At 67.6% G+C, this 46,679-nt stretch carries 34 protein-coding genes and 1 pseudogene; 15 read left to right on the top strand and 20 right to left on the bottom strand.

Annotated elements, in window-relative coordinates:
• Nucleotides 1-937: SGNH/GDSL hydrolase family protein (locus KDM41_04895; protein MCB1182749.1), on the bottom strand; the 937-nt coding region annotated here is incomplete at its 3' end.
• A 170-nt stretch (nt 938-1,107) separates the two neighbouring features.
• On the opposite strand from KDM41_04895, the gene KDM41_04900 reads away from it, so the two are divergent.
• The 4 genes from KDM41_04900 (at nt 1,108) to ggt (ending at nt 7,385) form a co-directional block, all read left to right on the top strand.
• Nucleotides 1,108-1,863 (top strand): sulfite exporter TauE/SafE family protein, encoded by a 756-nt coding sequence (locus KDM41_04900; protein ID MCB1182750.1) that lies wholly within the window; start codon nt 1,108-1,110, stop codon nt 1,861-1,863.
• Nucleotides 1,864-2,006: 143 nt separating this feature from the next.
• On the top strand, nt 2,007-2,225 hold the full coding sequence (locus KDM41_04905; protein ID MCB1182751.1) for a hypothetical protein: 219 nt from the start codon (nt 2,007-2,009) through the stop codon (nt 2,223-2,225).
• Between the two features lie 133 nt (nt 2,226-2,358).
• On the top strand, nt 2,359-5,625 hold the full coding sequence (locus KDM41_04910; protein MCB1182752.1) for a glycosyl hydrolase: 3,267 nt from the start codon (nt 2,359-2,361) through the stop codon (nt 5,623-5,625).
• 2 nt (nt 5,626-5,627) lie between these two features.
• A complete protein-coding gene (ggt, locus tag KDM41_04915) occupies nt 5,628-7,385 on the top strand; it encodes a gamma-glutamyltransferase (GenBank protein MCB1182753.1) in 1,758 nt (585 codons plus the stop codon).
• Between the two features lie 303 nt (nt 7,386-7,688).
• Here the strand turns inward: ggt and KDM41_04920 are convergent, their stop codons facing one another.
• From KDM41_04920 to KDM41_04960, 9 genes are all read right to left on the bottom strand, one after another.
• Nucleotides 7,689-9,929: a tetratricopeptide repeat protein gene (locus KDM41_04920; GenBank protein ID MCB1182754.1), complete on the bottom strand. Its 2,241-nt coding sequence runs from the start codon at nt 9,927-9,929 to the stop codon at nt 7,689-7,691.
• Nucleotides 9,930-10,418: 489 nt separating this feature from the next.
• A complete protein-coding gene (locus KDM41_04925) occupies nt 10,419-11,090 on the bottom strand; it encodes a hypothetical protein (protein ID MCB1182755.1) in 672 nt (223 codons plus the stop codon).
• Between the two features lie 140 nt (nt 11,091-11,230).
• Nucleotides 11,231-11,677, bottom strand: a complete 447-nt coding sequence (locus KDM41_04930) for a hypothetical protein (GenBank protein ID MCB1182756.1) — start codon at nt 11,675-11,677, stop codon at nt 11,231-11,233.
• Nucleotides 11,678-13,057: 1,380 nt separating this feature from the next.
• Nucleotides 13,058-14,155: a hypothetical protein gene (locus KDM41_04935; protein MCB1182757.1), complete on the bottom strand. Its 1,098-nt coding sequence runs from the start codon at nt 14,153-14,155 to the stop codon at nt 13,058-13,060.
• Nucleotides 14,152-14,709, bottom strand: coding sequence for a sigma-70 family RNA polymerase sigma factor (locus KDM41_04940; protein ID MCB1182758.1), 558 nt, complete (start codon nt 14,707-14,709; stop codon nt 14,152-14,154). The genes KDM41_04935 and KDM41_04940 overlap by 4 nt, the downstream gene beginning before the upstream one ends.
• Before the next feature lie 408 nt (nt 14,710-15,117).
• Nucleotides 15,118-15,540: a hypothetical protein gene (locus tag KDM41_04945; GenBank protein ID MCB1182759.1), complete on the bottom strand. Its 423-nt coding sequence runs from the start codon at nt 15,538-15,540 to the stop codon at nt 15,118-15,120.
• Nucleotides 15,541-16,193: 653 nt separating this feature from the next.
• Entirely contained in the window at nt 16,194-18,725 is a 2,532-nt protein-coding gene (locus KDM41_04950; GenBank protein MCB1182760.1) for a serine/threonine protein kinase, read from the bottom strand.
• A 39-nt stretch (nt 18,726-18,764) separates the two neighbouring features.
• Nucleotides 18,765-19,274 (bottom strand): sigma-70 family RNA polymerase sigma factor, encoded by a 510-nt coding sequence (locus tag KDM41_04955; protein MCB1182761.1) that lies wholly within the window; start codon nt 19,272-19,274, stop codon nt 18,765-18,767.
• A 945-nt stretch (nt 19,275-20,219) separates the two neighbouring features.
• On the bottom strand, nt 20,220-20,699 hold the full coding sequence (locus tag KDM41_04960; GenBank protein ID MCB1182762.1) for a hypothetical protein: 480 nt from the start codon (nt 20,697-20,699) through the stop codon (nt 20,220-20,222).
• Between the two features lie 920 nt (nt 20,700-21,619).
• Between KDM41_04960 and KDM41_04965 the strand changes: the two genes are divergently transcribed.
• Nucleotides 21,620-22,192 carry a hypothetical protein gene (locus tag KDM41_04965; protein MCB1182763.1) on the top strand — a complete coding sequence of 191 codons (573 nt, stop codon included), beginning with the start codon at nt 21,620-21,622 and terminating at the stop codon, nt 22,190-22,192.
• Between the two features lie 244 nt (nt 22,193-22,436).
• Here the strand turns inward: KDM41_04965 and KDM41_04970 are convergent, their stop codons facing one another.
• The 4 genes and pseudogenes from KDM41_04970 to KDM41_04985 form a co-directional block, all read right to left on the bottom strand.
• Nucleotides 22,437-23,378, bottom strand: coding sequence for a transposase (locus KDM41_04970; GenBank protein MCB1182764.1), 942 nt, complete (start codon nt 23,376-23,378; stop codon nt 22,437-22,439).
• Nucleotides 23,379-23,420: 42 nt separating this feature from the next.
• Nucleotides 23,421-24,272, bottom strand: a complete 852-nt coding sequence (locus KDM41_04975) for a hypothetical protein (protein MCB1182765.1) — start codon at nt 24,270-24,272, stop codon at nt 23,421-23,423.
• A 267-nt stretch (nt 24,273-24,539) separates the two neighbouring features.
• Nucleotides 24,540-24,977 (bottom strand): DUF1857 family protein, encoded by a 438-nt coding sequence (locus KDM41_04980; GenBank protein ID MCB1182766.1) that lies wholly within the window; start codon nt 24,975-24,977, stop codon nt 24,540-24,542.
• Between the two features lie 553 nt (nt 24,978-25,530).
• Nucleotides 25,531-25,641: pseudogene (locus KDM41_04985) on the bottom strand (transposase).
• A gap of 152 nt (nt 25,642-25,793) precedes the next feature.
• Between KDM41_04985 and KDM41_04990 the strand changes: the two are divergent.
• The 7 genes from KDM41_04990 to KDM41_05020 all read left to right on the top strand — a co-directional run bounded on the left by KDM41_04990 (nt 25,794) and on the right by KDM41_05020 (nt 33,428).
• Complete coding sequence (locus tag KDM41_04990; protein ID MCB1182767.1) at nt 25,794-28,241, top strand: heavy metal translocating P-type ATPase metal-binding domain-containing protein; 2,448 nt, start codon at nt 25,794-25,796, stop codon at nt 28,239-28,241.
• Nucleotides 28,232-28,462: a hypothetical protein gene (locus tag KDM41_04995; GenBank protein ID MCB1182768.1), complete on the top strand. Its 231-nt coding sequence runs from the start codon at nt 28,232-28,234 to the stop codon at nt 28,460-28,462. Before KDM41_04990 ends, KDM41_04995 begins: the two co-directional genes overlap by 10 nt.
• A 23-nt stretch (nt 28,463-28,485) precedes the next feature.
• Nucleotides 28,486-30,858, top strand: coding sequence for a cytochrome-c oxidase, cbb3-type subunit I (ccoN, locus tag KDM41_05000; GenBank protein MCB1182769.1), 2,373 nt, complete (start codon nt 28,486-28,488; stop codon nt 30,856-30,858).
• A 9-nt stretch (nt 30,859-30,867) separates the two neighbouring features.
• Entirely contained in the window at nt 30,868-31,056 is a 189-nt protein-coding gene (locus KDM41_05005) for a cbb3-type cytochrome c oxidase subunit 3 (protein ID MCB1182770.1), read from the top strand.
• A gap of 43 nt (nt 31,057-31,099) precedes the next feature.
• Nucleotides 31,100-31,696, top strand: a complete 597-nt coding sequence (locus tag KDM41_05010) for a c-type cytochrome (protein ID MCB1182771.1) — start codon at nt 31,100-31,102, stop codon at nt 31,694-31,696.
• A gap of 116 nt (nt 31,697-31,812) precedes the next feature.
• Nucleotides 31,813-33,198 carry a cytochrome c oxidase accessory protein CcoG gene (ccoG, locus tag KDM41_05015; GenBank protein ID MCB1182772.1) on the top strand — a complete coding sequence of 462 codons (1,386 nt, stop codon included), beginning with the start codon at nt 31,813-31,815 and terminating at the stop codon, nt 33,196-33,198.
• 41 nt (nt 33,199-33,239) lie between these two features.
• Complete coding sequence (locus KDM41_05020) at nt 33,240-33,428, top strand: hypothetical protein (protein ID MCB1182773.1); 189 nt, start codon at nt 33,240-33,242, stop codon at nt 33,426-33,428.
• Between the two features lie 26 nt (nt 33,429-33,454).
• On the opposite strand, the gene KDM41_05025 is transcribed toward KDM41_05020, so the two are convergent.
• Both KDM41_05025 and KDM41_05030 read right to left on the bottom strand, forming a co-directional pair.
• Nucleotides 33,455-34,873 carry a hypothetical protein gene (locus tag KDM41_05025; protein ID MCB1182774.1) on the bottom strand — a complete coding sequence of 473 codons (1,419 nt, stop codon included), beginning with the start codon at nt 34,871-34,873 and terminating at the stop codon, nt 33,455-33,457.
• 78 nt (nt 34,874-34,951) lie between these two features.
• Nucleotides 34,952-36,223, bottom strand: coding sequence for a T9SS type A sorting domain-containing protein (locus KDM41_05030; protein MCB1182775.1), 1,272 nt, complete (start codon nt 36,221-36,223; stop codon nt 34,952-34,954).
• A gap of 183 nt (nt 36,224-36,406) precedes the next feature.
• Between KDM41_05030 and KDM41_05035 the strand changes: the two genes are divergently transcribed.
• On the top strand, nt 36,407-38,743 hold the full coding sequence (locus tag KDM41_05035; protein ID MCB1182776.1) for a T9SS type A sorting domain-containing protein: 2,337 nt from the start codon (nt 36,407-36,409) through the stop codon (nt 38,741-38,743).
• Here KDM41_05035 and KDM41_05040 read toward each other — a convergent pair.
• Genes KDM41_05040 through KDM41_05050 form a run of 3 tightly spaced genes read right to left on the bottom strand, consistent with a single transcriptional unit; the run spans nt 38,740 to nt 42,214 of the window.
• Entirely contained in the window at nt 38,740-39,447 is a 708-nt protein-coding gene (locus KDM41_05040; protein MCB1182777.1) for an SIMPL domain-containing protein, read from the bottom strand. The genes KDM41_05035 and KDM41_05040 overlap by 4 nt on opposite strands.
• Nucleotides 39,448-39,488: 41 nt before the next feature.
• The gene (locus KDM41_05045; protein MCB1182778.1) at nt 39,489-40,352 is read right to left on the bottom strand and encodes a hypothetical protein; all 864 of its coding nucleotides are present in this window, start codon (nt 40,350-40,352) and stop codon (nt 39,489-39,491) included.
• 2 nt (nt 40,353-40,354) lie between these two features.
• A complete protein-coding gene (locus tag KDM41_05050) occupies nt 40,355-42,214 on the bottom strand; it encodes a glycosyltransferase (GenBank protein ID MCB1182779.1) in 1,860 nt (619 codons plus the stop codon).
• A 190-nt stretch (nt 42,215-42,404) separates the two neighbouring features.
• Here KDM41_05050 and KDM41_05055 point away from each other — a divergent pair, with 190 nt between their 5' ends.
• Nucleotides 42,405-43,385: a hypothetical protein gene (locus tag KDM41_05055; GenBank protein ID MCB1182780.1), complete on the top strand. Its 981-nt coding sequence runs from the start codon at nt 42,405-42,407 to the stop codon at nt 43,383-43,385.
• Nucleotides 43,386-43,481: 96 nt separating this feature from the next.
• Here KDM41_05055 and acs read toward each other — a convergent pair whose 3' ends face one another.
• The gene (acs, locus tag KDM41_05060) at nt 43,482-45,431 is read right to left on the bottom strand and encodes an acetate--CoA ligase (protein MCB1182781.1); all 1,950 of its coding nucleotides are present in this window, start codon (nt 45,429-45,431) and stop codon (nt 43,482-43,484) included.
• A 405-nt stretch (nt 45,432-45,836) separates the two neighbouring features.
• Here acs and KDM41_05065 point away from each other — a divergent pair, with 405 nt between their 5' ends.
• Nucleotides 45,837-46,505, top strand: coding sequence for a glycine cleavage system protein H (locus KDM41_05065; GenBank protein MCB1182782.1), 669 nt, complete (start codon nt 45,837-45,839; stop codon nt 46,503-46,505).
• The last annotated feature ends 174 nt before the right edge of the window (nt 46,506-46,679 follow it).

The raw sequence follows: 46,679 nt of genomic DNA on the forward strand, positions 1-46,679 counted from the left end.
TGACCTCGGCCAGGGCCGCGGCCAGCACCTGGTGGCCCTGGTCGGTCAGGTGGATCCCGTCGCGCAGGATCAGCGCGTCGGGCGCCTCGAGGCCGGCGAAGAGGGCCGAGGCGTTGAGCATCACGGCGTCGGTCGCGTCGGCGACCTTCTTCAGGCGCAGCAGGTAGTCCCGGTGCAGGGCCACGGGGTCGTCGTCCTCGTTCAGGTAGCCCGTCCGCACGAGGACGGCGCGGGCCTCGGCCGTCAGGTGGGACGGCGCGGCCACGAGCACGACCGCCGCCCCCCGCGCTGCCAGCGCCGCGGTCATGGCCGTCAGGTTGGCCTCGTACTCGTCGGCCGAGACGCGCAGCGGGCTCACCGCCGGCGGCCGCTGCAGCAGCCGGGCCAGGCGCAGGGCGCCCCCCCGCTGCCGCGCCGCGTACGCGGCGTCGGTCACGCCGGTCGAGCGCCAGTGGTCGTTCCAGCCGAAGTAGATGACGGCCACCTCGGGCGCCAGGTCGAGCAGCTGCCGGTCGAGCCAGGCCCGGCCCTGCCACGAGGTGTAGCCGGGCACCGAGGCGTTCCACACCTCCACGCTCAGGCCCTCGGCGGAGAGCGTGTCCTCGAGCAGCACCGAGTAGGGCGGGATCTGCCGTGAGATCTTGGAGCAGGAGTCGCCCAGCACCAGGATGCGGTGGGTCCGCATGCGCGGGGGCAGGGGGCGGTCCGGCTGCACGGCGCGCATCCCGGCGTCGAGCGGGTGGGGCGGCATCTTCCAGAAGAGGTCGGGGTCGGGCTCGAACTGGCCCTTGTCGAGGGACATGCGGGTGTTCACGCCGAAGTTCAGCTCGGGCCGCAGCGTGCCGTAGTCCAGGGCGCGCAGCACCACCTCGCCCACACCGAGGGTCCCGACCACCGCCACCAGGAGCAGCACGATCTTCTTGGCGGTGTCGGACAAGGCGGACCTCTCGGCTGCGGGACGCGCGGCGGGGTGGCGTCGCATTCTATCTGCGCCGTCGGGCAACGTCAACCGGCGCCCCCCGGCGCGGCGATCCCCCACCGCGCTCGTGGGTTGAACGACCCCGGGCGAAGACTTATCTTCGGTCTCCCCGCCACCCCGGAGGAGCCATGGAGAGCTGTTGCGGCAGCATGCCCGAAGTCGACACCGTCGTCCTGACCATCTGGGCCGCCTTCGGCATCGGTCTGACCACCAGCCTCGGCCACTGCATCGGCATGTGCGGCCCCCTGATCAGCACCTTCAGCCTGGCCCAGGGGCGCACCGACAGCCGGATCAAGTCGCTGCTGCCGGCCCTCCTCGTCTACCACCTCGGACGCGTGAACTCCTACGCCGTGATCGGGCTCGTGTTCGGCCTGCTCGCCGCCGCCGCCCGCCACGCGGCGCCGTCGGCCACCGTCCGCGGCGTCCTCTTCCTGATCTCGGGCCTGATGATGGTGCTCATGGGCCTCGGCCTGCGCGGCTGGCTGCCCACCACGCGCCTGGTCGAAAGCAGCCGCCTCGGCCGCTTCACCGCCGAGAAGTTCATGAGCCTGGTCGGCACCCGCAGCATGGCCGGACGCTACATGCTCGGCGTCGCCAACGGCTTCCTGCCCTGCGGACCGGTCTACGCCGTGGCGGCCGCCGCCCTGGCCAGCCCCTCGCCCCTGCACGGGGCGGGCTCCATGGCGGCGTTCGGCCTGGGCACCATCCCGGTGCTGGTCGTGGTCGGCCTCGGGGCGGGCCGCCTCGCCCCCAGCCTGCAGCGGCGCTTCAACCTCGTGGCCGCGATCCTGGTCATGATCGTGGGCCTGGAATTCCTCTTCCGCGCCGGCAAGCTCTTCGGCTACATCGAGGCCATCAAGTGGGGATTTTTTCCCATCTTTTGATGTCAAATTATCGTTAACTCTCTATTTTTTATCTTTTATTCTTTCCCCGACCCGACGCGCCGTGGTAGACTCAGGTCTGATTGGAGGGGGTTCGCCCGACGACCCCGACCGGATTCGCCCCGACAACCAAGTGCGAGGGTCCCATGCCGACACATCACAGCCTGCCCATCGACCTGCACACCGGAGACTGTCTCGCCAAGGCGCGCGCCCTGCGCGACCGCGCCTCGCGCACCCGCCTGCTGCCGCTGGTGATCGCCATCGTGCTGGTGGTCGTGCTCGCGGCCCTGCTGCCGCGCGACGCCGACTCCGCCGCGTACGCGGAGCACGCCGGCGCGACGCTGGTGGTCCCGACCGGCGACTAGCCTCCCGCGACATCCTGCCCACGCGAGCGGACGGCGCCCCCACGGGCGCCGTCCTGGCGTCAGGCGGACCTGTCCCCTGCGGCCGCGGCGTGGTACCCTGCCGGGTGCGTTTCCCAACCCGGAGGAGTTCCCCTTGAAGACCCTGCTCGCCATCCTGATGCTCGTTCTCGTCCTCCCTGTCGGCCCGGCCAACGCCGCCGACGACGCCGAGGAGACCTCCCCCCTGAACAGCGGCGCCCTGGCGGGCCTCGCGTGGCGCGGCATCGGCCCGGCCTTCATGTCCGGCCGCATCGCCGACGTGGTGCTCGTGCCCGACGACCCCGGCACCTGGTACGTGGGCGTGGGCAGCGGCGGCGTGTGGAAGACCACCAACGCCGGCACCACCTGGCAGCCGATCTTCGACGGCCAGGGCAGCTATTCCATCGGCTGCGTGACGCTCGATCCGCGCCAGCCGGCGACGGTGTGGGTGGGCACGGGCGAGAACGTGAGCGGCCGGCACGTGGGCTACGGCGACGGCGTCTACCGCAGCCGCGACGCGGGCCGCACCTGGGAGAACCTGGGCCTCGCGCAGAGCGAACACATCGGGCGCATCGTGGTGCATCCCGAGTTCTCCGACGTGGTGTACGTGGCGGCCCAGGGTCCGCTGTGGTCGGCCGGGGGCGACCGCGGCCTCTTCATGACCACCGACGGGGGCGAGAGCTGGGAGAAGGTCCTCGGCGACGACGCCTACACGGGCGTGAACGAGGTCGTCATGGACCCCTTCGACAGCGACGTGCTCTACGCCAGCACCTGGCAGCGCTTCCGCGACGTGGCGGTGCTCATGGACGGCGGGCCCGGTTCGGGCATCCACAAGTCGACCGACGGCGGCCGCACCTGGCGGCGGGTGAAGACGGGCCTGCCCACCGAGGCCATGGGCAGGATCGGCCTGGCCGCCTCGCCCCAGCAGCCCGGCGTGATCTATGCGGCCATCGAACTCGGCGCGCGCAAGGGGGGCTTCTGGCGCTCCGCCGACGGCGGCGAGAGCTGGACGAAGATGAGCGACCACGCGGCCAACGGCACCGGCCCGCACTACTACAACGAGATCTTCGCCAGCCCCCACGAGTTCGACACCGTGTACTTCATGAACGTCGAGATGGACGTGACCACCGACGGCGGCAGGACCTTCCGCAAGGTCGGCGAGAAGGACAAGCACGTGGACAACCATGCGCTGGCCTTCTCGGCCACGGATCCGGACTACCTGCTCGCCGGCTGCGACGGCGGCCTGTACGAGAGCTGGGACCGCGGCGCCAACTGGAAGTTCGTCGGCAACCTGCCCGTGACCCAGTTCTACAAGATCGACGTCGACTACGACACGCCCTTCTACCACGTCGTCGGCGGCACCCAGGACAACAACACCCAGTACGGCCCGTCGCGCACCGACAACCTGCACGGCATCCGCAATGCCGACTGGAGCGTGACCCTCTTCGGCGACGGCCACCAGCCGGCCATCGATCCGGGCAATCCGGACATCATCTACTCGTGCTGGCAGCAGACCAACTCGTGGCGGATCGACCGGAAGACCGGCGAGGGCTGGCCCATCCGGCCGATGCAGGGGCCGGGCGGCCTCGAGGAGCGCTGGAACTGGGACGGGCCGCTGCAGATCAGCCACCACGATCCGGCGCGGCTCTACACGGCGAGCCAGCGCCTGTGGCGCAGCGACGACCGCGGCGACTCCTGGACCGCCATCTCCCCCGACCTGACGCGGGCCGAGGATCGGCTGCTGCGGCCGGTGATGGGACGCGTGCACTCGGTCGACGACCCCATCGACCTGCTGGCCATGTCCATGTACGGCACGCTGACGAACATCGCCGAGTCGCCGGTGGACGCCGACGTGCTCTACGTGGGCAGCGACGACGGGCGCCTGCACGCCAGCGAGGACGGCGGCGCGACGTGGCGCGAGTGCCGGCGCCCCAAAGGCCTGCCCGAACACTTCTACGTGAACGACCTGGCGGCCGACCGCTTCGACCGCGACACGGTGTACCTCCTGGTCGACCAGCACAAGCAGGGCGACTTCGCCCCCTACCTGTTCAAGAGCACCGACGCCGGGCGCAGCTGGCGGTCGATCGCCGGCGACCTGCCCGAACGCCACATCGTCTGGCGCCTGGCCCAGGACACGGTGCGTCCCGACCTCCTCTTCGTGGGCACCGAGTTCGGCGTCTTCTACACGCCCGACGGGGGTGGCCGCTGGCTGAAACTCGGCGCCGGCATGCCGACGATCCCGGTGCGCGATCTGAAGATCCAGACGCGCGAGAACGACCTGGTGGCCGGCACCTTCGGCCGCGGCATCTACGTGCTGGACGACTACACGCCCCTGCGCGACATTGACGCGGAGGCCCTCACCGCCGAGGCCCGGCTCTTCGCGCCGCGCGAGGCCAAGTGGTACATGCCGCGGCGGGTCATCGGCACCACGCTGCGGGCGTCGCAGGGCTCGGCCCACTTCTCCGCGCCGAACCCGCCCTTCGGCGCCGTCTTCACCTACTTCCTGCGCGATTCCCTGCAGACCCTCGCGAGCTCCCGCCGCACCCTGGAGAAGGAGCTCGCCGCCGAGGGCGAGGACACGCCCTATCCCGGTTGGGACGCCCTGCGCGCCGAGGAGCTCGAGGATCCGCCGACCCTGACCCTGGTCGTGCGCAACACCGACGGCTGGATCGTCCAGCGCGTGCCCGCCACGGGCGCGGCCGGCGTGCAGCGCGTCGCCTGGGACCTGAGCCACGCCTCGCTCCGTCCCGAGACCGACGGCAAGCGCGATCCGGCCGGCGGCCCCATGCTCGCCGCCCCGGGCGCGTACACGGTCGAGCTGGTGCGGCGCCGCGACGGCCTCGCCGAGATCCTGGCCGGACCGGTCGCCTTCCGCGTGACACCCCTGCGCGACGACGACCGCGGCGGCCTGGCCCCCGCCGCCCTCGAGGCGTGGGTCCTCGAGGTCGACGCCTTCGACGACCGCCTGAGCGACCTGACCTCGGTCATCGGCGAGATGGCCCGCCACGTGGACAAGGTGAAGGCCGCCCTCGAGCGCGCGGTGGTCGACGACCCGCCCCTCTACGCGACGACGATCGATCTGGAGAAGCGCCTGGAGCAGCTGCGGGAGCGCCTCGGCGGCAACCGGCGCCGCGGCCGCTACAACGACGCCGAACCCCTCAGCGTCGCGCGCCGCATGGACATGGTGCGCACGGGGGCCATGATGAACACCGTCGGGCCGACCACCACGCACCGGGAGCAGTTCGGCTACGCCCGCGCCCAGGCCGACGCCGTGGCGAGCGACCTGGCCCGCATCACCGAGGTCGAGTGGCCGACGCTGGTCGCCGCTCTCGACGCCGCCGGCGTGCCCTGGACGCCGGGCCGGGCCCCGCGCGGGGAATGAGCGTGGTTCCCGGCCGCCGCAGCGCCGCCCCGGGCCTCGCCCTGCTCCTGGCCGTGGTTGTCGCGGGCCTCGGCGGCTGCGCGGCGACCCGGCCTTCGCTGCCCGCGCCCGCGGAGTACTCGGCCAGCTACCGGGAGCGCGCCGTGGCCTGCGACCACGGGGTCGCCTCGCGCGCCGGAGACGAGATGCTCGCCCTGGGCGGCAACGCCGTCGACGCCGCGGTGGCCGCCTCGTTCTGCCTCTCGGTGGTGCGCCCCTTCAGCTGCGGCATCGGCGGTGGCGGCTTCATGATCATCAGCCTGCCGCCCGACGCCGACCACCCCGCGCGCCGGTCCATCGCCATCGACTACCGCGAGTCGTGTCCGGCCGGAGTCGGGCCCGACCACTACGCCGACCTGCCGCCCGATGCCAGCCAGCTCGGCGCCCACGCCGTGGCCGTGCCCGGCGCCGTGGCCGGCCTGCTGTACGCCCTCGAGAAGTACGGCACCCTGGACCGGGCCACCGTGCTCGCCCCCGCGATCCGGGCCGCCCGCGAGGGCTACGTGGCCGACGCCTTCCACGTGAACGCGACGAAGAAGATGCGCACGGTGCACGACGAGCACCCGGAGCTCCGCCTCGGACTGGCCGACGCCTGGGTGCGGCTCGCCCGCGAGGGCCGCATCGCCGTCGGCGACCTCATCGTCAACGAGCCCCACGCCCGCGCCCTCGAACTGATCGCCCGCGACGGCGCCGACGCCTTCTACCACGGCCCCATCGGCGCGGCCCTGGTCGAGGCCGTCGCCCGGGACGGCGGCGCCCTGACGACCGCCGACCTGGCGGGCTTCGAGGTGCGCGAACGCGCGCCGCTGGAAAGCGAGTGGGGCGACCTGCAGGTGCTCGCCATGCCGCCCCCGTCGAGCGGCGGCGTGGCGATGCAGCAGGTCATCGGCATCCTCGACCGCCTCGGGGCCCTGGCCCCGGGCAGCGACATCGACACGGTCGCCTGGCGCCACATGCTGCTCGAGGCCTTCAAGCACGCCTTCGCCGACCGTGCCCGCTGGCTCGCCGACGACACCTTCTACGACGTGCCCGTCGCACATCTCACGTCGCCGGAGTACATCGCCGAACTGGCCGCGCGGGTCCGCCCGGATTCCGTGCTCGCGGCCGAGGCCTACGGCACCATTCCGCCCATGCCGCCGGACGCCGGCACCAGCCACGTCTCGGTGCTCGACTCAGGCGGCATGGCGGTGGGCCTGACCGAGACCATCAACCTCTACTACGGGGCCTGCCTCGAGGTGCCCGGCTTCGGCTTCCTGCTCAACGACGAGATGGACGACTTCACGACCTCGGTCGAGCCCAACGCCTTCGGCCTCGTCCAGTCGGCGCGCAACACGCCCGCGCCGGGCAAGCGCCCCCTGTCGAGCATGTGCCCGACGATCCTGCTGCGGGACGGCGAGCCGGTCGCCATCGCCGGCGCCTCGGGCGGCCCGCGCATCATCACCGGCACCCTGCAGGTGCTGCTCGCGGCCGTGGTGGCAGGCGACGACGCGGGCCAGGCGGTGGCCCGGCCGCGGCTGCATCACCAGTGGAGCCCCAACGAGGTGCGCGTGGGCGGGTTGTGGAGCGATGAGGCGGTGCTCGATGGGCTGCGGGCCCTGGGGCATGTCGTCACCCCGCTGGGGGACAAGCCGGCCGGCGTGGTGCAGGCGATCGTGGTGCGGGACGGGGTGATCTCGGCGGCGAGTGATCCGCGCAAGGGGGGGCGGCCGGCGGGGCGGTAGGTCAGTGTATATTAGCTTGGTATAGCTCCACCGCCCAGCCAGAAACCGGAGCCGGTCGGAAGCCACCAATTATTGACTTGCCGGTTCATTTCACTTAATCAGCGCAAGCTTCCCTTGACCGCTTCCAAAAGTGGTCTGGACTTCCCTTGGTTTCGTAGACACTCCTCAGCCTTTTGCCGAGGCGATTTCGAACGCGTCTGCCAACCACACAGAACTCGCTTCCTGTCGTTGGGAAACACCGACAAAGGCCGGGGATTGGAAGGACGATCCGGCTACGCTGAGTCGCCAGCCTCTCGTCGACCTCTAATCTCGATACCAGTCCGGAGCAAACTCGACATCGGAAAGCTCGACATAGACGACAGGAGACGTCGGCCGCTCATCTCCAACTACTTTCTTCCAGAAGAACAATGCGTCAACCGTATCCTCATCAAGAACCGTGACGCCTTCGATTCGCCCACGACACCTGACAGCAGTCCCTTCTCGATCAAGCACCCTCCGTGCAACTTCCTCGGACAGTCTGTCGAATCGAAACGTGGCCGACTCCTCACTATTGATGATGACGGTCCCGAATCTGGATGAGTAGATCTGTGCGAAATTGGTCACCATCTCCTGGTAGGCAATCTGTCCAGTCTGCCCACCGACATCAAAGTGGTCGCCGTTATGGTCCAGAATCCGCACGTCAGCCAAGACAGCAGTAATATCGAGTTCCCGGCCAACCAGCTTGCTTCTCGCCAACCATTCTTGAGCGCGTATCACTGCGATCTGGTCGCCACGCTGGAATCCAGGCACGTTGTCCGCAAGGGCATAGAGCAGCTGCTCCGGACGGGCCAACTGATCGGAGTCATCCCAGAATGGGCGGAGATCTCCACCGATCTCGAGTAGGGTCGCGAGCGCATCTTCTCGCCGACTACTTGAACGAAGCAGCATCAGGTCCCGCCTGGCGAGTTCCTCGTTGCGATCGGCGATCATCGCCTCGGCACGCCTCCATACGCACCAATCACCCTGCGCCGGATACCGGTTGCCCCCGCTGGCGAGCCAGATCCGACGCGCCACCGTGTAGCAACGTGCGGCCTCGGCAAAGTGGCCCAGGCTACTCTCGGCGCGACCCAACCAATACCACGCGAGCAAGTCCCGGGGATTTCTATCAATCGCCATACGGCTCAACTCTGCAGCTCGGGCGTTGTCTCCCCTCTCCGAGTACCATTGGGAAAGATAGCGGTGAGATGCAGTCTGAGCGCTGGCACGCCGGATTCCTTCTTCGAAGCAGCGCAATGCATCTCTTTCCCGTCCCTGTTGCCCGTAGGCGAATCCCAATTGGCTCCACCCCAAAGCAAAGTCGCTCGTTTGGCCTACGATGCGCTCAAGCGCCTCAACAGGATCGAACCTGGATTCACCATCAGCCGCTCGCGCGACAACCCACGCAGCTATCGGATCACTCGGTTCGGCTGCATAGATACTGTCCATGCTCGCGTAATACCGGGCCTCCGGAGCAAAGATCTCCAAATTTGCGGCTCCGATCCAGACCGCAGAACCGAAAACTCCTGCGGACTCTTCGATCGTGTCCAGGGCCTCTTGGAAACGCCCCAGCCGGTGTCGGACTGCGATGAGACGGGAGAGTACGGTTCCGGCCTCGGAACTCGGGCTACATTCGAGTCCAAGCGCGCGCAGATCGCCCAGCAGCTTGGCACAGGTCGACAACGCGGCCTCGGCCTCTTCGAAGCGCCGACTCCTGATGAGAATATCGCCGCGGATTCCGTGTGCATGAGCCCAGCCCGGTGCCCCCTCGATCACCCTGTCCACGACACTCAGAGCTGCGTCCAAGTCTGCATCAACCTGATAGAGGTAGGCGGCCTCGAAAGCAAGCAGCACCGGCTCGTCGGGCAGCGACTCGAGTGCGCGCTCGAGATCGACGCGCGCGCCAGCGGTGTCTTCCCGACGATAGCGTACACTGGCGCGCCGGTATCTCGCGTATGGTGTATCGCTCTTTGCGATCTCTGTCGTCCACCTCGCTTCCTGGGCCGAAAGAGGAACCCGCGACCGATCCTCGATACAGATCAGTTGATCGAACATATCAGCGGCGAGCAGATGGTATCTGAACCGGATTGCGGAGTCGAACCCCGTCATCACGGATTCAAACTCCCGCACGACGAGGTGGTACGACTGGCCGGCGTAGGATGCCGCCTGCCGGAACTGTTCGATCGCGGCATCGGTGTTTCCGCGCATCTGGAGTGCACGCGCCTTGACCAGGTGCAGCAGCGGATCCTGTGGCAATACCATCAAGGCGCGGTTACAAGTATCTTCGGCTTGATCCGTGAGCCCCCGATCGAGAAGATCCCATCCTTCCATGACCGCGGTATCGGCAGCGATCAGGTCAACCCCCTTGCAGTTCTCAGCGGCGAAAGCCTTGCCCGGCAACAGACCGAGCTCGCCCGCAACCTCGGCCGACAGCGGTTCGGCGTATAGAGTCTCGACTCCGGTGCAGCCGAGCGTCAATGTACCGAGAACGAGCACAGCAGCGACGCAAGTCTCTTTTGGCCGGATCATGTTTCCCCTCCAAAACTGGTGTCTGCGATGAATTGACTTTCTACGGGAGCATCGAGTGCGACAGGGCGAACACTTGGGCCGTTCTACCTCTGTGAACTGGATTCATGACTTGCCTCCCCTGAGGGCTTCTTTGGTCGGCCAACTCGCCCGATCAAGCACTTGACGAGTGGAGTTCCTGATCCGAAGGCGTGGCTGATGTCCAAAATAGACGAGCACCCCAACTGCTGGCATCCACCCAAGCCTGGTCTCATCGCATCGCTCGGGTACAATCTCTTGGCGAATCGGACCGACTTCTTCGTCAAGTCCAGACCCATTCATCTCTAGACCTGACATCAATCTTCTGTTGAGAGGCCGGCGCACGACATCGACCCAACCGGCTTGCATTCTCCTGGACCAGACACCCCCGGCTCTACAACTTGATCTCAACCCCGAACCAGCTGCCGTATTGGCGGATGCGGGCCGTACGTCATGAATCAATGTCATCTCCCGTCAGCGGATCTCATCAATGCCCCTGAGCAGCACCTCGGCGCTCTTGCGCCGCGCGCGGCGCCTGCGGATCCGCAAGGCTACCCAAACGACGCCCGTGCCGAACACCGCGGCCGCCAGCCCCAGGACGGCGTTCAGCGACGCCGGGTCGCCCTTCATCACGAGATTCCCGACCCGGGCCGCCAGCCCCAGGCCGGCGACGATCCACACGGGCAGCTTCAGGAAGCTGACCTTTTCACCCGGCGCGACGAACAACGCCAGTATGACCAGCGCCCACGCAGCGCCGGGCGCTCCGCTCCACAAGCCCTTTCCGGACGCGACCAGCAGAAGTCCGCCGTCGGGCGGCATGACCGGTCCGCCAATCTGAGCGCCGACCACCAACTGCACGACCCCAGCCACCATGCCCACGCCAAAGACGATTCGTAGAGCACTGTCGCGGGTCAGCCGCTTCTCGATGGCCGGGCCGAGCATCAGGGCCGCGACGAAAGTCAGGACGACAGCCCCCAGGTAGGGTGCGGAGACCACGTGTGTCGCCACGACGTAGATACGGAACGCCTTGAGATTGGCCCAGGAAAGCGCGGTGTGGGCCTGCATGGATTCCAGGAACGCGGGGTTGAGATAGTAGTCGCGTCGGGCAAGGAACCACAGAACGAATGTTGCGGCGACGAAGAACATGAGGGCGCCGGCAAGGCCCGAAGAAGGCCCAGACCGCAGCGGCCGCGCCGTGCCAGAAAGGACGGCTCCGGGCCGACGACGGCCCCGGGGTTCACGCATGTAGTCGCGATCTGCAAGTCCCATACGGCATTCGTCCTTTCTCAGAAGACCAGCTTCAGCCAAGCCAGGATCTCGAACCAGGCCTTGCCACCCAGGTACAGAAAGTTGGCCAGCGCCGTCACCAGACAGGGTAGCCGGATCAGCCCGTACCAGTTGCCCGCATCCGCCGCCACCAGGACCAGGCTGATGGCGACCGTGAACAGCAGATTCGTGTAGGGGATCTGGCTGACGATTGCCTCGTCGATGACAATGGCTGCCCCGCTGGGTCTCGGATCGTCGTGGTAGAGCAAGCTCATGTCGAGGCTATCGAGCGAGTCGACGAAGATGAGGGCCAACACCGCCAATCCGATCAGGACGCCCAGAAGCACGACCGGCAGGGCGCGTTTGCCCTGATCCTCGTCGCCCGCAGCGACCAGCCCGGCGCCGGTCAGGCCGCCCAGGAGGATCGGGAGGGACCAGATACCCAGCTCATGCAGCGGTCCCGTCATGCTGGCTCCTCCGAGACCTTCGGGGCGACACTTGGAGCACCCACGTCGGAGCAGTAGCTGGCACCCCGACCCCAACCGTCAGTGCCACAGGGCAACATAGGGGATTCATTGGACCCGGCGCCGGGAGCGACCGGCGAGATAGTCACGCTTTCGGTGGGATCGTACTGGGCCCAGACACCGCCTCCGGTACCAACCATGGTCATCAGTGCCATACCGGCCCGGAGCCTCGATGGCAAGCTGAGCCAGGCATGGCGATTCGCGGGGTTCTTCTTGCTCATTGTCTGTATACCTGCTTGGTGGAGAGGACCAACCCATGACCGTCCTCCAGTTCAATGGCGCACAGTGTCGAGGTCTCGTTTGCGGGCCTCGATCAGTGAAATGGACGTTCTCTTTCCGCAGCCTCACGGGACTAGGCGCAAATGCCGTCTCATACCGGAACTCTATCCGTCAACCAAGGCCTTGCCACCCATTGCCGAGGGCGTTCATGTGCCTCCGGTTTCCTTCGGGCGGGATCCGGCTCCGACGATCCGCTGTCTGCATCTTGGTGCCTCCTGCAATCAGGCCGCACGCTGATCCGGCCGGTTCGATCCCGTTGGGAGACTTGAGCCGGATGGGCGGGGACGCCCCGCCACGGGCCCGACAAGAAGGCCCCGAAAAGATTCGCGTCATGGTATCCCATCCTAACGAACGGCCCCGTGCTGGAGGTGCCCAACGCGGGACTACCGGCAGCTATCCCAGTTCCAGCGATCGATTGCAGCTTCGATCGCCGCCTGTCGACCAAGCCCAGGGCGGCGGTTCTGCTCGTGTCTAATGAGCCTCTCGGCGGTATCTTTGCAACCGAGGACTTTCCTTTCGAGGACCCTGATCAGCCGTTGCTCTTCCGGACTCGGCCCGAAGGCGGCACGGACGCGCTCGACGAGGGCCGATATCAGCTTGATTCCCATGACTATCCCCTTTTGAGTTTCCCGTCGCTTCTTTAACGATCCTATAGCTCCCGTCGTTTGCTGCTCCCTAGTGTGACATGCACCCCCACATTTTCTTGGTCCACTCGGCCAAGGTCACCGCCGGACGCCATTCAGGCCCGGAGGTACCGCTGATCGCCTGCCCTCTCTTCTACGGGGGGTTGAATCCGGTTAGACCTTGCCATCTGATTGGCAGGCGGGTTGGGGTGGATGAATCCCCTTTCACCGGCCAGTGCGGATCGACGTCGTCGGGAGGTGACGGGCAGTCCGGCCGTATGTCGGCCTGCGAGTTGATAGCGATGATAAAGGTGAAAAGGCCATTCACACACCGCCGCCGCCCAATGGTGGCGGTCAAGGCCTTCACCCGACAGCGTCATGTCCAACGGGACGGCGGTGGACGATCCCCAAAGGTACGGACCTACAACTCCATGGAGGGGCGGTGGTCGACCACCGACTCGGCACGAAGACGGAGAACGTCAAGGCGATCATGAAAGGATGGTTCGAACTGATCGCGAAGAGCCCCTCGCTCGGGGGCGCGCGTGATGCGGAACTCGTAGGCGCGCACTTCCCGCCGCCCCCCGCCGGCCACGGTCACCACCACCCGGTAGGATCCCGCAGCGATCGGTTCGACGCCATTGCCCAGCACCACCCGCCGCGAGAGGAAGTCCGGGAAGGGTACAGGGCCCAGGCCATGGGCCGCTCCGGCCGGTCCGATAACCTCGACCCGAACGGTCATTTCCTCCGGACTCATGGTTCCTCCCACCGTTGGCAGGGCTGCCGGCGGCGGCAGGTCGAGGATGACGCGCGTGGCGTTGGCCCCAATGGTCAGGACACCCGATCCCGATCCGGAGTCACGACGGACTACCGGCGGCACCGAGTCACGTCCGGAGCCACGCGACGGGCGATCTGTCGCTCGACCGGAACCCCGCGCAGGCGCTTCGATACCACGGCGGGAGCCGGGCGCAGTCCGGTGGTCCTCCAGCCGAACCGACGGCATACCGTCCGAAGGCGCCGCAACCAGTTCCAACATGGCGCCGCGATCGTCGGGCATCAGCGCGACAACCAGGATCAGCGACGTCGCAACCGCCACGCCCGTCCAGCGGACAGGCCGGGGAATCGCCAGAACCAGCGCCTGCATCAGTTCCTTGAACCGGAACCGGGACGTTCTCCGCCGCTCGCGTGGCCAGGCTTCAGCCGCCAGGTCCACTTCGTAACCGAGGAACGCGAGGTCCTCCCGGCATTCGAGGCACCCGGAGAGGTGCTGGAAGACCATCTGACGTTCCAGGCCCCGGAGCCGTGATTCGGCCTGACTCCACCGGGCGATGATGTCGGGCGGCAGATGGTGGGCCATGGACTGGTCGTCGTGATCGGCATTGGCAAAGGCGTCCGCCAGTTCGCTGCAGTCCTCGTCGTCCTTCGCGAGCGCGAGAAACCGCTCCTCGTCGGACGGGCTCAGCAGGCCGACCGCATGCAGAAGAACATGTTCCCGGAACCACTCCAGGTCCGTGTTGCTCACGAGTCCCCCCCTTCGGCCGCTGCCCAGTCGGAGAGTGCCGCCAGGGTGGGGTCGGTGCGGACCGCTTCCCGCAACAACGAGACGCAACGTTCCCACTGCTTGCGAACAGCCGCGTGGCTGCGGCCCTGCTGCCCGGCGACCTGTTTCCAGTTCATTTCACGGAAGAAGAACCGGGCAAGCTCGCCACAGGCGGTCTGGCCAAAAAAGTTCAGGATCACGAAACGCACCCGGGCAACCGGGTCGCCGAACTCGACTGAAGCCCGCTCCACCGGGGCGGCCCGCGCGTATCCGCCTTCGGCTTCCGGAGCAAAGAGCGCAGCGCTCCGGGTGCGCCGGCGAAGCTCATCAAAAACGACACGCTTGGCAATCTCGGTGAGGAACGCCTCGACGTTGCGGATGGGGGCACGGCGCGATGCCCGCAGGGCCCGGACGAGGCCGTCCTGGACCATCTCGTCGATCGGCGCATCCTCGTGATACCAGCGTTGGCGAACCGCCGACACGAGATAGGCTCGGGCGGAGTTCCAGTCTACAGTCTGTCCAGGATCGGTTCGCATGGCCCCTACCGGTCTATCGCTGGACCCCAAGGTCAAGTGTCATCCGAATTCCGGGTGATGACGGGAATGTTCCCGAATCTGGCGCCAGTGGCGCCTGCTCGCTTCCGGCGGCGCATCCTACTCGAGCAGGATGTGAGTGAATGCAGACAGGACAATCCCTGCGATGAAGAGAGCGATGATCGTGGGCACCTTCCACATGAGATCGCTCCTGAAGCGGTTGCCACAATGACAGCAGGCGGACTCGGTGCCGGGGGTCATCTTCCCGCAACCCCTGCAGATGCGGCGGGGTGCGGTGGGATTGCGGCCACAAACGCCGCAAACTGCCCCACCCCGCGCATCGTATCCGCAAAACGGACATGTCGCCATCGTTTCCCCTTTCACCGGCTGTGCATGGACGAAGGCCCCATCTCAAGAGGCGCCGACGGAGATGATCGCCTCACCAATGGCCATCGCATTCGGCCGGTTGGTCTTGGAGAACGCCCGGTGGAACTTGGCTGCGAAGGGCTTCTCGGAGTCATCGATTCTGAGGTGGGTAAAAAGCATTCCATTGGACATTTTCGTTTCCATTTGGCCCAGTTCGTCCAGGGAATAGTCGACGATCTGCCTGACTTCAGCATTGCCCAGGCTCTTGACCTGCAGCACGACGAGCCGCCTGTCCGTCAAACCGACCAGGTAGTTCTTCGTGAGGAGCATGGAAGCGATCAGGCCCAGCAGCGGGATGAGAATGAGGTTGGGTTGCTTGATCCCGGCTGCCCAGTATTCAAGCGCTTCTCCTTCGTGGAGGTGAGGCAGAAAGGCGGCCTTGATCTGATCTTCCTTGAGCCTTCCCATGGTCTCGACTCTCCTTCGGGTTGATGTGTCTCGTGCCCCCAGCGCCGGTACGGCGCTCCCGAACTAGCGATATCCATCGATGCTGCGGAGCAGGTCCTCCGCGTCATGGCGCCGTGCGCGCCGGTCCCTCCAGTGGATGACGATCTCGGCGACACCCGTGGCCACCCCCGTCGTCACAATCCCAGGATTTTCCTCCACAGGATGTCGAAGCGGCGTTTCGATTCACGGTCCAGGCCGAGTGCCCCGCGAACCCTGCTCGACACGACTGACATCACGCTCGTCATCATTCTCGGCCCGCTCACTTCGGTTCCTCGGTCCATGGTGAGCATCCGCAAACTCCGTCGTCCGGATCCGAGGACTGTGACATCGAATTGCGAATGGGAATCTCGATCGGGATTCGCGTGATCCGCGCTGTGAAAGACTAGGCGCAGGTTGAATCGCGATCCGGAACAGGAGGTGGAAGGAAACCCGGCATTCCGTTTGCAGCGTCCCCGGCGCCGGGTTCGCGACTTGAAACGCTGTTCGCGGCCGAAAGGGAGGCAGGAAGGTCCGGCGGACGGATTCGAGTTCCTTTCCGTGTCAACAGCGAGAGTCCGCGAGTCCGTGAACGACATGCGGGATGGGCCTGCAAATGATTCGGTGTTCCGAATCTCCTAGCGCAGCACCATCCCCTCGACCATCGTCCGTCGACGCTCCCACTCCCGCCACAGCAGGGGGCTCTGCCCCGCCGTCTCCAACGCTTCGGCCTCGCGCACCCAGGAGGCGCAGGCGGCCAGCGGATCCGCGCTGCTCGCAAGCATCGCCTCGGCGTGCGCGAGGGCGGCGGCGGAAAGCAGCCGGCGCGCCGCCGGGATGGGGTGACGCGACGGTTCGATGCGGCCGTCGATGCCGTCTAGCACCAGCCACGCGGCAGGCAACAAGGCCGCGTCGCGCCGCGCTACGGCCAGCCCAGCCGTGGCCTCCGCGACCAACTGCGCCGCCCGGGCCGGCTCGACGGCCCCCGGTTCACCGTCCAGCAGCGCCAGGGCCTGCCTCCCGGAGTCGGCCGCCCGGGTGAGCCAATCCGCCCTGACCTCCGGGGAGGATTCCAGCTCGGCCAACGCCAGGGCGGCCATCCCGAGTTCCACAATCGTCGCCGCGTAGCGCGTGCGGCCACCGTCCACGCCGCGGATCTGCAGCGCCTTCTCGTAACGCGCGCGTGCGGCGTGCAACGGCCCGGCCCGGCCGGTCAGCGTACCCTCGGCCCGCAACGCGAGGCCGTACGCCTCCTGGTACCACGCCGCGGCCCGCCAATCGTGCCGCGCCCAGATGGCATCGTCATCGACCACGGCCAGGATTGCCAGCCCCTCCGCGACGGCCGTCGTGTCGTCGGCTGCCAGTCCGCGCAAAGCCATCAGGCGGCCGTAGTCGAGATAGAGGCCGGGGTCCGGCTCCGGTGCCGCAAGCAGCATTGCCAACTGGTCTGCTGCGTAGCGAGCGGGCCCGAGACAGGCGCTGCGCTCCCGGAAGGCGCCATCCAGGAAGTAGGTCGAACGGTGGATCTCCGCCAGGGCCTCCAGGGCGCCGGCGTACCCCGCGCGCGCAACGGGAGCGCGGATGAACGCGATCTGGTCGTAGAGGTCGCTCAGGGTATCGAGGCCGGCATACGCCGCCGGCGGCAGGTCGTTGATCGCGGCTTCGAACTCGCAACATGCCTGCCACAGCAGGTCACGATCATCGTCGCGGGTGCCCAGGAAATACCAGGCTTCGCCCCGCCGCCAGTGGGCGAAACGGTCCAGTGCTGGCGCCGGCGGCTTTCCCCCGAGAGCGCCGATGTCGGTCCGCACCACGGCGAGAAGGTCCAGGGCCGCGTTCAGGCTCGCCGGCGTGCGCGCCTGCACGTGGATCAGGCCGGTCACGTCCTCGAGTCGACGGCAGGTCTGCGCCACGAGTTCGCCACGGTCCGCCGCCGGTGACGGACCGAGGCGTGCGGCCGCCATCCATGTGGCCAGCAGCAGCATGGCGGCGATCGCCGCCGCGCGGATGCGGCCAGGCCCGGCCCGCTCGATGATGCGCCGGGATCGCCACCGCATCCGCGTCACGCCCCGCCTGAGCGGCGAGGTCTGTGCCGTCTCGGCCAGATAGTTCTGCAGCGCAAGAGCCAGCTCCCGCCCGTCGGCGAAGCGCTCCTCCGGGCGTTTGGCGAGGCAGCGACTCACGACCATCTCCAGTTGCGGATCGTCCAGGCCGTCGCGGCATTCCAGGGGTGGGGTCGGGTCCATGAGGATCGAGGCGAGGATCCGGGGCGCCGACCGGTGGTTGCGACCAAAAGGTCGCCGACCACAGACCAGTTCGAAGAGGAGGACCCCCACGGCAAATACGTCGGTGCGCGGATCCGGCGAGCCGAAGGCGTCGTGGACCTGTTCGGGCGCCATGTAGTCCACCGTCCCGACGACGGCGGCCGTCTGCCCGCCCAGGGTGGCGGCGAGGTCGCCCTGGATCACCGTCGCCACGCCGAAGTCCAGCAGCCGGGGGCAGCCCCGATCGTCAACGATGATGTTCGCGGGTTTGAGGTCGCGATGGACGACGTGCGCGGCGTGGGCGTGGCCGAGGGCCTCGCAGATGGCGGCAACCAGACCAACACGGGCACGGACGTCGAGCTGCTCGCCGTCGGCGTACCGGTCCAGTGGCTGTCCCGCGACATGTTCCATGGCCAGGTAGGGCATGGTTCCGACCACGGTGTCGATGTGGCCGGTGCCCACGTAGCGGCAGATCCCGGGATGTCGCAAGCGGGCCAGGACCGCGATCTCGCGGGCGAATCTCTCCTGCACACGGTCATTCCCGAACCCCGGACGCAGGAACTTGAGGACGACTTCACGCCCGGAATCGACCTCTCTCGCCCCATAGACGACACCCATGCCGCCCCGTCCTAGCAGCCGTTCCAACCGGTAGCCGTCGACACAGCCGTCCCCATTGACGCCCAGCAGGCGCATGAAGTCGCCTGCATCGACGATCGGCTCGAGATCGGCCGCATCAGCGTCCAGGGTCGCCAGCAGCCGCAGCACGCGGTTGTAGAGGTCGGCGTCGGGCCCACAACGCCGCCGGATGAAATCGTGGCGCTCGGCATCCGGCACATCCAGCGCCGCGAGAAAGACGGCCTGGACCTCGGTATACCGCTCGTCATCCCTGGTGGTGCCGTGGCCCATGGCGTCGAGCCGTCCTTCCGCGTCGGCCCGGGCCGGGCATCAGGCGAGCTCGGAGCGCAGCCAGCTGCGGGCGTGCACCCATAGCTTCCGCACCCACCGGTCGCTGATGCCCAGGTGGGCGGCGATCTCGGTTTCGGTCAGGCCGGCGAAGAACCGCATCTGCACGATCTCGGCCGAGCGGGCGTCCAGGCGCTCGAGCCGCAGCAGCGCATCGTTCAGCGCCAACAGGTCGACGCCCTCGTCATCCCCGGCGAAATTGTCGTGCAGCGTCACCCGCACCGGGTGATTGCCGCGCTTGGCGGCGGCGCGACGCCGCGCCAGGTCGACCAGGAGATTGCGCATGATGCCTGAGGCCAAGGCCAGCACGCGAACCCGGTCCTTGGTTGGCGCATGACGTGTCCCGTGCAGGCGCAGATAGGTCTCGTGGACCAGTTCGGTGGGCCGCAACGAGGCCGCCAGCCGGTCGTGACGCAGCCGCGAGCGCGCAATGACGTGCAACTCGCTGTACAACTGCGGCAAGAGGCTTTCGAAATCCTGTTCGGGCTGCATGGTGTCCGGTACGGCTGGGGCTGCGGGTCGACCAAAATCCCCACCATACTACTCCGAATCCCCTCCCCGGACAACAGGGGACCGTTGCGCGGAACGGGCCCTGGTGCCGCTGTTGACACCGGCGCCGGACACCCCGATTGGGACTGAACCCTACGCGAGATCATGCAAACGGGATCGCCACCGTTCGGGACGATCGACGGGCCTGTCTGCCGCGGACCGGGTCGAAATCGGGGGTTGCGGGCGGTTTCTGGGGGTTCAGGGTATGTAAGGCCACAAATCCATCGAACACGGGCGGTCACAGTAGTGGAGTGAAGGACCGGAGGCCGCTGGCCTGGGAGGCTCCATCATGGAGACGTGCCTTGAAATTCCTATCACTCGGAGACTTCGACTGGAACATATGACGCCAGTCTATGGTTGTTTTCGACGTAGATACCAAGCAAACGCCGGACGATTCACGCCGTCAAACGCAGTGCAGTTTTCATAAGCTGTTCAATCATTGGAATAGCTGCGAATGGAGCATGCCGCCGCCCAAAAACCCCAGGTATGCCAACAACAGAACCAAGAAACATCCGCAACCCGGGACTTCCTCCGTCACTTCAGCATCACCGATCTTATAGCCTGTACGCCTTTCTGAACTTCTAAATAGGTCGAACCTGCTACCGATCCAATTGCCGATTAGGCCGCCGAGGATTACTCCCGCAATCATGAACACAGTTTGCATTGTCGACTCCCCAATTTGCATTATCGACCCCCTGTTCCGTTCATCACCTATGTCCCACTCGGTGGCGATCACGGCTGCCATGGTCCCGCTTGGGGTTCAGACCCAGTCCGCGTGTACGGCCCCCGTTGTCAAGGTGGAGTATGCCACCTAATCTCGGTGTCCACTGAGCCGCGGGAAGATCATCTGTCGCCGAACATTCACCGGTGTTTCAGCCTTGAAAGGAATCAGCCGAGAATAGCGAGCAGTTCTTGCCAGCTAGTCACGTGCGAGGCAAACCCCGGCGTGTACGGCGCCTCGGCAGACTCCTCGAAGCGATAAAGATTGGGCACCGTGTGCTGCAGGGCCTGCAGTACCGGAATCTTGTCGTCAACAAAATGCGTGATGCCCAGTTCTTCACAGTGGATCTTCTTCTCGACTCGCTCCAGACAGAAGCGGACGTTTTCCCGTCGCATTCCAGTCCGCTCGTAGAATCCGACCTGATCCAGGAACCCCAGGGTTCGCAGCTGCATCTTCGGGTAGGCCTTCGACACGATCCAGACATGGCCCCTGCACCTGGTAACAAGCTGAGCCACAACATCTTCAGTACCCGGCTGGAACTCCCACCGAGCGGCGTCGGCCGCCGTGTCCTCGCCGGCGGCCGTCCAGCCTTTCTGGACGACCACGCCGCCGAAGTCGATCCCAAACCGCATGTTCTCGCCAGACATCGGTATCCCTCCAGAGAACTGTTGATGCTGCGTGTGCGAACCACACCGGCTACAATGGCATTCGTCGCCCGGATGCGACATCCGCGACATGGCCGCCCGCTTCTCCATACCCCGACCAGTCGCAGTCGAGCAGTTGATACGGCTTCAATCTCCACCATACTCTGTCGAAAACGTCTCCAAAGGCCGCTACGACTTCGGACATCAATCTGATTCCCATGAGCATCTCCGTTTCAGTTTCCCGTCGCTTCTCTTGCGATCCTATAGTTCCCGTCGGTTGCCGCGCCGGAGTGTGACGAGCATTCGCAAGATTCTCGCTTTCCTCTTCGGCAAAGTCACCGCCGACCGCTATCTAGGCTCGGAGTTGCCGCTGGTCGTCCGCCCGCATCGTTCGAAAGGTCGAGCCGCGTCTGGTCTTTCCGGCGGATTGGCGAGTGTTGTGATGTGGATGAATCCCTGTCACACGGGCCAGCGAGGATCGACGTCCCATCCAATATGAGATGGCTGTCGTGCTCAGGGTTCGAACTCGAATCGTTCATCGCCGGATCCCCGGGCTCCGTCTCTCGCCGCTGTGAAGGTTGCAGTTGTGGGTTTCATGTCCGCCGGCTGCAGCTTAGAGGAGCCGATGTCGCCGCGGGGGGCGGCGTGGGAGCTGGTCGAGCTACACTTTGCGATACCGGTTGCCGAGTCCGCCCTGTGCTCTTGGGGGTGAGAGAATCGGGGCGGTAGGCCGGAATAGTAGCTATCGGTACAACGGCGATTTGTGGGAGCGCATGACGGAGTCGGGCAACTGGTTCGCCTTGGTCGAAGGACTCGAGGGGAGGGGCCTGGTTGCGGCCGCGTTGCGGCCGACAACCGTCGATCTACTGCATGTGTGGAATCGGTAGATGGGAATGGGGCGGGATGGAGGCCGGGTTCGGCATTTGGCCAAGCCGACGCTCGACGGGTCGTCGATCGTGGGTCTAGAATTCGTCAATCTTCACAATTGGCCTGGAGAAGCCATGGTGCCAGTAAACGTGATATTCGACGGCGAGTTTCCCCTGCTGTCGAATCTTGCCGAAACGCCGTTTACGCTCGATGCTGAGCAGTACTCCTCGGTCGAGGCGTTCGTGCAGGCGATCAAGCTGGAAGAGAGTGGTCCCAAGGCCGCGAAGCGACGCAGGATCATGCTGCTGAGCGGATACCAAGCCCAACGAGCCGGCAGAAACCCGAACCGGGAGATCCGACGAAGGCTCGCCGCAGGGCAGGAGGCGAACGTCTACCACGGAGGCCGGACGATTGCCTATCGGTCCCGGATTCATAGCGCGCTGATCAGGCGAGCCATCGAGGCGAAGTTCGACCAAAGCCCGGACGCCCGCGCGGCCCTGATCGCGACAGGCAAGCGGCCGCTTGTCCATTCGCCACCGAAAAAGCAGCACAGCCAGACGTCACTGCCAGCCGAGGAGTTTTGCCGGATGTTGACCGAAATCAGGGAGAGCATAAGGAAGCGAGGGTGAAAGCGGCCAACCACGAAGGATAGGAAATTCAACGCACATCTCCCAGATGGAGCCCCGCGGTCCAGAGGCCTCCGGTCCTTCATTCTACCACAGTGACCGCCCGTTCTCGACGGAATCGCGGCCTTCGACGCCCTGAATCCCCCGAAGCGGCCCGCAATTCCCCAATCCGACCCGGTTCGCGGCAGACAGGTCCGTCGATCGTCCCTAACGGTGGCGATCCGGCTGCCGTGTTCTCGGGCGGGGTTCACTCCCAGTCCGGGCGACTGGCGCCTGCCGTCTGGTCCATCCCGGGCCAGGCGTCCGGTGCCGGGTCCTGGTCGAACGGGTCCGCCCCCGGCCCTCCCCCGCCCCCGAACCCCATTTCCCCCTGGGGCGGCGACCGGGCCGGCAGCACCGGCGGCGGTGTGGTCGGCTGGCCGATGTGGGTCAGGATGCGCTCGATCACCGGCGGCTCGATGATAAATGCGATCAGGCGCATGGGCTGGCTGCAGCGTGGGCAGCGCAGGGGCAGGCATTCGTAGATGCGGGCCAGCAGCAGGGCCCAGCAGCGGGCGGCGGCGCGGCGCAGCGGGTTGGCCGCTGAGGTCGGATCCGGGGTCGCCTCCCCCAGTCCCATCTCCTGCTGCGCTTCGCTGAGCAGTTGCAGCGTCGCTGCGGCCGGTCCCGCCGTTGCGGTCACCGCCTGCCGCAGGCGCGCGTTCGGTGCCAGCACGCCGCAGTAGCGATGCTTGTGCACCCGTGGCGGGGTCACCAACGCGGACAGGCGGTCCAGGAGTTCGAGCGGAGTCAGGTACAGCTCGGTGCGGCCGTCGATCGTCGGCTTTCTGAGGCTGTAGACAAGCGTCTGGTCGTTCAGTCGGCCCAGGCGTTCTGCGCTCAGCGGCGGGCGGGCGCAGTATCGGACCAGTCGCTCGAGCCCCTGCCGGTCCGAGGCCGGCAACGTGACCGAGCCGTCCACCGACCAGCCGCCGGCGTGGTCCGCGTTGTCCAACTGGTGGCGCGCCAGGTCGTCGAGGTGGCCGTGGCGGTGAAGCCAGCGCAGTCCGCGGTGGCGCACCTTCCTCTGGACGGCAGCAATGTCATCCGCCGTGAGGTCGACCGCAGGATGGAACTCGACCTCATCCTCGCCCCGGGCGCTGAACACACCCTCGGTCACCAGCACATGGAAGTGCAGGTGGCTGTTCAACAACGGACCTCCCGGGAGACCTGGTTCCGTCGCCGGCAGGGCTCAAGGATCCAACAGACCGTCAGCGAATCGGCGGACCGCCTGGACCTCCACGTGCCGCACGCGCGCACGCACATCCTGGCCCGCGAGAGGGCTGGCGATCCGGGCGAACTCGGCCGCTCCCGTCGCCGCCCCGGACCCGTCGCGGACCAGGACCAGGGCGTCCTTGAACCACCGCGGATTCTGCCGCGAGAGCTCCGCGACCGCCAAGTGGGCCGCCGCGTACGCATGTTGCACCCGGTTGGGGTTGGCGTCGCCTCTACGCGGCCACCAGAGGCCCTTTTCCTCCAGGTCCAGCTCGACCAGGTCCGGCGAGAGACGGTCCAGGGCAACCAGGTAGTTCTTCTGGAAGCGGACCAGCGCCTCGGGATGGTATTTCCGTGCGGATTGGTAGGCGACGTGGTCCGCAACGCCCTCGACGACCCACCGGCACGACATGCTGCGCCGGGTGAGACTGCCCCCGAAGCATTCCTCCTTGATCCCCATGTCGACGTTCTCGTGCGCCAGCAGCGCAAAGATCATGAAGCTGGCGAACTCGTTGCGCAGCGGGAGCGAGCGCTCCCCGGTGATCATCACCAGGCAGGGCACGCCGTCGACATTCGCCCATTGCCCCTCCCGCATCGGCTCCGGCAGTTCCTCGACACCTGCAGCCAGAACCAACCCATGCATCCGGAAGGCCGGAGCCACGAGGTCGGCGCTGTGGCGATTGATGGATTCCAGGATCGGGGCGACCTGCTGCGCCAGGGGGGCCGCCATATCCGTGTAGACGACGAACACGGCCTCCTCGCGCAGCGCATTGAGCCCCGAGCCCTCGAGGGTGATCGACGGCGTCTCCGCGTAGGGCGCGGCGGTCACGAAAGCGCCACCGGGTCGTTCCGGCGCGGCCGCACCGTCCACCGGCGACTGACCGCTTCGTACTGCGGAGGTCCTTCCCGGCCCCCCATCCACGAGCGCTCCCCACACCAGGAGCAAGGCACACGCGCCCAGCCCAGCCGCCACGAGCAGAGCACCCACAAACCGTCGATTCATCGGCAACTCCCCCTGCATGACAACACACGGCCTCGACCTGTCTCATCTCTCGTTCCACCATGCACACCGGAAACCGGGACCTGACCGCCCTCCTCACCGGGCCGCGTTCGCCTCCGCGAGTTCCTTGGTTCGCATGACCGCATCCTTGACGATATCCGCCCAGGGCGCGTTCTCGGCCGGATGGCCTTCTTCCTTGATTCTCCAGTGCATGGTGATGTCGAGTTCCAGGCCGTCGCGATCGTCCATGATGGTGTTCGTGACGAACCCGCTCCACAGGGGATTGTCGATCAACTTGAACACGATGCTGCGGGTGTTGATATCGAAGGTGATGATCTCACGCGTCGGTTTCTCGCCGGTACTGTCATCCATGTACATCAGTCGGTCGACCGTATTGGGCCCCAGCCGTCGAAGAATCTCCGAGCGCGTCACCTTGGCAATGAACTTCTCGGGTGTCTCGACCTTTTCCAACAGATCCTTCCAAAGGACGTCGACCGGCGCATCCACGCGTGTACGGTAGCCCACAAGTGCCATTTCATTCCTCTTCTTCCTGGCGTGATGCTGTCCCCGGCAAAGGCAAGCGGCACGACCTTGCAACTCGTCGGCTGCAGCCGGTTGCCGGACAGCGCCCGCGCGAGCACACCGATCGTTCGCACCTAGTCCCTGCCCAGGATCCTGACAATTCGGTCGTATAGGGATAGGAACTTCAGCGCACATCTCCTCGATGGGGCCTCCCAGGCCAGCGGCCTCCGGTCCCCCATTCTACCACAGTGACCGCCCGTGTTCGATGGAGCTGTGGCCTCCCACACCCTGAGCCCCCAAAATCGCCCGCAATTCCCCATTCCGACCCGGTCCGCGGCAGACAGGCCCGTCGATCGTCCCTATCGGTGGCGATCCCGGCTGCCATGATCTCAGGTGGGGTTCAGTCCCAGTCGGGGTGGGTGGCGCCTGCCGTCTGGTCCATCCCGGGCCAGGCGTCAGGCGCCGGGTCCTGGTCGAACGGGCCAGCCCCCTGCCCTCTCCCAGCCCCATCTCCTGCCGCGCTTCGCTGAGCAGCTGCACAGCGTCGCTGCGGCTGATCCAGTGTTGCGGTCACCGCCTGCCGCAGGCGCGCGTACGGTGCCAGCACGCCGCAGTAGCGGTGCTTGTGGACACGCGGCGGGGTCACCAGCGCGGACAGGCGGTCCAGGAGTTCGAGCCGTGCGCTGAACACGCCCCAAACCCCCACCACAAACCTGTGAATCTTTCGTCAATTACTCTTGATTGCCCCCCAACCGGGAAATATCTTGTCAAAGGCGGGTCGCCCCGGCCCGCGCGTCTTCCTGCCCGCAACCGACGGCGGCCACGCGCATGAGCACCTCGACCAACCCCGACTCCCGTCCCGAAGCCTGGCCCGAGGCCTGGCCGGACGCGTGGGCCGAGGCCGCCACCGCCGGCACCTGCCTTCATTGCGGCAACCCCCTCGGCCGCTTCTGGCGCACGGCCGACGGCCCCTTCTGCTGCCGCGGCTGCAAGGGCGTGTACGAGATGATCAACGCGGCCGACCTGTGCCGCTTCTACGACCTCGCGCCCGACACCCACGCCCCCGCCGCCGTGCTGCGCCCCGACAGCTTCAACTGGCTCGACCGCCTGCTCGACGACCACGCCGGCGGCGCCCTCCACCTCGAACTCGGCATCCAGGGCGTGCATTGCGCCGCCTGCATCTGGCTCATCGAGGAGCTCTTCAAGCGGCACGCGGCCGGCATCCAGCTGCGCATCAACCCCACCCTCGGCCACGTCGACCTGTCGTGGGATCCGGAGCGCGGCGACCTGAAGACGTTCCTCGCCGAGGTCGAGAAGTTCGGCTACCGGCTCGGGCCCCGCGCCGAGATCGACCGCAGCGCCTCGCGCGGCCTGCTCATGCGCATGGCGATCGCCATCGCCATGGCCCTGAACGTGATGATGTTCAGCCTGAGCTTCTACTTCGGCCTGGCCGACGGCGCGCTGTTCACCTTCTTCGGCTGGCTCAGCCTGGCGCTGGCCACGGTGTCGCTCTTCGCCGGCGGGGGCATCTTCCTCAAGGGCGCCGTGGCGGGTCTGCGGCGCGGCGTGCTGCACCTGGACGTGCCCATCAGCCTGGGCATGGTGCTGGCCTATCTCGGCTCGACCTGGGCCTTCCTCACCGGCGGTCCCGACCACACCTTCTTCGACAGCCTGACCGTCTTCATCGCCCTGATGCTGGTGGGGCGCTGGGCCCAGGAGCACATCCTCGAGCGCAACCGCAACACGCTGCTGGCCTCGTCGGGCGCCGAGCACATCGCCGTCAAACGGTTGGAGGACAACGACCTGAAGGCCGTCAGCGCCGAGGAGATCCGGCAGGGCGACGAGCTGTGGATCGCCCCGGGCGACCTGCTGCCCGTCGAGGGCATCCTCATGCGGCGGGCCACCGAGGTGAGCCTCGACTGGATCACCGGCGAGTCCGACCAGGTCGGCTACGCCCCCGGCGAGACCATCCCCGCCGGCGCCTTCAACGCCAGCCACCACGGCTTCACCGTCACCGCCACCGAGGACTTCGCCGAGAGCCGCCTGCAGGACCTGCTGCGCGCCACCACCCTCAGCGACGAGGAGTACCGGCCGCGCTGGTGGCACGCCGTCAGCTCGTGGTACGTGGCGGCGGTGCTCGTGGCCGCGTTCGGCGGCTTCGCCCTCTGGGCCGGACGCGACCTGACCATGGCCCTGAAGGTCACCATCTCGATCCTGGTCGTGACCTGCCCCTGCGCCCTGGGCCTGGCCACGCCTCTCGCCGAAGAGCTGATCCACTTCGCGCTCCGGCGCAACGGCGTCTTCATCCGCAAGCAGAGCTTCATGGAGAAGGCCCTGTCGGTGCGCCAGGTGCTGCTCGACAAGACCGGCACCCTCACCCTGGGCCAGCTCGTGCTCGACGACGCCTCGCGCGAGACCGTCGCGCGCCTGGACGCCCGCGCCACGGTGGTGCTGCGCCACATGACCGCGCGCAGCAACCATCCGGTGAGCGCGTGCCTGGCCGCCGCCGTGGCCGCGCGCCACGATGGCGAAGCGCCCGGCATCGCCGGCGCCGCCGGCGAAGAGCTGACCGAGGTGCCGGGCGCAGGGCTGGAGATCGAGCTGAGGGACGGCACCTGGCGCCTCGGACGGCCCGCCTTCGCCCTCGACGGACGCACCGACGCCGGCCGCCCCGAGGGCACCACGGTGCTCTCCCGCGACGGCGTCGCCGTGGCCGCGTTCCGCCTCGACGAGGAGTTCAAGGCCGACGCCCGCGGCGAGGTCGCGGCCCTGCACGAGGCCGGCTACGACGTGCGCATCCTGAGCGGCGACGCGCCGGCCAAGGTCGCCGCCGCCGCCGCCGCCCTCGGCATCGCCGACGACCGCTGCGAGGGCGGCCTGAGCCCCGAAGCCAAGGCCGCGCGCGTGCGCGAACTCGACGCCGACGACACGCTCATGGTGGGCGACGGGCTCAACGATTCTCCCAGTTTCGAGGTAGCCTTTTGCGCGGCGACCCCGGCCGTCGATCGACCCGTATTGCCGGGAAAATCGGACTTCTTTTTTCTCGGTGACGGCATCGCCGCGCTGCGCCGTTCGCTGGCCGCCGCGCGCGAGCTGCGCAAGGTCGTGAAATTGAATCTCGCGATCGCTGTGCTGTACAACCTGGCGGCCGTCGCGGCCTCCATGATGGGCCTCGTGACCCCCGTCGTGGCGGCCATCATCATGCCCATAAGTTCCATATTCGTAGTGAGCTTAACAGCGATCCGCCTATCGGCCGGGAGGTTGAGATGGATGTGATTATCGCTCTCGTTTTCATCAGCCTCACCCTCGTCGCGGCGGGCCTCGTGTTCTTCTTCACGCGCCTCTTCGAGGGTGACTTCGAGCACGGCGAGAGGCTCTCGCTGCTGCCCCTCGAGGACGACGACGGCATGAAAGATTTTGACCCGGAAAACAATGATGACAAAATTGTCCGCAAGTCTTCTAATGGCGAGAAGAGTGGACCGGATTGCGACGATTGAGCAGAAGGAGGAAGGTGCTCTCAATGGAAGCAACGAACACCCAGATGAAGACGGTCGTCTACGATGATGCCATCGTGCGGGCGTTCTCGATCATCACCATCGTGTGGGGCGCCGTCGCCCTCCTGGCCGGCGTCATCATCGCCGCCCAGCTGAGCTTCTGGCAGGCCAACCTCGGCCTCGAGTGGACGAGCTTCGGCCGTCTGCGCCAGTTGCACACCAACGCCGCGATCTTCGCGTGGGTGGGCAACGGGCTCTTCGCCGGCATCTACTACTCCAGCCAGCGCCTGCTGAAGACGCGCATGGCCAACGACATGCTCAGCTGGGCCCACTTCTGGGGCTGGCAGCTGGTCATCGTCGCCGCCGCCGTCACCTACCCGCTGGGCCTGACGCAGGGCAAGGAGTACGCCGAGCTCATCTGGCCCATCGATCTGCTCGTGGTGGTCGTCTGGGTCATCTTCGGCGCCAACTTCTTCTGGACGCTGGCCAAGCGGAACGAGAAGAACCTCTACGTCGCCATCTGGTTCTACATCTCGACGATCGTCACCATCGCGGTGCTCTACATCGTCAACAACCTGCAGATCCCGACGAGCCTGACCCACAGCTATCCGGTCTTCGGCGGCGTGCAGGACGCCCTGGTGCAATGGTGGTACGGCCACAACGCGGTGGCCTTCTTCCTCACCACCCCGCCCCTGGGCCTGATGTACTACTTCATGATCAAGGCCGCCGAGCGCCCGGTGTACTCGTACCGCCTGTCGGTGGTGCACTTCTGGTCGCTGATCTTCATCTACATCTGGGCCGGCCCGCACCACCTGCTCTACACCGCCCTGCCCGACTGGGCCCAGACCCTGGGCATGATCTTCTCGGTCATGCTGTGGGCGCCCAGCTGGGGCGGCATGCTCAACGGCCTGCTGACCCTGCGCGGCGCCTGGGACAAGCTGCGCACCGACCCGGTCATCAAGTTCTTCGTCGTCGCCGTCACCTTCTACGGCATGTCGACGTTCGAGGGCCCGCTGCTGAGCGTCAAGAGCGTCAGCGCCCTCGGCCACTACACCGACTGGATCATCGGCCACGTCCACGGCGGCGCCCTGGGCTGGAACGGCTTCATGACCTTCGGCATCCTGTACTGGATGTGGCCGCGGCTGTACGGCACCAAGCTCTACAGCACCAAGATGGCCGAGACGCACTTCTGGCTCGCGACGGTCGGCATCCTGATGTACGTGGTCTCGATGTGGGTGTCGGGCGTCAGCCAGGGCCTCTTCTGGCGCGCGCTGGACGCCGAGGGCTTCCTCAAGTACCCCGACTTCATCGAGGGCCTGACCAACTCGCTGGCCATGTACCACACGCGCCTCGTGGGCGGCGTGCTCTACTTCGGCAGCTCGCTGCTGCTGATCGTCAACCTGGTCATGACGGCGAAACAGGGCGCGCCCTCGACCGTCAGCATCCAGGTCCCGGCCCGCAAGCCGGCCGGCGACAAGGCGAGCGCCCTCGAGCTGCTCACCAGCGCCCCGATGCTCTTCATCGTCGGCATCCTCGTCGTGGCGATCTGGTTCGGCGTCTCGGGCACCATGCTCAGCCCGGTGCTGCTGGCGCTGCTGGTGGTGCTCTGCGTGGGCGCCATCATCTCCTACGGCATCCACCAGAAGAAGTGGGGCTACTGGTACGGCCTGGTCGAGCGCAACGCGCTGGTCTTCACCGTCCTGGCCCTGGTCGCGATCCTCATCGGCGGCGCCGTGGAGATCATCCCCACCGTGATCAAGAGCAACGCCATCCCGCGCGACATCACCGAGGAGATGATCGCCGAGAATCCCGCGCTCGCCGAGACCGCCAAGTGGATGCAGAAGCCCTACAGCCCGCTGGAGCTGGCCGGCCGCGACGTCTACATCACCGAGGGCTGCTACGTCTGCCACAGCCAGATGATCCGGCCCTTCCGCCACGAGGTGCTGCGCTACGGCGACTACTCGCGCATGGAGGAGTCGCTGCTCGACCATCCCTACCAGTGGGGCTCGAAGCGCACGGGTCTGGACCTGGCGCGCGTCGGCGGCAAGTACGACAACCTCTGGCACTACCTGCACCTGATGGATCCGCGCTCGACGTCGCCGGCGTCGAACATGCCGACCTACACCCACTTCAAGACCAAGACCGTCGACCCGGCGGTGGTCCGGAAGCGCATGGAGGTGCTGAAGTTCCTGGGCGTGCCCTACACCGACGAGGAGATCGCGAACTCGGCCGAGGTGCTCGCCAGCCAGGGCCGGCTCATCGCCGACGACCTGGCCGGCAAGGACGTGAACATCGCGCCCGACAGCGAGATGGCCGCGGTGATCGCGTACCTGCAGCGCCTGGGCCGCGGACCGCAGCCCACCGCGCCGGCGCCGGTCGAGACGGCGGCGAAGGAATAGGAAGGGAAGATGTTCCAGGAGTTCTACGCCCAGAGCGAGCACCTGGTCTGGCCCCTGATCGGGCTGATCATCTTCGTGGCGATCTTCGTCGGCGTGCTGGCCTACGTTTTCCTGGGCCTGCGCGACCGACGGAAGATCGATGAGATCGCGGCGCTGCCGCTGGACGATTCAGAGGAAGAGATTTCCACGGGCCGCTGAAATTCCGGGAAGCTTCCCGAGGCCGAATGGGAGGGCCGATTCAATGAGCGACAAGCAGGACATCACCCGCGACAACCGCGAGGACTACCGGCCGGATACCGTGCTGAGCCACGAGTTCGACGGCATCCAGGAGTTCGACAACCGGCTGCCGAACTGGTGGATGTGGATCATGTACGGGACGATCATCTTCAGTGTCTTCTACTGGATCGTCTTCCACACCCTCGAGCTGCGGCAGCTGCCGCGCGAGCAGTTCGCCGAGGTCATGGCCAAAGCCGAGGAGGAGCAGCTGGCCCGCATGGCGGCCGCCGGCATCGACAACGACTTCTTCGTGGCGCTGGCCAAGAACGACGCCAAGGTGGCCTCCGGTCGCGAGATCTTCACCAAGCACTGCGTGGCCTGCCACCTCGACCAGGGCCAGGGCCTCGTGGGCCCGAACCTGACCGACGGGGTGTGGATCCACGGCTGCGATCCCATGTCGATCCAGAAGACCGTGAACGAGGGCGTGGCCGCCAAGGGCATGCCCGCCTGGCTGAACCAGCTCGGCCCGTCGCGGGTCATGGACGTCGTCGCCTACGTGATGACGATCCGGGGCACCAACGTGGCGGGCAAGGCCCCGGAAGGCGAGCCTTGCGAGTTCTGACCGGACCGCTGATGTTGAAGGGCGGGCGCACTCGTGCTCCCGCCCTTTTCTTTTTGTGGCAAACGCATAGCGGCGTAATGGGATTTGATTACTCCGCTTTTGAAAGGTAGGTCTCCATGGCCGCCGAGAAGCGCACCCCCGACCTGAACACCATCTACACCATCAACGCCGACGGCTCGCGCAACATGCTGCAGGTCGACGTCGTCAAGGGCCGCTGGACGACCCGCAAGTACCTCATGTACGCCGTGCTGATCCTGGTCTACATCGCCGCGCCCTGGATCACGATCGGCGGCCACCCGGCCGTGCTGATCGACATCCCCGGCCGGGCGGCCTACCTCATGGGCGCCACCTTCACGAACCAGGACTTCCACCTGTTCTTCTTCGTGCTCATCGGGCTGGGCATCGCGCTCTTCGTCGTCACCTCGCTCTTCGGACGGGTGTGGTGCGGCTTCGCCTGCCCCCAGACGGTGTTCATGGAGGGCGTCTTCCGCCCGATCGAGCGCATCATCGAGGGCCGGCGCGTCGAGCGCATGCGGCGCAACAAGGCGGGCGGCTTCGACAAGACCTGGCGCAAGGTCGTCAAGCACGGCGCCTTCATCTTCCTGAGCTGGAACTTCGCCATCGCCTTCATGTGCTATTTCATTCCCACGCGGGAGATGCTGCACCTGATCCCGTTCTTCGACGGCGACGTCACGCCCCTGATCTGGAGCCTGTTCTGGACCGCCCTGCTCTACTTCGACTACAGCTGGTTCCGCGAGCAGACCTGCCTGATCATCTGCCCCTACGGCCGCCTGCAGTCGACCCTCGTCGACTACGACACGATCATCATCGGCTACGACAAGACCCGCGGGGAGCCCCGCCACAAGGGCAAGGACAAGGGCGGCGACTGCATCGACTGCCGGCGCTGCATCGACGTCTGCCCCACGGGCATCGACATCCGCAACGGCCTGCAGATGGAGTGCATCGGCTGCACCGCGTGCATCGACGCCTGCGACGACATCATGCGCAAGATCGACAAGCCGGAGGGCCTGATCCGCTTCGACAGCTCGCGCGGCTTCGAGACGGGCAAGCCCGCCCGCCTGCTGCGCCCGCGCTTCATCATCTACGCGGTGATGATCCTGATCCTCGCCGGCCTGTTCGTCATGCGCGCCACCCGGCGGGAGAACTTCCAGGTGACGGTCATGCGCAGCCAGGGCCTGCCCTACCAGATCGACGGTGACATGATCCGCAACCTGTACACCATGCACCTGCAGAACAAGACCGACGGCACGAAGGTGTACTTCCTGCGGCCGTCGGACGACGCCTTGGCGGGTTACGAGGGCGTGGAATACATTATCCCGCAGGAACGGGTCGAACTGCCCGGCTTCGGCGACCGCCAGCTGACGGCGTTCGCCATGATGCCCAAGAAGGCCTACACGCTGCCCGAGGACTTCCACTTCGCCTTCACGGACTCGGCGACGGGCATCACCCAGAACATCAAGGTGCGCTTCCGGGGGCCGTAGGCCGGCCCCCGCGACGCCGCCCGCAGACAGGACGTGCCCCGATGCGCAAGTGGCTCCACGACAACCCCTGGATCTGGATCGTGCTCTTCCTGGCGACCCTCGTGGCCGGCAGCATGGTGACCCTGGTCATCGCGCAGCTGAACCGGCCGGAGATCGTGAAGGAGAAGCCGAAGACCCACTCCCTGCTGATGAACGACGACGCGCAGCCCGCCGGGCTGCGCGTCGCCTGATCTCCCGCTCTCCTGCGGAATCTCCCCTATTTGAGCATCAGGATCGTGCGCTGGTCGATCTGCCCGGTCGTCTCGAGCCGCACGGCGTAGGCGCCGCTGGCCACCTGGCGTCCGGCGTCGTCCCGGCCGGTCCAGACCACGTCCTGCGGGCCGGCGTCGCGCTCCCCGTCGACCAGGGTCGCCACGCGGCGCCCGGTCAGGTCGTAGACCGCCACGCGCACATGGCCCCGGCGGGCCAGGGTGAAATCGATGCGCGTGCTCGGGTTGAACGGATTGGGCACGTTGGGCAGCAGTTGCGTGGCCAGGCGCGGCGGGCCGTCGACCTGCACCGAAGCGGCCGCGCTGCGGGCCCACTCCCTGCCGTCGGTCACGATGGCGTAGGAGTAGTCGAGCGCGCCGCCCACGGTCGGGCCGGGCCGGTCGGTGTAGCGGACCAGGCTGCCCACCGGCGCCAGGGGCTGCTCCGTGAGGCGCACCTCGGCCGTGTCGGGGGCGCGGCGGTACACGTGGTAGGTGGCCCCGTCGCCGCCCACGGCGGGCCAGCTGAGCTCGACGACGCCGTCCTCGCCGACGAGCGCCAGTGGGGTCGGCGCCACCACCGCCACCGGATCGACCGCGTAGCCGAAGATCGGGAACGCCTCGTCGCCGATGTCGAGGATGCAGCCCGGCACCTCGCCGGGCACCTGCGGGGTCCAGGTCACGTCGATCAGGACGAAGCCGTTGTTCGGCACCACGACCGGGCCGCTCAGACCCGTCAGCTCGACGTTCTGCCCCGTGTCGCAGATCAGCTGGATGTCGAGATGACGCGATCCGCCGCAGCTCTCCACGTAGAACTGGCGGGTCACCGGGACGCCCGCCTCGACTTCCCCGAAGTAGATCACGTGCACCCAGTCGGTGCCGCACCAGGTGCCGGTGTTGCCGTTCACGGCCGCGACCCACGGCTCGCCCGTCACCGTGGTCAGGGGCCGCAGGGTCTCCGGATCGTCGCCGGAGATGAAGGCCATCGCGTCCGGCAGCGAGGCCGTGTGGATCGGGACGAGCGACAGGTCGACCGGGACGGGCACCTCGGTCACCAGAAGGTCGAAGGAGGCCACGCGCACGGCGGCCGTGGGCGGCAGGGGCGACGCGAGACCCACCGCGAATTCGGGCGCGCTGCGGGCGTTGATGGCCTGGCCTTCGAGCTGCCAGCCGGTGAACACGCCCGGCCCGTCGAGCGCGACCCGGCACTCCCAGGCCAGGACACCCCCCGCCCCGTCGTCGCGCCGGATCACCAGATGGCCCGTGACCGTGGTGAACGCCGTCTCGGCGACGGCGAAATTCTCCTCGTAGGCAGGATCGAAATAGATGCCGATCTCGTCGGCGGCCCTCGCGGCGGGAGCCCCGGCCAGCACGGCGAGGCCCAGGGCGACGAGCACGACGGGGATGGCGCGGCGTCCGGTGGTCATGGCATTCCCCCTTGGTCGGAACGGATCTCCGACGATTCTAGCATATTCCGGGGGCCTGCGGGTCCTGCTTCGCGGGTCCTACTTCACGAGCGCCAGCTTCACCACCTGGGCCCCGCCCCCGCCCTCGACCCGGCCGAAGTAGACGCCGGCCGCCGCGGGGCGGCCCTCGTCGTCGGCCCCGTCCCAGCGCAGCTCGTGGGTGCCCCGGTCCTGGAACCCGTCGAGCAGCGTGCGCACGACCCGGCCCCGCGCGTCGATCACGCGCACCCGCACCGCGCCGGGATCACGCAGCTCGTAGGCGATCGTCGTGCGCGGGTTGAAAGGGTTGGGATAACCGCGCAGGTTGGCCACGAAGCGCTCGAACGCGGGCGTGCCCGGTGCGGCGCTGGCGGCATCGCCGCTGATCTCCTGCAGCGGCAGCTGGTCGAAGCTGTAGTCGGCGACCGAAGCCTGGACGTTCAGCAGCGTGGCGTCGAGAGCCACGTTCCCCGCATCGCCGGTCACCTGCAGCAGGGCGTAGCCGAGTCGCGGCGAGGGAATCCCCGCCGCCGCCGCGAGCTCGCCGAGGCGCGCCTGGTGATGGCGCAGGTCGGGCCCCATGGGGAAGGTGCAAGGCGCACAGAGCGGGCCGCCCGGACCCGCAAGGGGCGCACCCGTCGACTCGTCGAAGATCCACAGGTCCACCCGCGACGAATCCCCGGCGGCGGTGAGCAGGCCGCCGGCGTAGGTCATGTCGATGATCGTGTCCCACGAGTTCGGATCGAGGGCGGTCCCGGTGGAGAAGATGCGGGGCAGCACGAACTGCCGGCCGCACGACGGGCTCGGCACCGGTGCGCCGAGCGGCACGGGCGAGAGCGCGCTGGTCTCGATCTCCGCCGCTGACGACCGCGAATACAGGGTGAATCCCGTGACCCCGATGCCGGCGCCGTCGGGCACGTCGAAGAGGGCGAACATATCCGGCGCCTGGCTCGGGAAACCGCCGGCCGCGAAGATGAGGTCTTCGACATCGATCGCCTGGTACGAAGCCAGCACGTCCGAGCCCATGGGGAACGAGCACGGGTTGCAGACGGTCTCGTCCGTGGCCGAGCGCACCGGCGTGCCGTCCGGATGGAAAAGGTAGAGGTCCACGATCGACCGCCCGCCGCCCCCGGCGCAGTCGCCCACGTAGCCCGCGGTCGTCGCCAGATGGAACTGGGTGTCGAACTTGGCGGGTCCGGACTCGATGGTGCCCTGGGTCTCCAGGATGTGGGGAAAGACGAGAGTGTCGGCGCCGGCCGGGCCGCCGGCGGCGCCCACCAGGGCGATCACGACGGCGAGAGCGGTCCGACAGGGGCGCAGCGTGCGGTTCATGGGGCACCTCGACGACAGGGTGGCGGCCTCTTCGGGATCCTTCCCATTATACCACACCGAAGCCCTCCTGATTTTTGGTCCGACGGCGTTTTTTTGGTGACAGTGGTCGATGATTTGATATACCATACCATAGTCATCCACATTCAGGTAAGGGGGCGCCGAACCAGTTGAGGAGGGACAGCCGTGGTTCACACGCGTCTTTTGCCTGCCATCCTGCCGCTGCTGCTCCTGAGCACGCTGCTGGCCGCGACTGCGGCCGCCATCCCCGCTCCCGAGACCTGGGACAACTCGTTCGGCGCCCCGGGCGTGAACGGGGACGTCTACTCCGTCGTCGAATACGGCGGCGATCTCGTGATCGGCGGGGAGTTCCTATCGGTCGGCGGTGTCGCCGCCACGAACATCGCGCGCTGGGACGGCGTGGCCTGGAGCCCCATGGGCGATGTCTTCGACGGGGCGGTCCGCGACCTCATCGTCTGGAACGGCGACCTGTATGCCGGCGGCTGGTTCACCGACGGCCTGATGCAATGGGACGGGCTGGACTGGTCCGCCGTCGACGGCGGCCTCGACGGCAGCGTCGAGGACATGACCATCTGGAACGGCAATCTCGCCGTGGGCGGCTACTTCAGCTCCGCCGGCGGCGGCAGCGCCTTTCCCAACAGCATCGTCGTGTGGGACGGCTCCTTCTGGGATGAACTGGACGGCGGCATCTTCGGCGACGTCTTCGGCGTCGCCTCGTACGGCGGCTCGCTCTACGCCTGCGGGACCTTCGACGACGCCGGCGGGATCTATGTGCAGAACCTCGCCCGCTGGGACGGCGCCGCCTGGCACGACGTGGGCGGCGGCCTGAGCGACGCCTCGTTCGACCCCTACGCCGCCTACGGCAACGGCCTCGCCGTGCATGGCGGCCAGCTCGTCGTCGGCGGCTACTTCGAGCGCGCCGGATCCCTGTCCATCGGCAACCTCGTCGCCTGGAACGGCTTCTCCTTCGGGCCGGTCGGATCGCAGCCGGCCTTCGACGAGGTGTACGCCGTCGGCACGGCGGGCCTCGACCTGATCGCGGGCGACGCCACCGGCGCCGTGCACCGCTGGGACGGCCTGAACTGGTCGCTGCCCGGCTACGCCATCGGCTACCCCGCCGCGGTGGGCGAGTACGGCGGCGACCTCGTGGTCGGCGGCGGGTTCGTGTCCATCGGCGGCGCTCCGGCCACCAGCCTCGCCCGCTTCGACGGATCCTGGTGGCCCATGGCGACCGGCATGGGCGCCACCGGCATCGTCGAGAGCCTGCACGAGTGGAACGGCATGCCCGTGGCCGGCGGCCGCTTCCCCGCCATCGGCGGCACCGCCGGCGTGGTCGCGGCCTGGAACGGCAGCGCCTGGACGCCCCTCGGCAGCGGCATTCCCTACGCCTTCGGCGTGACGGTCGCTTCGCTGACGACCTTCGAAGGCGACCTCATCGCCGGCGGCACCTTCTCCACGGCGGGCGGCGTGCCGGCCAACAAGATCGCCCGCTTCGACGGGACGAACTGGAGCGCCATGGGCGCCGGCTCCCTGGCCACCGTCAGCGGCCTGCTCGCCCTGGACGGCGAGCTCTACGCCAACGGCTACTGGAGCGGCCAGCAGACCCTCGGCCACTGGAACGGCACCGACTTCGATCCCCTCGGCACGAGCGTGCTGGGCGGGGTCCAGATCCTCTACTCCCTCGGCTCCTTCCAGGGCGACCCGGTCATGGGCGGCCACTTCACCTCGGTCGACGGCGTCGCCGCGGCCAACGTCGCGCGCTGGGACGGGGCCGTCTGGAACCCGCTCGGGGCCGGCACGAACGGGTCCGTCCATGCGATCCACGAGATGGGCGGCGTGCTCTACGTGGGCGGCGGGTTCAGCCAGGCGGGCGGGGTCTCCGCGACGAACATCGCGGCGTGGGACGGGACGACCTGGAGCGCCCTGGGCGGGGGCCTGTCCGGCGGGCGGGTCTTCGGCCTGGCCTCCATCGGGTCGGACCTCTACGCCACCGGCGAGTTCACCCAGGCCGACGGCCAGCCCTGCGCCTACGTGGCCCGCTGGGACGGCAGCGCCTGGCACACCCTCGACTCCGGTTTCGACGCCGAGGGGCGCACGCTCCTGGCCAGCGGCGGTCAGCTCTGGGCGGGCGGCGAGTTCCAGCTCGCCGGTGCGGCGGGTTCGCTGCGCGTGGGGCGGTGGCAGCCGTCCGTCGCCAGCGCCGCGCCGCTGGTTCGCGGCGACACGCGCATCGCCATGCGCCCGGCCTGGCCCAATCCGTTCACGAGCGCCACGGCCCTGGCCTTCGACCTGCCGGCCCCGGCGAACGTGGTCATCGACGTGTACGACCTGCGCGGCGCCCGCATCCGGACCTTCGCGCGCAACGGCCTCGCGGCCGGACCGCACCGCGTGTCCTGGGACGGTCGCGATGCGGCCGGACACGAGGCCCCGTCCGGCGTGTATTTCGTGGCGCTGCGGGACGGCGTCTCGACGGCCCGGCAGCGGGTGGTGCTGCTCCGCTAGTCGGAGAGGTAGTACTCCACCGTCGACACTACGCGCACCTTCTTGATGTGCGGATTGTTCTGGTCGCGGTCGGTGATCGAGAACTGGCCCTGCTGCGCCGAGCGGATCTTGCCGAGGGTGCTGCTGCTGTCGCGCGCGAACTTCTCGCCCACCTCGCGGGCGTTGCGCGTGGCCTCCTCGATCATGTCGGGCTTGATGTCGTTCAGGCCGGTGAAGAGGTACTGGGTCTGGGTGCCGTACTGTTCGCCGCTGAAGACGATGCCCTGGCGGCCCAGGTCGGCCAGACCCTTCTGCGCCGCGCGCACCCGCGCCACGTCCCGGGAGTACACGGTCACGACCTGCGTCGCCGAGTAGCGGAAGCGCGCCTCGTTGCCGCCGTACGACTGGGCCAGCTTGTCGACGATCGCCGGCGCGTTGCGGGTGATCTCGTCGGCGGGAATGCCGGCCCCGGCGAGGAACTTCTCGATGGCGGCGCTCTGCCCGCCGATGGTCCCGTAGAGGGCGTTCAGGTCGTTGTCGGCCGCGGTGAAGGCGATGGGCCAGATGACGACGTCGGCCGGGATCTCGCGTTCGGCGAGGCCCTTGACCACGACGGTGCGGTCGAGGGCCTTGACGCGCAGGGCGCCGGAGCCGAGGGTCCAGCCGAGCACGGCGCCGGCCGCGACGAGGCACACGCCGAGCACGAGGGTGGTCCTGGTGTTCATGGAATTCTCCCTGGTCAGGTTGACGACGGGCCGCCCGGCTTCTACTCCGGCGCCTGGAAAAGGTTCGCGACGAGGGCCTCGCAGGCGCTCGCCAGCACGGCCGCGAGGGCCGGCGGTTCGATGGCCGCCCCGCGCATCTCGAGCTCGGGCAGGCCGCCTTCCTCGGTCGGCGGCTTGACGACCAGGTCCCGGCTGCGCGACACCGACTCCGGCCCGATCAGCTCCACCTTGTCGCGCCACACCGACGACTCCCAGACGGCCGCGCCCGCGGCCAGATCGTAGACCACCAGCGAGACCGTGACCTTGCGTCGGATCTTGGCCGTGCGCTGCAGCGAGTTGGGCATGAGGTCGACCTCGCGGTCGTCGCGCACGTCCTCGCGCAGCGTGCCCGGCGGATCGAGCTCGGCGGTCTCCACCTCGTCGGCGTCGATGCGGGCGGCCACGGCGTAGTCGATCTCGGGCAGGTCGCCGTGCAGGAGCTGCAGCATGTCGGCGGTGACGGGTTCGCCGTTGGCGAAGGCCGCGTGCAGGCCGGCCAGTCCGCCGTCGGGCACGTTCTCCCGCACCGGGGGCCAGGCCCAGGTCGGCGGGTCCGGATGCGCCGCCAGCAGGGCGCCGTACAGGATGTCGGCCCAGGCGTCGGACTGGGCCATGAAGTCGCCGCCGAGCCCCGCCTCGCCCACCCCGGCGTCGGGCGCGGCGACGAATCCGACCACGGCGTAGCGCCCGCCCGCCGCCAGGGGATCGTAGCCGGTGTGCACGGCCTCGCGCTGCACCTTGGCGGCGCAGCCGGCGACTCCGGCGAGCAGCGCCATCAGGCAGGCCAGCCCGGCCGGCAAGGCAAGGGGCGGCGCGGCCATGCGCCGCCCCGCCCCGAAGATCTGGTTCCGTTTCGTCTGCGCCAAGATCACCCCTCCGCGGTCACGGTCTCGGGCACCTCCTTTCCGGTGCCGGTCGCGGCCGGCAGGGGGTGGAAGTGCAGTTCGGCCCGGAAGCCCCGCGCCAGGATCCGGTCCAGGTCGACCGGGCCGTTGAAGGCGATCGCCGCGGGGATGTTCCACTTGCGCTTGAAAACATCCCACTGTTTGTGGATCTGCGCCACATAATCCACGCCGGCCGCCGCGAAGCTGCGGCTGCCGAAGTGGTGCACGAAGCAGTCGCGGGCGATCAGGCACTCGTAGCCGGCCAGATGCGCCCGCAGGCAGTAGTCGTTGTCCTCGTAGTTGCCGATGCCGAAGACCTCGTCCAGCCCGCCGATGCGCGCGAGCAGCTCGCGCTTGATGAGCAGGCAGAAGCCGGTCAGCCGCAGGGTGCGGTCGACCCGTCCGGCCTCGTCGCGGGCGTGCGCGGCCGCGAACGCGTCGAGGCCCGCGACGTCGTCCAGGTCGCCCGTGCGGTAGCCCACCGTGCTGAGCCGCTGCAGGCCCGAGATCTCGTTGGTCACGGCGCCCACGAGCCCGGCCCGCGGATGGCGCTCGGCCGCGCGCACGAGCCGCTCGAGCCAGCCCGCGGTCACGATCGTGTCGCTGTTCAGCAGCACCAGGTGGCGGCCGGATGCGGCGGCCAGACCCAGGTTGTTGCCGCCGGCGAAGCCCAGGTTGGTCGCGCTGCGGATCACGCGCACGCGCGCGTGGCGCCCGGCCAGCCCGGCCAGCAGGTCGGCCGTGCCGTCGGTGCTGCCGTTGTCGACGAAGATCAGCTCATGCCGGGGATCGGTGTGGCGCAGCAGCGACGCGGCGCAGCGCTCGGTGTAGGCCGCCGCGTTGTGGCACAGCACCACCACCGACGCGCGGATGTCCGCCACGTCGGCCGCGTTCGCCGCCGAGCGGTCCGGGTGCAGGCGCCCCGTGTAGGTGTTCGCCGGGAACGCGATCAGCGGTTCGCGCCAGGGCCGGATCGCCCCGTGCTCCACCGGGGCCACGCGCCCGTCGGCGCTGATGGTGAAGTCGGGCCGGATGCGCCCGAGCCAGTTGGCCGAGATCAGCGCCTGGTCGTCGGCCGCGGTGCGCCGCGCCAGGACCGGATCCTCGGGCGCCTCGACCTCCGACACGCGCAGCCGGGTCATGATGCTCTCGTGGCGGTACACGCGGGTCCAGCCGCGCTCGCCCAGACGCAGGGAGAGATCGAGCCCCGCGGGCTCGGCCTCGGCCATGGGCTTGGGCCGGCTGAACTCCCGCCCGAGACCGTCGTCGAAACCGCCCACGGCGAAGAACGCGCTCGCCCGCACCATCAGGGCCTCGCCGGCCAGACCCTGCACGCTGAGGGGGCGGGTCGAGCCGGGCGCCTCGGCCCGCTGTCCCGCGTGGATGGCGCGCCCGGTCAGGCGCGGGCCGTGCTCGGTGGCCGTCTCCAGCACGGCCAGTCCGGCGTGGTCGATGAGGCCGTCCGGCAGGATGATCTTCCCCGCCACCGCACCCGCCAGCGGGTCCCGCTCCAGGGTCGCCAGCAGGGCTTCGGACCAGTGCGGGCCGACCACCACGCCCGGGTCCAGGAACATCAGGTATTTCCCCCGCGCCAGGCCCGCGCCGCTGTTCCGCGCCGCGGTGCGGCCGGGATTGCGGTCGAGGCTGACCAGGCGCAGTTCACCCTTTTCCGCTTGGTTGGCCAGGAACTGGCCGGAGTCGTCGTCCGACCCGCAGTCGACGACGATGATCTCGCAGGGAACGGCAGGGGGTTGGTCGCGCAGCGTCAGCAGCGTGAACTTCAAGCTGTTCAATTGGTTGCGTGCGGCGATGACGATCGAGAGGATCGTTCCGGCGTCGGTCATGGCTCATCTCCCGGGCCCAGGGGGAACAAGACGGTTGGATCCGGGAAATCTGTAGCAATTCGCGGGCCGGGCCGGGAGTGATCTTTCGCCGGGCCGGCGCCCGGCCGGGATGGACTTCTCTGTTCAAAATCGCTACCCTTGATCGGTCAGCGGCGGCCGTCCGGGCCACCGCCAGCCAAGGGGGATTCCCATGACCCGCACGCGCACCTTCACGGCCCTCGCCGCCCTGACCCTGGCCCTCGCGCTCGGCGCCTGCAAGGACGACGGCCACCCCAGCGCCTGTTCCGGCAACACGCCCACCCCGCCCCTCGTCTCCGCCTGGCCGCACGAGGACGGCCGGACCTGGAGCTACGACTTCATCTCCCTGTCGCGTGTCGACACCAACGCCACCCTCGTGGGCCCCGGCGAGACGATCCTGCCCCCCATGTCGTGGCTGCACGACCGCCTCGAGGAGCCCTTCGTCGCCGGCGACGGCGACACGCTGCGGGGCCGGTACGGCCTGACCTTCGACGGCGAGATGACCACCGACTCCGGCGTCACGACCCAGTACCTGCACGAGGAGATGCTGGTCGAGGAGCGCCCCGGACCCGCCGACGACGTCGACCCGCTGCTGGTCCTCCTGGCGCGCACGCGCCCGGACCTGCGTGATCGCCTGCCCGCCGCGGCGCTGGCCGCCGCCAAGTCCACGGCCGACGGATTCGCGCGGATCTCCGGCCCGCTGCTCCTGCACGGCTATGCGTTCGCCTGGGAGGACTCGGGCTACTACGGCTACGGCGACATCTCGACCCACCACAGCTGGGTCTTCATGGAGCGCGATCTCGAGGTGGGCACCGAGTTCTCCCTGCAGCTCGTGCCCGAACTGGCCGACGACATCTTCCTGTACGGTCGGGTCTGGTCGCGCGGGCCGGTCTCCGGCCTCGGCGAAACCCGCTGCGACGCCGTCGAGGTGATGTACGTGATCGATCTGGGCGAGCAGTTCGCGGTCGACGAGAACGCGGCCCTGGAGGGCGTGTTCCGCGGCTACGTCTACGGGGTGAATGTGTTCGTGCCCGGCGTGGGCCCGGTCTACAGCCAGGAGCGGAACCACGCCCTTTTCCAGACGGCGTACAACCCCACCGGGACCGAGGTCTTCGAGGCCGTCTTCGAACTGACCTACCGCGGGAGCGACTGAGGCCGCCCGGGCTCCGGACACGAAGCGCTCCGGACACGAAGCGCCCCGGACCTCGGCCCGGGGCGCTTCTTTGCCATTCCGCTCGTCCGGGCCGGCCTACAGCGCCTTGTGCCCCTCGATCAGCTTCTCGACCACCGACGGATCGGCCAGCGTCGTCACGTCGCCGAGGCCCTCGTACTCGCCCGCGGCGATCTTGCGCAGGATGCGGCGCATGATCTTGCCCGAGCGGGTCTTGGGCAGGCCCGGCACGATCATGATCTGGTCGGGCGTCGCGATGGGCCCGATCACGTGGCGCACCTGCTCCTTCAGCGCGCCCACCAGCTCGTGGGGCTCGCCGGCGTCGGCCGTGCAGATGACGTAGGCGAAGATGCCCTGGCCCTTGATCTCGTGGGGGAAGCCCACCACGGCGGCCTCGGCCACCGACTCGTGCGCCACCAGCGCCGACTCGACCTCGGCCGTGCCCATGCGGTGACCCGAGACGTTGATCACGTCGTCGACGCGACCGGTGATCCAGTAGTAGCCGTCCTCGTCGCGGCGACAGCCGTCGCCCGTGAAGTAGTAGCCCGGGTACTGGCTGAAGTAGGTCTCGTAGAATCGGTGGTGGTCGCCCCACACCGTGCGGGCCTGACCGGGCCAGGTGCGCTCGATGCACAGGTTCCCCTGCACGTCGTTGCCCTCGATGATCTTCCCGTCCGGATCCATCAGCAGCGGCTTGACGCCGAAGAACGGCAGCGTGGCCGAGCCCGGCTTGAGCGGCGTGACGCCCGGCAGCGGCGTGATGAGGATGCCGCCCGTCTCGGTCTGCCACCAGGTGTCGACGATGCAGCACTTCCCGTTGCCGACCTTCTCGAAGTACCACTTCCAGGTCTCGGGATTGATGGGCTCGCCCACGGTGCCGAGCACCTTCAGGGAGTCGCGCCGGCTCTTGGCCAGGAAGCTGTCGCCCTCGCGCGCGATGGCCCGGATCGCCGTCGGCGCCGTGTAGAAGATGTTCACCTTCAGGTCGTCGACGATCTCCCAGTAGCGGCCGGCGTCGGGATACGTGGGGATCGACTCGAACATCACCGTGGTCGCGCCGTTGGCCAGCGGCCCGTAGACGATGTAGCTGTGGCCCGTGATCCAGCCGATGTCCGCGGCGCAGAAGTACACGTCGCCCGGCCGGTAGTTGAAGACCATGCGGTGGGTCATGGCCGCGTACACCATGTAGCCGCCCGTGGTGTGCATGACACCCTTGGGCTTGCCGGTCGAGCCCGACGTGTAGAGGATGAAGAGCGGGTCCTCGGAACCCATCCACTCCACGGTGCAGGTCGAGCGCTGCTTCTTCATCTCCTCGTCGAGCCAGTAGTCCCGACCCGGCCGCATGGTCGACTCGGTGTCGGTGCGGCGGGCGACCAGGACGGTCTCCACCAGGTCGAGGCCGTCGATGGCGCGATCGACCGTGTCCTTCAGCTTGATCTTCTTGCCGCCGCGCAGCCCCTCGTTGGCCGTGATGACGACCTTGCAGCGCGCGTCGAGCACGCGGTCGCGGATGGCGTCGGCGCTGAAGCCGCCGAAGATGATCGAGTGGATGGCCCCGATGCGCGCGCAGGCCAGCATGGTGTAGGCCAGCTCGGGGATCATCGGCATGTAGATGGCGATGCGGTCGCCCTTCCGGACGCCGTGGGCCTTCAGCACGTTGGCCACCTTGGCCACCTGGTGCTTCAGCTGCCGGTAGGTGATGGTCTCGTACTCGCCCGGCTCGTCCTTGGCCCAGATGATCGCGGGCTTGTCTCCCCGCTCCTCCAGATGCCGGTCGACACAGTTGTAGCAGGCGTTCGTGCGCCCGCCGTTGTACCAGCTGAAGTCGACGTTGTCGTAGTCGTGGTCGAAGACCATGCGCGGCTTCACGAACCAGCTGATCGACTCGGCCTGCTTGCCCCAGAAGGTTTCCGGATCGTCGAGCGACAGGCGGTAGAGCCGTTTGTACTCCTCCATGCTCCCCACGTGGGACGTGGCGGCCACGTCGGGATTGGGCCCGTAGACCTTCTTTTCGTTGTTCTCGGACATGGAGAGACCTCCTGGGAGGGGCTGGGGGATCGAGTCGTGTGCAGCCGTTAAGCCATACCATTTTTGGCCGCTCAGGACAAGGAAACACCTATTCAATTGCCATTGTCTGCGCACTTACGGAGGTCCGCAGACCGTAGAGGAACACCACATCGGGGTGTTGTGAAGCTCTACGGTACTAAGTCGCTGCTAGACAACAAGTTATTCTGAACCAGCGATTTCGCGTCCCCGAACCGTTGAACACCTCAACGGCGCGCGAACCGCGGAATATGCAAAACCTTGTAAAACAACAACTTAAAGGTGTTAGTTTTTTGGCATCACGAATGCAATAGAGAGGATGAGCGAACGGGGATCCTCCCCAGACCGATGCCAAGGCCTTCACCGGGCCGGAAACGAAAGGACAAAGCCATGTCAGCCATCCTCGTCATCCTGATGGTCGTCGCCTTCTTCGCGATCGATGCCCTCAAACTGTACATCAAGCGTCGCCGCGGCGAGACCCCGGCCGCCGAGCCCATCAAGACGTTCTCGGCCGTGCGCTTCCCCAAGGGCCTGTTCCTGGCCGACAACCACGCCTGGGCCCGCCTGACCGAGCTCGGCGAGCTGAAGGTGGGCATGGACGAGCTCCTGACCCAGGCCCTCGGCAAGGTCGACGAGGTCGAGGTCATGCCGGTCGGCACCTCGATCAGCAAGGGCGACACCCTGGCCGTGGTCACGCGCCTCGGCCACAAGTTCCAGGTCACCTCGCCGGTCGACGGCACCGTCGTCGCCGCCAACGAGAGCGCCGAGAACAACCCCGAGACCGTGGGCCAGGACCCCTACGGCCGCGGCTGGCTGGCCACGGTGTGGCCGGTCGAGCACAACGAAGCCCTGCGCGACATGAAGGTCGGCGACAAGGCCGCCACCTGGCTGGGCCGCGAAGTGCAGCGGTTCACCGACTTCCTGACCGCCCGCACCAGCCCCGAGCTGGTCGGCGCCCTGGCCGCCGACGGCGCCCACCCTGTCATCGGGGCCGCCTGCAGCCTCGACGTCGAGGGCTGGCAGCTCTTCGAGACCGAGTTCGCGCGGATCCGGGATTGACCCGACACACGCCCCGACGGGCGCAGACGATGACGAGGGAGGGGCCGGGAACGGCCCCTTTCTCGTTGGGGGTGGACGGCACCGGGGCCCGGGGCCGAGGGGCGGAGCGTTCGTGCTCCGGCGCGACGGCGCCGTGCCGCGGCGGCGGGGCGCAGCAGCACGGCGGGGCGGCGG

It is taken from the genome of bacterium, from assembly GCA_020440705.1.
Classification (GTDB): Bacteria; Krumholzibacteriota; Krumholzibacteriia; order LZORAL124-64-63; family LZORAL124-64-63; genus JAGRNP01.

What these genes read in the sequence shown, in the direction of transcription:
- KDM41_04950 (MCB1182760.1), bottom strand. Translation starts at nt 18,725, where the DNA reads ATGGGCCACGGCACCACCAGGGATGACGAGCGGTATACCGAGGTCCAG.
- ccoN (MCB1182769.1), top strand. Translation starts at nt 28,486, where the DNA reads ATGGAAGCAACGAACACCCAGATGAAGACGGTCGTCTACGATGATGCC.
- ccoG (MCB1182772.1), top strand. Translation starts at nt 31,813, where the DNA reads ATGGCCGCCGAGAAGCGCACCCCCGACCTGAACACCATCTACACCATC.
- KDM41_04900 (MCB1182750.1), top strand. Translation starts at nt 1,108, where the DNA reads ATGGAGAGCTGTTGCGGCAGCATGCCCGAAGTCGACACCGTCGTCCTG.
- KDM41_05010 (MCB1182771.1), top strand. Translation starts at nt 31,100, where the DNA reads ATGAGCGACAAGCAGGACATCACCCGCGACAACCGCGAGGACTACCGG.
- KDM41_05025 (MCB1182774.1), bottom strand. Translation starts at nt 34,873, where the DNA reads ATGACCACCGGACGCCGCGCCATCCCCGTCGTGCTCGTCGCCCTGGGC.
- KDM41_05040 (MCB1182777.1), bottom strand. Translation starts at nt 39,447, where the DNA reads ATGAACACCAGGACCACCCTCGTGCTCGGCGTGTGCCTCGTCGCGGCC.
- KDM41_04920 (MCB1182754.1), bottom strand. Translation starts at nt 9,929, where the DNA reads ATGATCCGGCCAAAAGAGACTTGCGTCGCTGCTGTGCTCGTTCTCGGT.
- KDM41_04995 (MCB1182768.1), top strand. Translation starts at nt 28,232, where the DNA reads ATGGATGTGATTATCGCTCTCGTTTTCATCAGCCTCACCCTCGTCGCG.
- KDM41_05055 (MCB1182780.1), top strand. Translation starts at nt 42,405, where the DNA reads ATGACCCGCACGCGCACCTTCACGGCCCTCGCCGCCCTGACCCTGGCC.
- KDM41_05050 (MCB1182779.1), bottom strand. Translation starts at nt 42,214, where the DNA reads ATGACCGACGCCGGAACGATCCTCTCGATCGTCATCGCCGCACGCAAC.
- KDM41_04940 (MCB1182758.1), bottom strand. Translation starts at nt 14,709, where the DNA reads ATGCGAACCGATCCTGGACAGACTGTAGACTGGAACTCCGCCCGAGCC.
- KDM41_04905 (MCB1182751.1), top strand. Translation starts at nt 2,007, where the DNA reads ATGCCGACACATCACAGCCTGCCCATCGACCTGCACACCGGAGACTGT.
- KDM41_04925 (MCB1182755.1), bottom strand. Translation starts at nt 11,090, where the DNA reads ATGTTCTTCGTCGCCGCAACATTCGTTCTGTGGTTCCTTGCCCGACGC.
- KDM41_05020 (MCB1182773.1), top strand. Translation starts at nt 33,240, where the DNA reads ATGCGCAAGTGGCTCCACGACAACCCCTGGATCTGGATCGTGCTCTTC.
- KDM41_05030 (MCB1182775.1), bottom strand. Translation starts at nt 36,223, where the DNA reads ATGAACCGCACGCTGCGCCCCTGTCGGACCGCTCTCGCCGTCGTGATC.
- KDM41_04955 (MCB1182761.1), bottom strand. Translation starts at nt 19,274, where the DNA reads ATGCAGCCCGAACAGGATTTCGAAAGCCTCTTGCCGCAGTTGTACAGC.
- KDM41_05065 (MCB1182782.1), top strand. Translation starts at nt 45,837, where the DNA reads ATGTCAGCCATCCTCGTCATCCTGATGGTCGTCGCCTTCTTCGCGATC.
- KDM41_04980 (MCB1182766.1), bottom strand. Translation starts at nt 24,977, where the DNA reads ATGGCACTTGTGGGCTACCGTACACGCGTGGATGCGCCGGTCGACGTC.
- KDM41_04960 (MCB1182762.1), bottom strand. Translation starts at nt 20,699, where the DNA reads ATGTCTGGCGAGAACATGCGGTTTGGGATCGACTTCGGCGGCGTGGTC.
- KDM41_04945 (MCB1182759.1), bottom strand. Translation starts at nt 15,540, where the DNA reads ATGGGAAGGCTCAAGGAAGATCAGATCAAGGCCGCCTTTCTGCCTCAC.
- KDM41_04930 (MCB1182756.1), bottom strand. Translation starts at nt 11,677, where the DNA reads ATGACGGGACCGCTGCATGAGCTGGGTATCTGGTCCCTCCCGATCCTC.
- acs (MCB1182781.1), bottom strand. Translation starts at nt 45,431, where the DNA reads ATGTCCGAGAACAACGAAAAGAAGGTCTACGGGCCCAATCCCGACGTG.
- KDM41_05005 (MCB1182770.1), top strand. Translation starts at nt 30,868, where the DNA reads ATGTTCCAGGAGTTCTACGCCCAGAGCGAGCACCTGGTCTGGCCCCTG.
- KDM41_04990 (MCB1182767.1), top strand. Translation starts at nt 25,794, where the DNA reads ATGAGCACCTCGACCAACCCCGACTCCCGTCCCGAAGCCTGGCCCGAG.